This is a genomic window from Streptomyces naganishii JCM 4654 (genome assembly GCF_014650575.1).
GTDB classification, from domain to species: Bacteria; Actinomycetota; Actinomycetes; order Streptomycetales; family Streptomycetaceae; genus Streptomyces; species Streptomyces naganishii.
In genome coordinates this window covers 1-56,071 of record NZ_BMVF01000013.1, presented here as the reverse complement: position 1 = coordinate 56,071, position 56,071 = coordinate 1, and the positions used below count along the sequence as shown (strand labels likewise).

Genomic DNA, 56,071 nt, shown 5'->3' with positions numbered 1-56,071 from the left:
AGGGCATCCGGGCTCGGCGCGCCCGCAGCGGAGGTGTCCGCGCTGTCATTCCCGCTGCCGTTGTCCGTATCGGAAGAGCGACCACGCCCGACTTCCATGCGGATCATGTACCCGATACCTGGACAGTAACTACCTTGTGTCGAAGCAGGGCCTGTTGCCGAACGGCCGCCCCGCTCGGGGCGCACCGCACGGGCTGATGGCACTGTGCCACGCACCTTCGACGGCGCGGACAAGCGAGAGATCCTCGGTCTTGCCCTTCTGTCCTCGCAGACCGACCGCCGGTGCCGCTTTTCGACCCGCTGGGCGCAGGCGGGGGGACCGGGCGAACAGCCACTCTGGGGCCTGTCGGGACCGCTCGGCGGTCCGCTGGCGGAAGGAGTGGCCATGACCGAGCAGGCCCGCAGGGCCGTTGCCTCGTTCGCGACGTACCAGGAAGCCGAACGTGCCGTCGATCACCTCGCCGACCAGGGCTTTCCCGTGCAGAAGGTGGCGATCATCGGTCGGGACGTGCGCCCAGCAGCCCGAAGATCCAGCCGACGATTACGCCGGGCAGCGCTCCTGTGGCTGTCGAACAGGTGATCGGTCGAGTGGGGTACGGCGCGGCCGCCCTCCACGGGGCTACTGGCTGAATCCGGTTGTCTCCGGTCTGCTCCTCGCGCTGTACGGGCTGGTCTTCGGAAAGATCGAGCGCCACCCGCGGGTGCGCGTGCTGCTGCGCACCGAGATGACCGAGGCACTCGGCGACAAGGCGCTGGAGGCGGTCACCGTGGTCGACCACCGTACGGGCGAGCACCGCCACCTCGCGGTGCGGGCCCTTTTCGTCTTCACCGGCGCAGACCCGCACACCGACTGGCTGTCCGGCGCGCTCGCCCTCGACGCGCGCGGCTACGTGCTGACCGGCGCGGAGGCGCAGGCCTGCTCCGTTCCCGAACTGTGGCAGAGCCAGGGCCGCGACTGCCTGATGTTGGAGACCAGCATGCCTGGCGTCTTCGCCGCCGGCGACGTCCGCAGCGGCTCGGTCAAGCGCGTGGCCTCCGCGGTCGGCGAAGGCGCGATGAGCATCCACTTCGGGCACCGCTACCTGGGCCACACGGCCGCGCCCGGCGGCACCGACAGCTCCCCGCACACCCGTCCGAAGGAGTCCGCTTGGCTCGCATGACACCCAGCGGGCGACGAGACCACGAGAAGGAGCGAGAAGGAAAAGGAGGCGATGGAAATGACCACACCGGTCCGGCGTCACCGCGGTGGCGCAATGCAGGACAGGCCCCTTGGCTGGGCACGCAATCCGCTGACGGAGTTCGACCAACTGCTCAGCGAGATGAGCGGACTGATCGAATCCACGGTGGGAGGCGTGGCGCCCGCAGTCGCGTGGACACCCCTGGCGGATGTCACGGAGTCCGACGACGCCTTCCACGTCGAGATCGAACTCCCCGGCGTCAAGAGCAAGGACATCGACGTCGAAGCCAACGGCCAGGAGCTGGTGGTCACCGGAGAGATCAAGGAGAAGGAACGCAAAGGCGTCCTGCGCCGGAGCACCCGCCGCACCGGAGCCTTCGAGTACCGGCTGCGGCTGCCCGGAGAGGTCGACACCGAAAAGATCAATGCGCAGATGTCGGACGGGGTGCTCACCATCACCGTCCCCAAGGCCGAGGTCGCAAAGCCGCGGCACGTCGAGATCAGCGAGACGAGTGAAAGCATCGAGAGCAGCGGCTGAGACGCGAACGCCGCGGTTCCGGACACACGTCCGGCACCGCGGCCGGCCCGGCGACGCTCAACACCCAGGTGACTCATGGATGACGTCCCGCGTCACCACCCCTCGGCGGCGGAGACTCGACACACGGCTCCCCACCGGCTTCCTTTCGGCGCCGCAGACGCCAGGCGCGCAGCAGCCGAAGGGGAAGCAGACCCAGCGGTGCGCGCCGACCCATGCCCACTTGGTCCTAGCGGTCGATGCCCGTGGCGTAACGCTCGGCGTCCCGGGCCGACGGATATCGCTTGCTTCCCTCCGCTCCGCACCTACGCGCGCAGTGTCAGAGCATCGTGTCGCCCTCATGGAGAAAGCGGAAACGGTGTCCCAGAAGATGGCAACGCAGCACAGACGAGCCCATGGCCCTGAACAAGGAGGCGTGGCACGAACACCACTGACGAGTTCGGTGTCGTCACGACCACGGTCCCCGCCCGGCCGGTCGGCTGCGTAGTCCCGATTCCATTGGCGGATCGTCATTCGTTTGGGAGCCGTCTGGATTCTGGACGGGCTCACAGTGACGATCGTCGTGGCGGTTGCCGCCCGGCGCGACAGCGCACCGGGCGACCCTCATGACCAGCGGTGACCGGGGCAGAAGGAGGTCAGCGATGAAATACGACGGATTCCTCGCCCGTGTGCGCGAGCGAGGCGAATACAACGACCAGGACGAAGCCGCGGACGTCACCAACGCCGTGCTGGAAGTGCTGGCCCAACGGATCAGCCCGGGAGAGGTCAAGGACCTCGCATCACAACTGCCCGGCCCACTGGGACAAGTTCTGGATCATGCCGCGCCGCAGCAAGCGCAGAGCTTCGGGATCGAAGAGTTCTATCGCCGGGTCGCCGAGCGCACCCATGCCCGGCCGCGTACGGCGCAGTGGGACGCCAGCGCGGTCCTGACCACCGTTGCCGACGCTGTCACCGGCGGAGAGCTGAATCAGATCATCAGTCAACTCCCCTCCAGTTACGCGATCCTGTTCGGCAAGGCCGACCTCGCGGACTGAGCGGAGACACCCCGGCTGCCGGGCCGGCTCGCGGACTGGCTCGCCGCCAACGGCCGCTACGCGGCCGCGGTGCTCCGCAACTACGCCGCACCGACCCGGGAGCGTCACGCCGACGTGCGCCGGGCACTGCTGGAGAGCAGGGAGGCACGTGCCGCCTGGCAAGAGGCATACGACCGGGCACGACAGGAACCGGTCCGCCCCAGGGGTCTGACGTCGCGCGAGGCGCAGGAGGCGCAGGAGGCGCTCAAGGGGTTCGGCCGCGCGGCGATGCTCATGGAGAGCCACGTCCCGCCGGCCGACAGCCGTTTCGTCCCCCAGGCGGAGCGATTCGCCGAGGCCCTGGAGACGGACACCGCGCAGGCGGCAGCCGACGTGCGCGAGCACAGGAATCCGGACTGGGGGCGCGTGGAGGAGGCGCTCCAGGCGTGGGAGGACGTCTCCGGCAGCGGGAGCCCGGTCGTGCGGCGCGAGGCGGAACTGCAGAAGCAGCCTTGGAGGACCTCGCGACGGCCTGAGCCGCACGCCCCTGGAACGGGACGTCGGCTCCGCTCGCGAGGAACAGCGAGTGCGGGCGTCCGCGGCGGCGGAGGACGACGGATCAGGAGCCGCGCAAACCCGGAGTGGGTGACGAAGTCGGCGACGGGGAGCGCCCCGCCTCCTGGAGCGGGAAGTAGTCTCCCGGCCGCGTCGAGCGCCGCCACACGTACACCGCTGTCGCCATCACGAGGATCAGCCCCGCCAGGATGAGCAGTTCGATCCCCTCGACGTTCCACCGGAAGGACTTCTCCGCCTCGGCCGTCACGATGAGCACCCTGCGGATGCCGGCAATCAGGCCGACGACGAGGAACGGCTCCGCGTCGAGGGTCTGATTCCTGATGGTGAGGCGGACGGTGTGGAGCAGCTCGGCCACGATGAACAGCACCAGGCTGCTGTCCAGGGCGGAGAGAACGACCGTTTTCTCGCGGTACGGCCCCTGGACGATCGACCGGATGACGTCATGGACGACCCCGACGGTCAGGATCCCCGCGAGCAGTACGAGGAGCGCCGCGACGACGAGGTGGATGCCGTCCTCGATGAGCCGTAGGAGGCCCTGTAACCGGCCGCCCTCGAGCTTCGGGAGAATGGGTCGCACATTCAGCATGCTAGGGGTGCCCCCGCCCGCGGGCGCGGCGTGCTGCCGAACGGGTGGACGGGCGCAGCCCTCCCTGTGATGGCAACCTGGGGGAAGGGATGAGGCACGACGTCACCAGGCCTACCCGGTAGGACGAGGGTGCATGAGACAGCCCGACGCGGACACGACCGGCAGGAACCTGCGGCTCGTCTTGGTCGCCGACCCGGGCCTGCCCTCCGAAATCGCCCGAGACCTCGCCCCCCGTCTGCCGGAGCATCTGCGCCGCCGCATCGGCAGGGGCATCCGCTGGCAGGTGGACACTGTGACGGCGCCCCTGCTGGCAACTGAGCAGGTCGACGCGTCCGGCCTGGCCGAAATCGTCGGCACCCATGTGGAGGACGGCGACTGGGACATCGGCGTCTTGCTCACCGATCTGCCGCGCCGGGCGGAACGCAACCCGGTCAGCGCCGAAGTCGACCCGGAGCACAGGACCGCGCTGATCTCACTGCCCGCCCTCGGCTCCCGGCGTCTGCGACGCCGGGTGCGGCAGGCGGTGGTCGGCGCCGTCAGGCAACTGACCGCGCAGGACGAAAAACCGCTGGATTCCCCCGTCGGCCGTCCGGCACCCGCGCAGGAGTCCAACCGTGAACGCTACGTGGTGCCGGGGCTACGCGGCCACGCCCGTCTGCTCCTGGGCATGGTGCGCGCCAACCGTCCCTGGCGACTGTTCACGAGCCTCTCCCGCGCCATGGCCGGGGTCTTCGCCACCGCAGCCGTCGGCTTCATGAACGCCACGACCTGGCAGGTCGCCACCGCTCTGGGCATCCCGCAGCTGACGCTCACCGCCGTGCTGTCCACCCTCGCCCTCACCGCGTGGATCATCATCGACCACCGGCTGTGGGAACGCGCCGGGGACCTGCCGGGCGCCCATGCGCCGCTGTATAACCTGGTCACGCTCCTCACCATCGGGCTGGGGGTGTTCTTCCTCTACGCTGCGCTGTTCGTGACCCTCGTGGCGGTCTCGTTCCTGGTCGTGACCCCATCCGTCTTCGGCAGGATCGTGCACCACGCCGTCGGTGCCTCGGACTACCTCACGCTGAGCTGGTTCGTCACGTCCATCTCCATGATCGGCGGTGCTTTCGGGACAGGTCTCGAGAACGCCGAGGCGGTGCGCGACGCCGCGTACGGGCAACGCCACCGGAGACGTCAGCGGCAGCTGACCGAGGCCCGCGACCGGGCCAGGTGAGGACCCCTCGACCGCGCAGTGTCAGGTTGGTGGATCGTGCTGTTGCGACTGCCCTGCCTGGCCGTGTCGAGCGTGTTCGCCTTCATACGCCTGCTGCCGAGGAGCGCTGTGGACAACGCGCCGGTGCGCTAGTGCTCTGACCGGGAAGGTTCGCCGGGATCGTGGCTGGGGCGGTTGGATGGGCGGTCACGTCCGTTTCGATCGCTGGGGGTGCGAGTGGCCGAGCCTGTCCGAGTACGCCGACTGACCGACCAGGAAGGACAGAAGCTGCAGCAGATCGTGCGTCGGGGCAGTACCAGCTCGGTGCGCTACCGACGCGCGATGATACTGCTGGCCTCGGCCGGCGGGAACCGCGTCCCGGTGATCGCCCAGTTGGTCCAGGCCGACGAGGACACCGTGCGCGATGTGATCCACCGGTTCAACGAGATGGGTTTGGCCTGCCTGGACCCTCGGTGGGCGGGAGGCCGTCCCCGCCTGCTGAGCGATGACGACGAGGACTTCATCATCCAGACGGCCACCACCCGCCCCACCAAGCTCGGCCAGCCCTTCACCCGCTGGTCGATCCGCAAACTTGCCGCCTACCTGCGGAAAGTACACGGACGCGTGATCCGGATCGGCCGGGAAACGTTACGGTGCCTGCTAGGGCGCCGCGGGATCACCTTCCAGCGCACGAAGACCTGGAAAGAGTCGCCCGATCCCGAACGCGAGGCCAAGCTGGACCGCATCGAGCACGTGCTGGAGCACTTCCCGGACCGGGTCTTCGCCTTCGACGAGTTCGGCCCCCTGGGCATCCGGCCCACCTCCGGCTCCTGCTGGGCAAAGCAGGGTAGGCCCAATCGCTTACCGGCGACCTTCCGCCGCACCCACGGCGTGACCTACTTCCACGGCTGCTACTCCGTCGGTGACGACGGGCTGTGGGGCGTCAACCGCCGCCGCAAAGGCACCGCCAACACCCTGGCCGCGCTGAAGTCGATCCGCGCCGCCCGCCCAGACGGCGCCCCGATCTGCATCATCCTGGACAACCTCTCCGCCCACACAGGCGCGGACATTCGCCGCTGGGCGAAGAAGAACAAGGTCGAGTTGTGCTTCACCCCGACCTACGCCTCCTGGGCCAACCCGATCGAGGCCCACTTCGGCCCGCTGCGGCAGTTCACCCTGGCCAACTCCCACCACCGCAGCCACCCCGCGCAGACCCGGTCGTTGCATGCCTACCTCCGTTGGCGCAACAAGAACGCCCGCCACCCCGACGTACTCGCCGCCCAGCGCAAGGAACGCGCCCGCATCCGCAGCGAAAAGGGCATCCGCTGGGGCGGACGCCCCCTGGTAATCGCAGCTTGAGCAGCCTGCCCCGATGTTCTACGTGGTCACACACTCATGCCGTAGCCCAGTTCCTCAGCCCCGATGTGCCAGAACGAGTTCTCGTCGGCAACGGCCTCAGCGTCAAGCAACTCGAATCGCTTCAGCAACGCTTCAGTGAGCGCGTCGGCGGCCTGCTCGGCCAGGTCCACGGTCTCGTCTTCACTCAGACCGTCACCGGGCCCCTCGTATGCAGCAGCCTCAGCAGCGGCCTCCTCATAAGCGCGGTTGAAGGCAACAAACGCCTCAACGCTGGAGTTCACCAGTTGAGGAACACCGCCCTCCGGGAGACACCACAGCGAGTCGTCATCACGCCGTAGGACGAGCGCGCTCAGCCCTGGGTCGACCGCGACCAGGGCATACCTCGCGCCGTCGACCATGCGTTCCACAAAAGGGCAGTCCTGCCACACCCCGGGGTATGGGCAGCGAGCACATCCGGCCAAGAGCGAGGCGACTTCAGCGTCGTTCATGCCGGGACCATAGCCCGCCCCGCCGACGCTTCACCAAGCCGGTGGACCTATGCGGTCACAGCACTAGCGCATCGTCCGGGATACCGGCCAGCCTGGCGTACGGCTGCGGAGGTACACCGATCTGCGTCAGGTCCTCGACGTCGAGTCGTTGTCGGCCGGGCCAGTCGTAGCAGCACGACCGGTCATCATTCCAGAATGATCGCAGGGGCGTCACAGCGCTAATCCGCACGGGGCGGTGCCTCCGCTGGTACGGCGCACTCATCTAACCTCACTGTTTCGCTTGGGGTTGGTGGTTGCCGAGGCGAAAACGCGAAAGTGCCTTCCTGACCTGGGACGATGAACCTTGCTGAGGGGTTCTGTCGGTCCAGGCGGAGGGCACTTTCTACGTGCAGGGTATCGGGTTGCGTCCCAAGATCTATGTCAGTGCCGATGGTTCGGGGGTGGTCGGTCATGCCGGGACACGGTTGTTGGCGGATCTTGCCGATGCCACGGGGTTGACCGCCGTGTACTCCACCGCACTCAGGCCGTTGCGGCCACGCGGGACCGGACATGATCCAGGACGGATCACCACGGACCTGGCGGTGATGCTCGCCGACGGCGGCGAGGCGTTTGCGGACCTGGCCGTACTGCGGGACCAAGCCGAAGTGTTCGGCTCGGTTGCCTCGACACCGACGGCCTGGCGGCTGCTCGCCGACATCGACGAGCAGGCACTTGCTTTACTGCGTTCGGCCCGCGCTTCGGCTCGGGAGGTCGCTTGGCTGCAGGCCGCCGAGACCGGTGAGGGCATACCCGCTGCCCGGGCCGCTGGTCGTGTGCTGCCCGGCCTGGTCCTGGACCTCGACGCCACGCTGGTGGCCTGCCACTCGGAAAAGGAGGCGGTCGCGCCCACCTACAAGGGCGGTTTCGGGTTCCACCCGCTGGTGTGCTTCATGGCCAACACCGGCGAGGCGCTGTCCGGGCAGCTGCGGCCCGGGAACGCCGGCGCCAACACGGCCTCCGATCACATTGCGGTCCTCGACCAGGCACTCGCGCAGATCCCCGATGCCCACCGACACGGCACCGCTATCCTGGTCCGCACCGATAGCGCCGGATCCGCGAAAGTCTTCCTCGCTCACGTCCGTGACTTGCGCAAACGAGGAATCCGTACCTTCTTCTCGGTCGGATACGCCATCACCGAGCCGATCCGCCGCGCCATCCGGGCCATGCCCGACCGCCTGTGATATCCCGCCCTGGACCAGGACGGGACACTGCGTGATGGCGCCGAAGTCGCCGAGCTGACCGGCATGGTCGATCTGGGCGGCTACCCGGCCGGCACCCGCATCATCGTGCGCCGCGAGCGGCCACACCCAGGAGCACAGCTGTCGCTGTTCGACCTGGACGAGGGACTGCGCCACCAGGTCTTCCTCACCGACACCCCCTGTCCCGGTGGCGGTTCGGCCCAGTTCCTCGAGGTCCGCCACCGCGGGCATGCCACCGTCGAGGACAGCATCCGGTGCGGCAAGACCACCGGGTTCGGCCGTTTCCCCTCCCGCGACTTCGGTGTCAACGCCGTCTGGCTCGAACTCAGTCTCACCGCGATCGACCTGCTGGCCTGGACGTGCCTCCTGCTGCTGGACGGGGAGATGGCCACCGCCGAGCCGAAGAAGCTCCGCCACCGACTCCTGCACGTCGCCGCCCGCCTCACCCGCGGCGGCCGGCGACTACGCCTGCGGATATCGGCGACCTGGCCTTGGAAACACGAACTCGCCACGGCTTTCCACCGCCTCGCCGCACTGCCCCGTCCCGCCGACTGACCAGCAAACCCCAGACCGCCCACGACCCGAAAGACCTTGGAGAACCCGGCCCGAGCGTCGGGCCTTCGCCATACTCACCGGCCGACCAGCGACCGAAATCACCGGTCGATCGCCACCAGACCAGCTCAGCCACCCGAAGCGAAACAGCGAGGTTAAGTCCCTGACGGGCTTGGCGTGGTGGCTGTATTCCGCAGTGTGTGAGGTATGCGGATGGGGGGCGGCTGACCGATGTGGGACGGCGGCGCCGGGGGTCGGTACGAATGCAGGCGGCCACGTCATGTGTGAGCTGATCGCCGAGCGTGCATGGCTGACGGTGTTCCTGCTCACCGCCTACTCGCCCGACCTCGACACAATCGAAGCGGCATGGGCGCACGTCAAGCGCAGCATGTCCAACTCGTCGACGTCACCCTCGACCGGCTCGAGGCCCTCGTCCGCAACCGGCTCGAACGACTTCGGTACCTGGCCCGACACCCTCGACGGCCTCACAGCCGGCACGGGCCTGACCGCCGACACCCCAACTGCACCATGACGAGCCGAAGTCCGCATGAAGACATCACCGCCCGACCAACAGGAAGCTCAGCAGTTCCCACGCAATAGCCGTGGGCGCCAGCGGGCGGCAATATCCTGCTCAGTGACGTCGTCTTCATAGGCAGGAGAGACTAGCCGTCCGACTTCGAGGACCTTCACCAGCACAACTGACTTCACGTGAGCCGGATTGGTCCCGCGCTGCTTGACGTACCGGGCAACGACGCAATCAAAGAGCTCGCCGCGTGTGTGAACCTCGGCAGTACCCCGGAAGCGGTATCCCTTGCGGATCAACGGGTCGACGACATTGATTTCGACGGCAGGGTTGCGGGAGAGGTTGGCGACTGTCCCAGGTGAGTGCGTGTCCAAGAAGACCAAGTGGTCGTCGTCCCATACTTCCGTCGTCCCCTTGGGAGACAGATTCGGAGTCCCGTCAGGCCGTACAGTTGCGACAAATCCCAGCCCCTGGACCGCCACCATACGGCGCATATCCTCGTTCAGCATGACCGTCTCCTGTCTGCCGTGCGCTGGCCCTGTGCCACCCGGTGTGCGGCACTCGGTTGGCGAGGAGGTTGTGATCAGCCCATTGCCCGCCAGGCATACCTGGTGACAGGCGACAACACCTCGCTTTTGTCCATTGAGCGTCCGTGGGTTCATGCCGTCGCACCATACGATGCGACTGCCCTGTTCAATCGCCCGGACGGTGCATGTCAACGAGTCGTTGCGACGTACTGGTCCGACGACAACTCGAACACCCGTACTCGCCGACCGCAGGTGGGATTGACGGTCTCACGGACCAGATGCATCCCTAGTTTGGTCGTGATCCGTTCGGAGGCGTCGTTACCCACTTGAGTGATGCTGACGATCCGCTCCAGCCCTCGCTCCTCGAACCCGAACCGAACAGCGGCCGCGGCGGCCTCAGTGGCCAAGCCCTGCCCCCAGTGGGAACGTCCCAGCCGCCAGCCGACCTCAACCGCCGGCAGTACCTCCGGCAAGAATTCGGGCACCGAAAGGCCGGTGAACCCGGCCAGCTCACCAGTGGAACGGAGCTCCACGGCGAACAGGCCGAAGCCCTGTGACTCCCACTCGCTCTCCCATGTCTGGATCCCGCCGCGAGTCTGCTGTTCGTCACGGACGCTGCCGTCACGGATCCACCGCATGACCTCGGGGTCGGCATTGACGGCAGCCATGGGCGCAACGTCTTCCTCGCGCCAGCGACGCAGGACCAAACGGGGAGTCTCAAGCCTGACCGTCCAGTCATTTTGGATCGCGAATGGGCTCTCCGTCATCCTCACCAGCCACTTCCGGTACACGCGCCTAGACCGCTGTCGTCCTTGAAGACCTACCGGAGTCACGGTCGTTCGACGGGGCCGCTGGGGCGGTTTCCCTTCCTGTCACGAAGGGCTCGTCAGCGAGGTAGGGCGGGGCAGGTTCGTACTGGATGTACTGGCGCACGGCGCGAGCGTGGTCGCGGCCGTGGAGGCGGCCGACGAGCCACAGGGCCATGTCGATTCCAGCCGAGACGCCCTGACTGGTGACCAGGTTCCCGTCGACGACATAGCGGGCGTCGCGGACCACGCTGATGTCGCCCCGGGCCTGCAGAGTGTCCTCGAACAGGCGGTGGGTTGCGACCCTTCGGCCGCGGGCCGGTCCTGCCTCGTGCAGCAGCAGGGCCCCGGTGCACACGCTGGTGGTCCAGGTGACGTCGGCGGCGGTCTTGCGGATCCAGTCGATGAGCACGGGGTTGGATACTTCGCGGCGGGTCCCGTTGCCGCCCGGGGCCAGCAGCACGTCCAGCGGAGGGTGGTCGTCCAGGGTGTGGTCCGGCAGGACCTGCATGCCCTTGTTGCAGCGGACTGCGCCGGGGTGTTCGGCGATGAGCACCGCGGTGTCAGCGTGTTCGCGCAGCATCGAGGAGGCGGTGAACACCTCCCACGGCCCGGTGAAGTCCAACTCCTCCGCTCCGTCGAAGATCAAGATCCCGTAGGTGGTCATAGGCGCTCCTTGGTGGACCGGAATCGGTCGCGGTAGTCGGACGGTGCGACACTCAGATGCCGGTGAAAGGCGCGGCGCAACGTCTCCGCGGTGCCAAAGCCGTACCGGCGCGCGATGGTTTCGATGGAGTGGGCGCTCTCGGCGAGCGCCCGCTTGGCGGCCTCGATGCGTACGCCCTCGACATACGTCGCGGGCGGGATGCCGAGCTCGGCTGTGAACCTGCGCTGGAGATGGCGGGGACTCAGACCGGCGTGCAGGGCGAGATCGTTGATGCCGTGCCGGGCACCGGGATCGGAGTGGATCGCCGTGACCGCGGCGCGGATGGGGTCGCTGGCCGGCTGTGCGGACCACAGCGCCACGCTGAACTGCGACTGGCTGCCGGGGCGGCGCAGAAACATGACCATTTCCTGCGCGACGGCGTGGGCGACCTCCCGGCCCAAGTCGTCCTCCACCAAGGCGAGTGCGAGGTCCATCCCCGCCGTCACCCCGGCGGACGTCCACACCCGCCCATCCCTGAGGAAGATCGGATCGCAGTCGACGACCAGTTCGGGATGCTCTCGGACGAGCTGCTCCTCGCGCGCCCAGTGAGTGGTCACCCTGCGCCCGGCAAGCAGTCCGGCGGCGGCCAGGAGGAATACGCCGCTGCATACGGAGGTGACGCGGCGAGCGGTGGCCCCCGCGGTGGTGATCCAACGTGTCAGCGTCGGATCGTGCCGGGCTCGGTCGATTCCGCCGCCGCCGGCCACCACCAGCGTGTCGATCCCGGCAGGGTCCAGATCAGCCACACCGTAGGGAGCGTGTACCGGAACACCGCTGCCGGACGACACCGGGCCCGGCAGCGGCGCCGTGATCTGGCAGGAGTATCCGCCGGTGAGGTGGTGGGCGTGCTGGAAAACCTCGTACGGGCCGAAGAGGTCCAGCGGCTGGAAACCCTCGAAGACGACGAAGACGATGCGGCGCTGCTTCACCCCTCCACTCTGGGATCCGACACCGAAGGCGTCAACGACACGTACCCCACACTTCGCGCCATGCCGGCCAGTGCAACGAGCGGCAGCGAGGCCTCCATCGCCCCATGCAGCCCCATGCCCCACAGCGGGCAGCCCACCATCCGCATACCTCACACACCACGGGGTGGAAGTAACATCCCGACATCATCCGGGACTTCCAGAAAATGACCCTGGAGATGAGCCGAAGAGCTCAATTCGCCGACGCTGACGGACCATGCGTCGGCTCCGATTGCAGCAGCGGGACTCGCCTCGTGAGCGCGGCAGCCGGAAGCAGATTGTCCGGTTCGATGCCGGGGTCCGCCATGACAATGACGCCGGCTGCCTGAGCGTCGAAGCCGGTCGGCCAGATCGTAAGGTCGCTCGCCAGTGCGTCTTCCAGCCTCGCCTCTCGCAGGTCAGTGTCGGTGAGGTCGCAGCCCCGGAGGTCGGCCGACCGCAGGTCCGCGCCGGCGAACACGGCACCCTGGGCACGAGCCTTGCGAAGGTTCGCTTCCCGCAGGTCCGCACCGGAGAAGTCCGCCGACCTCAAGTCGGCTTTGACCAGGCGTGCACCGCGCAGATCGGCTTGCAGACAGCGGACCTGGTGGAGAATGGAGGTGCCGAGTTCGGCATGCCGCAGGTCAGCGTCAATGAGTGACGCCTTGCTCAGGTTGACCTGGTAGACGCTCGCCGCTTCCAGGCATGCGCCGTCGAAATTGACTCCGTGCAGCCACAATCCGTCACAGTCGGCTCGGCGCAGGTCGGTCAAACTGACGTTGAGCCACTCCGGACGGCGTTCCTGGTACAGGACGCCGAGGCACGTCAGTGCCGTCTGAGCGTCCGCGGCGCGGGTCTCCAACGGGGGTACCGAGTTGATGGACACGTCCGCCGCCGGAACTGCGGATTCCTGCGGCGGCCAGGGAACGTGTGTCCGCAGATACGCCGCCATGATGGAGACGACCGCTTCGCGGTCGCGGTCGGAGTGATCCGCAATCCGCCACAGTGCGTAGATGCCTCCGATCCGCACGTCCAGCTTGTCACTGCCGAGCTGATCCACGGCCCGGCTGAAGCGATCGGTGATGTTCACCTCTCGGGTTGCGTCCAGCCCGTCTTGGCTGACGCGCAGCTGCCGCCATGTGGCATAGGCGCCGAACAGGACGACCGCACCGCCGACCGTCTGCAGAAGCGTGGTGCGCACGTTGTTCACCGCGTTCAACCGGTCCGCCGCAGCGAGGTGGCCACCTGCGAGGTCGTGGTCGACTATCAGCCCCGGAAGAACCAGGAGCACGACGCCCAGTAACACGATCACGACCAGCGCGGCCAGTGCCACAGCAACGGCACGAGTCAGGCGCCACCGGTCACGAAAAGATCCCCCCATAGCCAGAGGATCCCAGAACAAGGCCGAACCCGGCGAACCTTCCCGGTCAGAGCACTAGCGGCCACCGCCGCCCTGTCCCATGGCGCCTGGCCACAGTCGAGTTCCCGCACGCCGAGAGACACAGTCGCTTCACGGACGCCGGCGGTACGAGCGACCGCTCTGATCCCGCCGTGGCCGAGCGATCGGGCACTCCGACGGCCGCGGCCCCGAGGCGACACCCCGAAGCGAGCCGCCGGGGCCCGGCAGCCCGCCCTGGCACGATGCTCGTTATGCAGCCGCTGCCCACACCCTGCCCCGCCGACCTGGTCCCCGACGCCACGGGCCAGGACGCCTTCAACACCGCGTACAGGGCAGCCATGCAGCAGCGTGCCGTATGTTGCCGTCGAGTGCCAGGCCCAACGCTGGACGGTCAAGGCCGACGCGCTTACGGCCTTCGAGCACGACATCGACGCCACGGTGTACGACGCCGTCCGGAACGCGGTCGTCCGCCTGATCCGCTCCCGCGAGATCCGTCCCGATTCGTCCGCCGGACCGGTCTACTTCGTCCTGTACGACCTGAAGAACGAGGACCGGGCACGCGAACTCGCCGCCGCACTGCACGCGGCGCTGTGTGGCGAGCTGAGCCCACTGGCCCAGGCCGTACCCGACACCCGAACCTGATCACGACATCGCCACTCACTGCCACGTGCCGGGTCCAACGTCGAAGGCTACTGGCGAGTTACTTGTCACCTGGTTCGCCGCTCGTTCCTCAAGTTGTCCAGATGCTCCGCGCCGCCGATGTGGACGATCAGCGGGTGGGAGGGCGGACGTCCCTTGAACTGGAAGATGCCCGGGACGGCGGCGGAGTCCTCGGCGTTGGCGCCCAGACCCTGGACGGTCTCGGTCGAGAAAGCCACCAGACCGCCAGCGCGCAGCATCTCGATGTCACTTTAGGAGCACGAACGACCGCGACGGCCAATCTCAGTGCCAACCAAAGCTCCGTTGATCCCGAAGCCGGAATCAGGGGCATACACGTGCGGGTGATGTGCCACCTGCGATACGTGCGGCGTTGAGACAGCGAGTTCTGCCTAACAACGGCGTCGAACACGCCGCCGTGCCAGCCGAACCTCTCGGGCAGCACGTGGCGGGCGACGGCGGCGAATCCCGGGCACACCTTGTACAGCTTCCGGCCGCCGCTGACGGTGTCGATCTCCGACAGGGTACGGGCCACTCCGTCGCCGTCGCGGAGGGCGGCGTACTGCACTGCCTTCCCCAGCCGGCACTCGTCAGGCGATGTATCCCCACTGTCCCAGCTGCGAGTCTGGGCCAACCTGCCCGCTGCTGAGGTACGCGCGCGACTGCGCGCTGCCGAACGCATGCTGGAGTGGCTGACGCGGCGACCCGGGCGACGGGTGGCAGGAGCGATGGGATTCCTGCGAAGCCAACCTGGGTCCGCTGAGCTGGGTCGCCGAGGCCGCGGCGACCGAAGGGCGCTCAGAGAAGAACTTCCGCAACGAGATCACCAGCGGCCTGGCCGCCCTGCTGCTGTGCCGCCTGGTGCTGCCCAGCTACGACTTCCTGGTCGGCTACGGCGCCGTCCGTCTGTTCACCGACGTGCGCACGGAACTGTCCGTCGAGACCTTCACCCGCGCAGAAGAAGCCGCCCACGCCCGGGGCAATGGCCGGACGCCAGGTCGCGGAAGTCCTCACCGCCCTGTCCAAGATCGTGCTCCACACGGGCAAGGAACTCCACCAGGTCACCACGGACGAGGTGATGGAATTCCGTGCCTGGAACATCAGCCGCTATCACCGGCACAAGAGCGGTCTGCACGGAGCCTGGGACCTGCTGTGCGACATCGGCGTTCTCGACACAGACAAGAGTCTGCGCGCCGCCATCCGGCTGGGCCAGCTCACGACCGAGGAACTGGTCGCCCAACACGGGATCGAGTCCGCGCCGGTCCGGGACATGCTGGTTCGTTACCTCAACGAGCGGCGCCCTGGCATGGACTTCAGCAGCTTCCGCCAGCTCACCAGCACCTTGGCCGGCGCGTTCTGGGTCGATATCGAACAGCACCACCCCGGCATTGACAGCCTCGACCTGCCGTCGGAAATCGCCGATGCCTGGAAGTCCAGGCTCGCCTTCACCTCAGGCAAACGAGGGCCGAGAAGGCCCCGCAAGGGACGCCTGGAGGTCCGTGGGCGGTCCGATGCCCGATCCGCCGCAGCGAACTCGAGGGCGTCTCCAAGCGCAACCGCGCGCGGACGGCGGAAGTGCATCAGCGCATCCGCGAGCGCCTGCCCCACCTGCCCGTTCTGGTCGACACGGCAGAAAAGCACCGCGACGAGCAGGCCGCCCTGCTGGCCGCCGCCCGCCAGACACCCATCGGCGAGACCTTCGACCACGCCGGGAGGACCTACCGCCGGACCCGATACCGGTGGGACAGCCGCAGCGAGTCCCAGCACGGTCCGGACGCAGTGCTCGCCACCGACGAAGAGTTCGGCGAACGCATCGAGTTGCTTCGCAAGGAAGAGGACGCGTTCTGGGCTTGGGTGATCATCGAAACCCTGAGGCATACCGGTGTCCGCGTCGAAAAACTGCTGGAGCTCACCCACCTGGCGTTGGTCTCCTACCGCCTTCCAGACAACGGCGAGGTCGTCCCCTTGCTGCAGATCGTGCCATCCAAGAGCAACGAGGAGCGGCTGCTCCTGGTCACCCCGGAACTGGCCAGCGTGCTGGCCACCGTGGTCTGCCGGATCAGAGGAGACGACGGCCGCGTCCCTCCGGCGGCCCGCTACGACCCGCACGAGCGCGTGACCGGTCCCATGCTGCCGCACCTATTCCAGCGCAAGATCGGTTGGCGTCGGGAGATCATCAGCACCCGAGTGGTCAACCGTCTCCTCAAGAAACCGTCTTTGAACCTTCCGCAAGACGTGTCGCCAGTGTCGGAGGACGCTGACACCGCTTGGAGGTGTGGTGGCTGAGCCGACGGGTGATGGCGATCCCTAAAGGCTCAGGCGGTGTCCTCGTCCGGCTTGTCGAGGAGGGCCAACTCCTCCTCGGCCAGGCGCAGGGCTCCTGCGGCGATGTTCTCTGCCAGGTGCGCCGGGTTCCTGGTGCCGGGAATGGCCAGCACATGCGGACCGCGGTGGAGAGTCCAGGCAAGCCGTATCTGGGCCGGCGTCGCATTGTGGGCGCGGGCGACGGAGTGGACGCGGGCGTTGTGCTCCTGGCCTGCGGCTGCCTCGCGCCGCAGGCCGGAGACCGCGAAGAAGGGGACGAAGGCGATGCCCTGTTTCCCGCACAGGTCCACCAGCCCGCTTTCGTCGGCGCGGCGCCAGTCCAGGCCGTAGGAGTTCTGCACGCAGACCACGGGCGCGATCTTCTGGGCCTCGGCCACGTGCTCATGCAGGACACCGGAGAGTCCGAGGTGCCGGACCAGGCCGGCTTCGCGTAGCTCGGCGAGGGCGCCGAAGTGCTCGGCGAGCGAGGCCGTGCGGGGGCCGCCGGCGCGCAGGTTCACCACGTCCAGGCAATCCCGGCCGAGCTGGCGCAGGTTCTCCTCGACCTGGCCACGCAACTGGTCGGGGCGGACCGTGTCGAGCCACTCTCCGGAGGGATCACGCCCCGGGCCGACCTTGGTCACCACGACCACATCGCCGGACCAGGACGAGAGGGCGCGGTTGATGAGCTCGTTCGCAGACCGCAGCGGCGAGAAGTAGAAGGCGGCCGTGTCGACGTGGTTGACCCCCTGCTCGAACGCGCTGTGCAGCAGGCCGACAGCGACATCACGGTCGATCGGCGCGCCGTCGGAGTTCCCCATCATGCCGTTGCCGGTCAGCCGCATCGCGCCGTAGCCGATGCGATTCACCTCCAGGTCCCCGAGCTTCCAGGTCCCTGCTGCCGCCGCTGCGCTCACCGTGCTCCTCCGCCCCTCGTTTCGTCAGGTCCTGGAGTATGGGGCCATGTCGGTGTGCTGCGACAGGTCATTGGCCTGGGCGAAACATCACGTTCCTATCCGGAACTAACCACCCTTGTCAGGCCGTTGGACTTGACGAGAGAGCGCGGAGCAGGACGAAGTTTCAGCCTTCTGCTGCCGTCCTGCCGAGGGGGTCACGCGACTCGAAGTGCGGCCTGTGGACGTGGTGCCGCGGCATTGGGGTGGATGGGTTGCCGGGTGAGCCGGCGGGTCATCAAGGTGATGGCCGCGAGGGTGAGCATCGCCTCGGAGTCGACGCGACACAGCCCGACCCAGCGGCGGCTGTTGTCTGCGTCGGCGACCTGGCCGACCGTAGAGTCGGCCGGACACCGGCCCTCCAGTTGCTCGATCCGCGCGGCCGCAAGCACCTGAGCCTGCTCGCCGATTCGCAGACAACTGGTCGGCTGCGGCGGCGTCGGCGTCAGCAGTCGCGTGTTGCCACATGCCTGAGCTGCCTTCCTCGGAGCAGGCAAAGAGCAGTCGAGGGTACGTAGACTCGGTAGCGGCCAGTCGTCTCGTAGCTTGGAGGAAACACTGATGAAGAAGGCCCCATTCGGCCCCCTTACTGCCGCGATCGCGGCGCTCGGGGTGGTGCTCGGTTTCTTCGCGCTCCAGCTTCGAGCGGACGGCTACGAGCAGTACGTCGGATCCGTGGCGAACGCCAGCGGGCTTATGTATTTCACGGCGGCCATGGTTGTGGTGACGTGGGTCCGTGACCGTCGGCCGCGCTCCGACTGAGTTCCTCGGCTAGAAGTGGCAGCGGGCGCCAGGTTGATACCTGGCGCCCGCTGCGTTTCAGGTCCGTGGTGGTCACCCAATGGCGTGCTCAGGAGGCGAGTGCCTGGCGCCAGCTCAGCGCCGCGCCGAGGTGCAGGATTGAGCGCTGGTATACGCGTGCGGTCAGCCACGCGGCCGCGCCCGTTGCCGCCGTCATCAGCGCCGCCGCCGCGGCATGTTGCCACGAGCCGACCTCGTGGACGGCGGCCAGCATCGGCATCAGCAGGCAGGAGAACGGGGGGATGTAGCGCAGTACGCCGACCCAGGTCACGGACAGGTCCTGGGCGGCTACGAAGGCTACTCCTGCGGGCAGCATGGTGATCAGCATGATGGGTGTCACCACTGACTGGAGTTCTTCTGGTCTGGATACCAGGGATCCCGCGGCCGCGTAGAGGAAGGCGAAGAAGAACCCGAGCAGGAACCAGCTCACCGCGGAGATCGTGGCCGCGATGCCGGGGAAGCCTACGCTGCTGGTGCCCTTCACCGCCGAGGCGTGCCTGATGAATTTTGCCGGCGATGTTGCAGCACAGGGGCGGGGGCGGTCCGACGGTTCGTCCTCGCCGGCTGCCGAGAGGGGGCACCGAACATCCACGACCCCTCACCCGTACCGATGAGCCAGTTACTATTTCAATCGTGACGAATAAGACGTCGCAGCGCGGACGGAGACCGGGAAAGCCGGACACGCGCCGGGTGATTCTGGCCGCTGCCCGCCGGCGGTTCCTGGAAGACGGCTATCACACGGTGACGATGCGCTCGATCGCCGACGAGGCCGAAGTCGACCTGGCCCTCCTCAGCTATTACTTCGGCTCCAAGAAGGGCCTGTTCGGTGCCGCCCTCGCCCTGTCCGCGAACCCCGCGGAGCTGGCGGCACAACTGCTGAGCGAGGGCGATCTCGACACGTTCCCCGAGCGCGCGCTCAGACGGCTGATCACGGCATGGGACGCACCCGAATCCGGCGATGCGCTCGCGGCCATGCTCAGGAACGCGGCCCAGGACGACTCCGTCGCCGCCTTGGTCAAAGAGGCTCTGGAAGGCGAGATCGTGAGCCGGCTCGCAGACGTCCTCGGCGGCCGTCACGCAAGCGAGCGCGCCGCGGCCTGCACGGCCGTGCTGGCAGGGCTGATCTTCACACGCTATCTTCTCGGGCTGGAGCCGATCAGCTCCATGGACCGGGAGGAACTGATCCGCCTGTTCAGCCCGCAGCTGCGCCTGGCCATGGGGATGCCGACGCGCAGATCGAGCCGTCACTCGTAGCGGTACTTCAGCGAATCCGCCTCCGCCTGCTCGACGTCGGCGACCGTCAGCTCCGGCATCCGCAGTTGGGCCAGCGTCACCTCCGCCGAGGTCGGCTGGGCGTCCGCCGGCAGCCACTGCTCCGGCTTCCAGGCCGCGCTGCGCAGGAGCGACTTGGGGCAGTGCGGATACACCTCCTCTATGCCCACGACCAGGGCACTGGCCGGCGGTTTGCCTACGGCGGTCAGCCGCGACAGCAACTCCGGGCGGGTGGAGACGCAGGCCCGGCCGTTCACCCTGAGCGTCGTCGTGCGCCCCGGGACGACGAACAGCAGGCCGGCCCGTCCGGTGGCGAGGACGTTCTGCAGGGTGTCCAGACGCTTGTTGCCGGTCGCGTCCGGTATGGCCACCGTCCGTGCGTCCAGGACGGCGACGAACCCGGCGGGACCGCCGCGCGGGGAAACATCGCATCTGCCCTCGGCGTCCACGCTGGCGACCAGGACCAGCGACGAGCAGGCGATCAACCGCTGCGTCTGCTCGGTGAGTTCGGTCATCTCCTTGCGCACCGCCGCCTCGCTGGGCAGCCCGTAGGCTCGGCGCAGGGCCTCCTGGTCGCGCACGGCGTCGATGCGCAGCGAGTCGAATGCGGTTTCGGCAAGGAGTGGTGTCATACCTCGGACCCTATGGCACCGTCCCCTGATTCAACGCCGGAGCCGTCGTCGGGCCACAGAAAATGATAGCCATGGACATACTAGCCATGTACTCTATCTGGCATGAGTATGGGTTCGCCGGGCCACACGCCCGGTTTCCTGGTATGGCGGCTCGCCAACAAGTGGCGCGTCGCGGTCGATCGCGCGGTGGCTCCGCTGGGCCTCACTCACGCCCAGTACTCGCTGCTCGCGTCGCTGTACGGCATGCAGCGCGCCGGCGAGCGGCCCAGTCAGCGCCGACTCGCCGACCACACCGGCCTGGAGGCGCTGTACGTCTCGAAGCTGGCTCGTGCCCTGGAGGCGGCCGGTCTGATCGAGCGCACCCGTGATCCCCGCGACCCGCGCGCCGTACAGCTCGCCCTCACCGAGCCGGGCCAGGCCGTCGTGCGGCAGGCCATCGCGGTGGTCCAGGAACTGCTTGAGCGGCTGCTGGAGCCGCTCGGCGGCCTCGACGCCCCGGGGACGCGCGCGTTCACCGACGAGCTGACGACCCTGCTCGACGTACCTCTCGCTCCATCCGTACCGAACGACCAGAGCACCCAGAGGACAACACCATGACCAGCATCGCCTCCACCACCGCACCCGCCGCCGAACCCGCCGCCAACGCCCGCGACCTCGCCCTGGCCCACTACGCCGCCCGCGGCGTCCTGGAGCACGTCCTGGCCCGGCACGGCATCACGTTCCAGCAGCAGGTCGCCCTGCGCAGCGCCCTCACCGCCGAGACCCCGCAGACGCCGGACGACCTCGTCGCCCGGGTCCGGGACTCCCTCAAGGCCGATCCGGCCGGCATCCGTGCCACTCTCGACGAGCTGCTCGCCAGGCAACTGCTCGATACGGACGGCCCGTACCTTCGTCCCACGGACGCGGGGCGCGAACTGATCGCCGCCGTCGGTGCGGAGACCGCCCCCGTCAGCGCACGCATCTGGGGCGGAATCCCCGCTGCGGACCTGACCGCCGCCGGTCGCGTACTCGCCCTGGTCACCGAGCGCGCCAACGCGGAACTCGCGGCGCTGACCGGCTGATCCGGCGACCAGCCGGCCATTGCCCGCCACAACGCGGACTCCGGCCGGAATCCGACCGGAGCCGCGGGCGAAATCCTGGCCCAAGCCGGGGGCAACACCCTGGCCGGAGCCGCGGCGAAACCCTGGCCGAAGCCGCGGGGCGACACTGGCCGACGACTTCCGCCGGCGCTTGGGCAGTGAGTGAGCCCGACCGCGGCGATCCGTGGCTCTGCCGCGCCTCGCCGGATCATCCTGGTGTCGCAATGACGGGGGGGCCACGTGGCCTCAGCGGTGGTGGGGGGCCGCCCGTCCACGCGAGAATCTGGGGTATTGGCGCGGATTCGGTTGTCCGCCCCTGGAAGAGTACGGCGAGCATCGGTGAAGAAAGAGCAGCGGACGCGCGATGTGCCCGATGCGCTCGGCGCAGCGGATACCGGAGGGCTGCCTTACGAGCAGTCCACCTTGGACGCCGCCCGTTCTCTGGCCCGGGTCGCGGCCCTGGTGGCCGCAGTGCTGGGCGCGGCGGGCCTGGCAGGCTGGATCTCCGGTATCGATGTCCTGAGGCGTGCGCCCGGGGGCGGCTCGACCATGGTCGCGAACACCGCCGGGGGCTTGCTGGCACTGGGCGTGTCCCTCTTTCTGTTGGCACGCGCCCGCATCACTCCGTGGGTGAACACCGCGGCTCGTGCGGCCGCGGCTCTGGCCGCCTTGATCGGCGGGCTCACCGTCGTGGAGTACACCACCGGGCTCGCCCTGGGTATCGACGAGCTGCTGTTCCGGGACGACACGGCACGAGTCCCGCTGGAGATGCCCGGGCGGATGGCGCCGAATACGGCTGCGGCCCTGTTGATCGGCGGCGTGGCGGCCCTGTGCGCGAGCGTCCCCAGGCTGCCCGCGTGGGGGAGTCAGATCCCGGGCCTCGCCGTTCTCGCCCTGGGGATGCTGCGGCTGTACGGGTTCGCGTACGCCGTTCCCGAACTGGAGCGGTTCGGGGCCTACAGGGGCATGGCCCTGTACACCGGGCTGGCTCTGGTGTTGCTGGGCATCGCCGCCTTCCTGGCCCGGCCGGACCGTGGTCCTGCCGGACTGCTGATGAACGCGGGTACCACGGGCGCGCTGGGGCGCCGGCTGTTCGGCACCGTCCTGGTGGTGCCGCCGCTGCTGGGCTGGCTCGTCCTGGCCGGCGACGACGCGGGACTCTTCGGACCGCGTCTGGGCACCGCGCTCCTGGTGTGCGGGCACGTGGTCGTGTTCACGATCATCATCTTCGCGACGTTGGGCGTCGGCCGCCGGATAGAGGTGGCGCATGCCCGTGCCGAGTGGCAGGTGCGGCAGAACGAACTGGTGCAGGCGTTCATGGACCACACGCCCGCGGTCGTGTTCATCAAGGACCTGGACGGCCGTTTCCTTGCCGTGAACACGACGTTTGAGAAGAGCCTGGGCCTGCCCCGTGAAGAGGTGCTCGGCCGCCGGGACCGCGACGTCATGCCGCCGGACCTCGCACGTCGCGCGCGGACGGCCGACGACGCGCTGCTGGCACAGGGGCAACCGGTGCAACGGGAGGAGCGCCTCCCCCTGCCGGGGGGGCCACGAGACGTCCTCACCAGTCTCTTCCCGCTCTTCACCGCTTCCGGCAGTCCCTACGCCATATGCGGCGTGGTCACCGACGTCACCGAACAGGTCGCGGCGCAGCGCGAGCTTCGCCGGGCCAATCAGCGCTTCCTCGCACTGCTGGAGTCCGCGCCCGACGCCATGCTGATCACGGACGGCAGCGGCACCGTCGTCATGGCCAACGCACAGGTGCGGCGGCTGTTCGGCCGGGCGCCGGAGAGCCTCGTCGGCACCCCGGTCATCGATCTGGTGCCCGAGCCGCGACGCCGACGCCACAGCGCGCTCCTTCGCGCCTATTTCCGGCAGACAGGGACGAAACCGGTCGTTCTGGACCAGGGGCTGTACGGGCTGCACGGCAACGGCGACGAGTTCCCCGCCGAGGTGAGCGTCAGCAGCCTCCAGACCGAGGAGGCGACTTTGGTGTTCCTGTCCGTTCGGGACATCACCGGGCGCAGGCAGGCCGAGGCCGAGCGCGCCGAGCGTTACGAGGTGCACCGCCGTATCGCCTACACCCTTCAGCACAGCCTCATGGGTGAGCCGCCCCGGCTGCCCGGCCTGCCCAGCGCTCACCGGTATCTGGCATCCATCCGGGACCCCGGAGTCGGCGGCGACTGGTTCGACATCATCCCTCTGGGCCGGAACCGTACCGGCCTCTTCATCGGCGATGTGATGGGCCGCGGGCTGGAGGCGGCTGCCGTCATGGGCCAGATGCGCGCCGCCTCCCACGCCCTGGCCCGGACGGACATACCGCCCGGCCGGCTCATGGCCGGACTGGACGCGTTCGTCGGCGACCTGGCGGACCAGCTCGTCACGTGCGCTTACGTGGTGGTGGACCAGGACAGCCACGAGGTCACCCTGTGTTCGGCGGGCCATCTGCCGGTCATCGCGCTGCCTCCGGACGGCCCCGCCCGCCGACTGCGGGCGCCGGTCGGTGTGCCGCTGGGCGTCAACGACTCGCGCTGGGACGCCGTGCCGTTCCGGCAGACGAGCCTGCCCCTGCCGCCGGGCAGCACGCTGGCCCTCTACACCGACGGTCTCGTCGAAAGACCTGGTTCCGACATCGAGGAGCAGATCGACACCCTCGCCCGCAGTCTCGAAGTCGCGCTGAGCGGACGTCCCACGGACCGGGAAAGCCTCGACCAAGCGGCGGAGTGGCTGGTCAAGACCCTCATCCCGGACACGGCCGCGCATGATGACGACGTCACACTGCTCCTGGTCGGACTGCCCGGTACGGATGGGGCTCATCCCCGCGCCTGAATCAGCCATGAATCAGCCTGGGCCACGGGGCCGTGACCGGCGATCACGCGCAGCGATCCACCCCGGCCGCGTACGGCGTGAGGCACGCCGCGTACGGCGTGAGGCACGCCGCGTACGGCGTGAGGCAGGCCGCGTACGGCGTGAGGCAGGCGGTCTCGTCAGATACGTGACGTGGCAGTAGCTTTGCGTAACGGTGCCGAGAATCAGGAGGTTGCGATGGAAGGCCCCTGCCCGTTAGTGATCGATCCCACCGGCCGTGACATCCAGGGCGAGGCGACCCGGATCCGTGAGCGGGGACCAGTGACCCTCGTCGAACTCCCGGACGGCGTCCAGGCGTGGGCCGTCAGTGCCCCCGAACTGCTCAAGCGCCTGCTCAGCGATCCCCGGGTCTCCAAGGACCCGCGCCGGCACTGGACGCGGTGGATCAACGGCGAGATATCCCCCCAGTGGCCTCTGTTCACCTGGGTCGCCGTGCGGAACATGTTCACCGCGTACGGCGGCGAGCACAGGCGGCTGCGTGGCCTGGTGGCCAAGGCGTTCACGGCTCGCCGCACCGCCATGCTCCGGCCCCGCGTCGAGGAGATCACCAAAGTCCTGCTGGACAGCGTCGAGGAGGCCGGGCGGCGTGGCCGAGCCGTCGACCTGCGGGAGCAGTTCTGCTACCCGTTGCCCATTCAGGTGATCAGCGAGCTGCTCGGGCTGCCCGAGGAACAGAGGGCGGAGTTGCGCGCGGTCGTGGACGGCACATTCCACACCTCCGCATCCCCGGAGCAGGTCACCGACATCTACGCCCGGTTCTACGCCGCACTCGGCGAACTCGTCACCCTCAAACGACGCTCACCCGGGGACGACCTGACATCGGCGCTGATCGCGGCGCGCGACGACGAGGACGGCACACGGCTGAGCGAGCAGGAGCTGCTGGACACCCTGATGCTGATCATCAGCGCGGGGCATGAGACCACCGTCAACCTCATCGACAACGCCATCCACCTCCTGCTCGCCCATCCCGCCCAACTCGCCCACGTCCGCGCGGGCCGCGCCTCCTGGGACGACGCGATCGAGGAGGCGCTGCGGGTGGAGGCGCCCGTGGCCAGTCTGCCGCTGCGGTATGCCGTGCAGGACGTGACGATGAGTGAACTCGGCGGCCCGGACGGCGTGGTGATCCGCAAGGGGGAGGCGATCCTGGCGGCTTACGCCGCCGTCGGCCGCCACCCGGACAAGTACGGTGAGAACGCCGCCGCCTTCGACGTCACCCGCGGCGACAAGGAGCATCTCGCCTTCGGCTACGGCGTGCACTTCTGCCTGGGCGCGCCGCTGGGGCGGCTGGAGGCCCGCATCGCGGTGCCCGCTCTCTTCGACCGCTTCCCGGGGCTCCGGCTCGCCGTCAAAAGCGGTGAACTGGAGCCGGTCGACTCCTTCATCTCCAACGGCCACCGCTCTCTGCCGGTCCACCTGTCCTGACCGGCCGCCGACGGCGACCCCACCGGTGGCGGTTGCAGGACCAGAACCTCCAGCCCTCCGATGCCCTCGCTCAGCAGGCACACGACACGGCCGTCTCCGCGGAACGCCGGGAGCAGCGTGTGGGCACGCCACAAGCTTGCCGACGACGAACGCCTACGCGGGGCGCGTAGACGGCGTGAACGTTGCCTGATGCGGCACTGGGTAGGCTGGAGCGCATGTCTGCGATCCGTCTCCTCGTGCTCGGCGCGGTGCGTCAGCACGGGCGGGCCCATGGGTACCAGGTGCGGAACGACCTGGAGTATTGGGGCGCGCACGAGTGGTCGAACGCCAAACCCGGCTCGATCTACCACGCGCTGAAGCAGATGGCGAAGCAGGGTTTGCTGCTCGCCCACGAGACCGCGCCGTCCACCGCCGGCGGGCCGCCGCGCACGGAGTATGAGATCACCGACAAGGGCACCGAGGAGTACCTCGGGCTGGTACGCGAGGCGTTGACCTCGTACGACCAGAAGCCGGACGTACTGGCCTCGGCGCTGGGCTTCATCGTCGACCTGGAGCGCGAGGAGGCTCTGAAGTTGCTGCGCGACCGGGTGCGCTCCATCCAGGAGTGGCGCAAGTCGGTCACCGAGTACTACACGCCCGAAGGTGGCCCCGACCGGCTGGGGCACATCGGCGAGATCATGAATCTGTGGGTCCACTCGGCCGACGCCGGAGAGGAATGGACCCGCGGGCTCATCGAGCGCATCGAGGGCGGTGCCTACACCTTCGCGGGGGAGGGCGAGCCTTTCCGCGGCGTGCTCGCGGAAGGGCAGGCCAACCCCTACGCGACGGGGACGCGGCATCCGGGGGACGACCGGTAACCCTCCCGTCCCGCTTTCCCTGCCCATCGGCCCGGAGTGGCCTTCCCCTCCTCAGCTAGTCAAGTTTGATTAATTTGCGAGCGGGTACTACTTTGTGCGGCGAGCAGTAGTCAAGCTTGACTACATGAGCCGGAGGAGACGCATGACCGACGCGATCGTCGTCGACGGCGTACGTAAGCGATACGGGGAGAAGGCCGCCCTGGACGATCTGCACCTGACGGTCGGACGCGGCACCGTCCATGGCCTGCTGGGGCCGAACGGTGCGGGCAAGACCACCACCGTGCGCGTGCTGACGACACTGCTGCGGCCGGACGCCGGACGCGCGACGGTGGCCGGGTACGACGTCGTCCGGCAGGCCGACCAGGTGCGCCGCTGTATCGGTCTGCTCGGCCAGCACGCCGCGCTGGACGAGGAGCTGGGCGGCCTGCAGAACCTGGAGATGTTCGGGCGCCTCTACCATCTGGGTGCCCGGCGTGCCCGGACCCGGGCGGAGGAACTGCTGGAGCGCTTCGGCCTCGCCGACACCGGCACCAAGGCGGTCAGGCATTACAGCGGTGGCATGCGGCGTCGGCTCGACCTCGCCGCCTCACTGATCACCGAGCCGCAGGTGTTGTTCCTCGACGAGCCGACCACCGGACTCGACCCGCGCGGCCGGGCCGAGGTGTGGGCCTCGGTGCGTTCCCTGGTGGGCGGTGGCACGACCGTGCTGCTCACTACTCAGTACCTGGAAGAGGCTGACCAGTTGGCCGACCGCATCTCGGTGGTGGACCAGGGCCGGGTCATCGCGGACGGCACCGCCGATGAGCTCAAGGCCCGCACCGGTGGTGACCGCATCGACGTCGTCCTGCACGACGCCGGGCAGTTGGGCGCGGCGGTGGCCCTGCTGCCGATCGATACCGGTGAGGTCTCGGTGGACGCCGACCGCGGTCTGTTCAGTGTCCCGGTCGCCGACCGGATGAGCGCGCTCACCCAGGTGGTACGAGTCTTGGAGGATGCGGGCATCGAGGCGGAGGACATCGCGCTGCGCAGGCCGACGCTCAACGAGGTGTTCCTGCATCTGACGGGGTGCTCCCAGGGCGCGGCGATCGATGGTGCGCGATCCAGGGAGGCCGTATGAGCGTGGTCGGTGCCGTGGAGACGGTGCGGGAGGAGCCCGGCGGCAAGGTCTCGCTTGCCCTGAGCGACTCCTGGACGATGACGCGCCGGGAGTTCGCCCACTGGGCGCGGCAGCCGGTGCAGGTGGCCGTCAGCCTGGTCTTCCCCGTGATGATCCTGCTGATGTTCGGATATCTGATCGGCGGTGGCCGGGAGGTCGAGGGCAAGTACATCGACTACCTCGTGCCCGGCACGCTCGCGCTCACCATGGCGTTCGGTCTGGAGAGCACGATGATCGCCGTCACCCGGGACCTCAACAAGGGTGTGATCGACCGGTTCCGTTCCATGCCGATGGCCAACGGTGCCGTCCTGGTCGGCCCTTCGGTCGCGGACACGCTGCAGTCGGCGGTCGGACTCGCCGTGATGATCGGCGTCGGGTACGCGATCGGGTGGCGGGCGCACGGCGCGGCGGGCGAGTGCCTGGCCGCCGTGGGGCTGCTGCTTCTGTTCCGGTTCGCGATGCTGTGGATCGGCATCCAGCTCGCGCTGGTCGCGGGTAGGCCCGAGGCGGTGCAGGCCGTGCAGATCCTGGTCTGGCCGGTCGGCTTCCTCTCCAACGCCATCGCGACCCCCGAGTCCATGCCGGACTGGCTGGGCACGGTCGTCGAGTGGAACCCCATGTCCCAGACCGCGGCGGCGGTGCGTGAGCTGTTCAGCGGCCACGGCGCCGAAGCGGGCCATGTCTGGGCCGCCGTGATCTGGCCGCTCGCTCTGCTCGCGGTGTTCTTCCCGCTGGCACTGCGGCGGTTCGGGGCGCTGAGCAAGTAGTGGCGCACTCCCTGTTGCGCCCGGTTGCGCTCGGCTCGGTGGTGGAAGCGGGTGGCTGCACTCCCTGTCCCCATCAGAGGTGCGGCCACGTGACGGCCCCGACGCCGAACGGCTGTTGAGGCGGTACGCGGCGGCCGTGACGGAGCGTGTCCGCATCCCACCGCACATCACCAACGTCGCCGGACCCTTCTCCCGTCTCTCCCGTCCTTCGGCTGCCGGATCAACTCGCTGCTGCCTGCCTTCGGTCACCGCCCACCGCACCGCCAGGCGATCACCGACGGCATCCGCATGACCATTTGGCAGGACCAGCGGCCGACGCCGAGAACATCGACCGGCTGCGCCCTCTCCACCGTGACGTGTTCGCCGGCACTGGCGTGCCAACCCAAGAGGAAGCGGGAACAGTGGTGCGGGATCGCGCGTGAGGACGCCCAACTCCTGGCACGCTGTGCGGTCGCCTTCGAACCGGGCGATCCGCCTCGTACCGGACGGCTGGCCTTCTGGGACCCCGACGGTGCCGGTCCACCGGACGTCCCCTGCGGCGTGACGCACGACGCCCGCCTTGCCACCGCCGACGGCTTACGCACCTTCACGGTGTGCCGGCTGCCGGTCGCCGACGCGCTGCCGGTCCTGACCCTTGCCCGGCGAACGCACGGCAGCCAGGCCGACGGCGTCGTTCACCCGTCGGCCGCGTTCTGGGGCGCCGCCACCGCCCTCGCCCTGCATCTGGTCGCCCGCGAAAGATTGTTGCCCGGCGTCTCGGCCGGCGGGTACGACGCCTGGCGGGCCGGCCCACTCGACCCCGAGGACGTGCTGCGGCTGCGGGAACTGGCCGCCGCCGCACCACCCGAGGCGTTGGCCGTACCCGTGTCCGGCCACACCCTGCTGCCCGAGCCGGTCCGCGCGGTGCGCGCCTTCCTCGACGCCGTCGCCGACACCCTGCCCCGCACCGCCGCCGCCGAGGCGGCCACCGGACGCGCCGCGTTCGCCGCCGTACAACCCCAGCACGTACCGCAGTTGCGGGCATGGGCCGAGGAGATCGCCGTCGGTACCGACGCGGGCGTGCGGGTCTGCCTGGCCTTGCGGCTCGTCCACGGGGAGGACGGCGAGCCGGGCGGGCAGATCGTGCCGCTCGTCCGCGACCTCGCCGACCCGACCGTGGCGCTGACCGCCGCGGAACTCTTCGACGGCGCATCGCACGCGCTGGGCCCGCGCGCCCAGGCCGAGACGGTGCGCGCTGTCCGCGGCGCCGCCGATGTGTGGGACCCGCTGTCACGCCTGTTGCCGGTGCCGCGCGCACTCGACCTCGACGACGAGGAATTCGGCGACCTGCTCGGCGGCGCCGCGTCCCGGCTGCGGGCGCACGGCATCGACGTGCAGTGGCCGCGAGAGACGGAGGACCTGCTGACCGCGCGGGCGGTGGTGGGCGCCGACCGCACCCCGCCCACCGACCTGCGCTCCGCGAGCCCCGCGACGGCCGCCGCCGCACCGGCGACCGCGTCGCCGACGCGGGCGTGGACAACGCCCGGCGGCCCCCGGAGGCCACCGCACCGGCCTGGGCGCACGGTCGGTCACGGCGCGTTGTCAGAGTGAGGTCATAGAGAGGCCGGGCGCCCCCTTCCCGCCCCAGGAGGTACACGACGCCCTGACGCTGCCCAAGTACGTTCAGGTGCTGCTGTGACGCCCGGGAGCGCGAGTCGTACTGCCCCCCATCGCCGTCACGGACCAGTTGATCGCCTCGGTGGTGTTGGACGGAGCCGGTCGGCCGGTCCGCGGCACGCGGCGTTCACCTCGTCGCGACACCCGGCAGGCTCGTTGGCGGGCAAGAACCGTCTGTTGGCCCTGGTCAGTGCACCGCATCGGACAGACGTACGAAGGTGTGGCCTCTCGCCAGCAACTTCGGTACGGCGGCGGCGATGCCCTGGGCGGTGCCGCCCTCGGGATGGTTCATGTGGCAGATGACGATGGAGCCGCCGGGCGCGGACGCCACGGTGGTGCGGACCTGCTCGGGGGTGAAGGTGGCGCCGCCGTCGCCGTTGACCGAGAAGCTCGCGAAGCGTTCTCCCAGATCAGTGACGATCCGTGCCGCGACGTCGTCGCAGTACGCCGTGCCGGACCGGAAGAAGCGCGGCGGGGTGCCCAACAGCCGGGTGAGCTCGGCGCGGTTGCCGGCGATCTCGTCGTACACCTCCCCGGCGTCACGGGTGCCGGGGATGCCGTAGGCGGAGCGCCCGGTGACCGACAGCGGACGGTGCCGGGTGCCGTGGTTGGCGATCTCGAACAGCGGCTCGGCGGCCAGTCGGCGGAAGAGGGACGGGTTGGCCTCGATCCAGCGGGAGTTGATGAAGAGGGTCGCCGGTACCTCGCGCTTGCGCAGGAAGTCGATCAGGGCCTGGTCGTAACCGCTGCCGCCCCGGCCGCCGCAGGCGTCGAAGGTCAGGGCGATCTCACGCTTCCCCCTCGGCAGCGCGTGCACCACGCCCGGGCCATCGAAGCCCCAGGAGTGCGGCACGGCATGCCGGTAACGGGCCACGATCTCGGCACGGGAGATCGCCGGCGCCGTCGCCGAGGGGACGGATGCCGGAGCGTCCGCGGTGGCGTTCGGCGTGGGCGTTGTATCCGGTGCGGGCACCGTGGGCGGCCCGGACGTGGCGCCGTTCGTCGCGCTCCTCGGGCCCGCGCATCCGGCGAGCACGCCACCGGCCAGGGTTGCCAGTACGGCCCGGCGACCTGTCGTCATCCACACTCCCACTTGGTCAAGAAGGTCTGGGCGGACGGCCGCCGCACCACCGTAACGGTACGGGCCGAAGATTCACGACCGGGAAGGCACCGGTAAGGGTTCCCCAACAATCCGGTCATGCCATCCGCAGGCAGGAGGGCGGCGAATGTGGCCCGGACTGCTATCTCTCTCGTCTCCTCCCGGCGCCGGCCCCGGCGCCGGAGAGCTGGGAGCTCCGGCCGTGTGTTGCCGTGGACGCACCAGCGGAAAGGCTGTCGCCGTGGGCCGCCCGGTGCCCCGCCCGGCGGGGCGAGGGCGGTGTTCCCCGTGGCTGCCCGCACTCTGCTCCTCTCCACCACGGCGCAGAAGGTGCCTGGCCAGACGGTGGAAGATCCACTGCATCGCACGGTGAGCAGCGTCCGCAACGACAAGAACCGGTTTGAAGCGGTCAAGCAATGCAAGCGCTACTGGGGGCAGAACCACGCCAGCGGAGGCAAGGAGTGCGACGAGTACCCCTTTGCCAGCACTTACGAAGGAGCCGCCGAGCATGGAAGGCGCCTTCATCGCGTCGCGCAGCGCGTTCGCGCGATACGCCTCCTCCAGCATGGCGTCGACAACCGGCTGGTCCAGCCAGCGGTAGTAGGGCTGTCCGGCGAGCTTCAGCACCCGGCACGTCACCGTGACGGGCACCCCGTCCACGGCCAGCTCCTTTATGAGCGGGTAGATCCTCTTCCCGGCAGATGCGCCCTGCGACAGATAGGCCGCAGCCCGCCGCAGGCCCTCGTTCTCCTGCTCCAGCAGCTTGATCCGCCGACCCGCTTCCCGCAGTTTTGCGCTCTCCTGGCTGGTTGTTCCGGGCTCGGTCCCATCATCGATGTCCGCCCGGCACATCCACTTCCACAACGTCATCGAATGGACTTTGGGGCCTTGACCCTTGATCTTGGACACACGAGACACCGGATCTTGAGGATCTGAGAACGGACATCTCGTGGTCATGAAGAACTCCGGCCTCGGGGACGCCGGGCGGAGGCGCCCGCCGAGCCGCCCACGCCGTTGGAGGCGGAGAACGCCGCTCTGCGCAAGAAGGTCCGTGAGCTGGAGGAAGAGCGCGAGATCCGGCGCAAGGCGGCCAAGTATTTCGCCGGGGAGACGCGCTGGTGAACCGCTTCCAGTTCGTCGCCGACCATCAGCGCCGTCACGGCGTGAAGCGGCTGTGCACCATCCTGGGCATCGCCCGCTCCAGAGTTCGATCCCGGTGTCATCGCCCAAACGGTCGACTTCTTGGAATCACTGGCCGACGGCGGCCGCGCCCTTGAGCTGGGCATCGGGACAGGGCGCATCGCTTTGCCCTTGGCGCAGCGGGGAGTCCCGGTCCACGGCATCGACCTGTCCCAAGCGATGGTCGACCAGTTGCGTGCGAAGCCGGGCACCGAGGCGATCGGCGTCACGGTTGGCGACTTCGCGACGACGAAGGTGGGCGGAACGTTCTCCGTCGCCTATCTGGTCTACAACACGATCATGAATCTGACCACGCAGGCGGAGCAGGTGGCCTGCTTCCGTAACGCGGCGGAGCATCTGGAACCGGAAGGCTGCTTCGTCATCGAGGTACTGATCCCTGAACTGCGAAGGCTTCCAGCCGGGCAGAAGGTGGTGCCCTACCGCGTCAGCTCGACCGGATGGGCCTTCGACGTCTACGACGTTGCCACCCAGGCGCCGACGTCGAACTACATCAGCGTCGTCGATGGCCATGGCGAGTACAGATCGATTCCCTTCCGATATGTATGGCCGTCGGAACTCGATCTGATGGCCCAGATCGCCGGCCTGCGGTTGCGGGAGCGGTGGGACGGGTGGACCCGGGAGCCCTTCACCAGTGAGAGCCGTCAGCACGTCTCGGTATGGGAGAAACCTGCCGACTGGTCTCCGGAATGAGGCCAGTCCTTCAGTCTTCCGCCATGTGTGGCCGCCTGGTGAGCCTGCGTGTGTGGGGGGTGGCATGAAGGACTTGTCCGGCGGGTTACTGGCGGAGCCAGAGCCGGATTGCCGCGGCCGTGACGGTCCCGTGAAAGACGTAGGCCCGCTTGTCGTAACGGGTTGCGACCGCCCGGGAGTTCTTGAGCCGGTTAATGGTCCGCTCGACCTCGTTGCGACGCCGGTAGCGGTCCCGGTCGAAGCCGGCGGGTCTGCCACCGACGTTGCTGCTGGCGCCGCCATTGGCCTGAGCAGCGCCTGGCTCACCCGCCGGGCTCCGCGCCTGATCCTGCGCCACTGGCCCTGGCTGGCAGGTTCGGGGTGGGCCGGGGACACGCGAAAACAGGCAGACATGCCGGCCGTACGCCCGCCCTGAACTCGCCTACTCGGGGTACTCGCGCCCTCATCGTTGCGGTCGGACGCATGACGCAGTCCGGCCCGTAGGAACTTAAGAGGGACGGGAGGTGACCGTCATGTCGAGCACGCAGCCGCACCGTGCCGGGTCCGGCCAGAACACGGACCGCTTGGGTCAGGAGCCGGTGGGGGAGCTGGTGCAGCGGGCCTCGCAGCAGCTGACTGAGCTGGTGCGGGGCGAAATGCGCCTGGCGCAGGCGGAGATGCGGGAGAAGGGCAAGCGCTACAGCAAGGGCGGCGGCCTGTTCGGCGGCGCCGGCGTGGTCGGCTTCCTGATGGCGCAGGCGCTGGTGGCCACCGCGATCGCCGCACTGGCGGTGCCGTTGCCGGTGTGGGCGGCGGCACTGATCGTGACCGCGGTGCTGGGTGTGATCGCCGCGGTGATGGCCATGAGTGGAAAGAAGCAGGTCGACCAAGCCGGGTCGCCCACTCCCGAGCAGACGGTCGAGAACGTGAAGGCCGACGTGGCCGAGATCAAGGAGAGCGCACACCGATGACCCAGCCGCCTCACGACAAACCCACCGCCTCCAGCCCCGAGGAACTGCGCGAGCAGGTCGAGCAGACCCGGACCGCGCTTGGAGGGACGGTTCAGGCGCTCGCAGCGAAGACCGATGTCAAGGCGCGCGCCCAGGAGAAGGCCGCCGAGGTCAAGGAGCAGGCTGCCGCGAAGGCCGGGGAGCTGAAGGAGCAAGCCACGGTCAAGGCCGTGGAACTGAAGGCGAAGGCTGCCGGTTTGGCTCACCAGGCACAGGACCGGCTGCCCGATCCGGTCAAGGACAAGGCCGCCCAGGCCGCCGAACAGGCCCGGGCCAAGGCCGCCCAGGTCGGCCAGCTCTGGCAGGAGAAGGCGCCGGGGCCGGTGCGGGAGAAGACCGCTCAGGGGGCGCAGCTGGCGCGGGACAACCGCAACTTGCTCCTGGCGGCGGGTGTGGCCGTCGTGGTGTGGTTGGCCTGCCGCAGCCGGAAGGGCTGATCCGGATGAAGGCATCGAAGATCGCTTACAAGCCGGTCGGTCTCGCGCTCGGCGCCGTCAGCGGCATGGCCGCGGGAGCGTTGTTCAAGCAGACGTGGAAGATGCTCGGCCACGAAGAGGACGCCCCGGACGCCACCGACGAAGAACGCTCCTGGCGCGAGGTCCTGCTCGCCGCCACGCTCCAGGGCGCGCTCTTCGCCGGAGTCAAAGCAGCCGTCGACCGCGCCGGCGCCACCGCCGTCCGCCGCCTGACCGGAACTTGGCCCGGCTGACACGCACGAGGAGGTGGGGGGGCTGGTACGACACGAATACCGGCCCTCCCACTGGCATGACCGGTCACCGGCGCGGACACATGGCCGCTACCGGTCGGGGAACGGGAGTGATGGTGCCGCGCGGGCGTAAGAGGCGGCACGTGAGCCGCCCTGAGGAGGCCGGGTGTTCGAAGAGTTCGAGACCGCGCAGATCGATGTCGGTGAGGCTTCCGTTTTCGTCCGCTTCGGTGGGGACGGTCCGCCGGTGGTGCTGCTACACGGGCATCCCCGCACATCGGCGACCTGGCACCGGGTCGCTCCGCTGCTCATACGAGCTGGTCACACGGTGGTGTGTCCGGACCTGAGGGGATACGGGCGCTCCAGGGGGCCACGCTTCACGGCGAATCACGCCGGCTATTCCAAGCGTGCGGTCGCCGGGGACGTCGTGGCCGTGATGCGCAGCCTCGGACATCACCGATTCTCACTCGTCGGACATGACCGCGGAGGCGCCGTGGCTCTGCGCCTCGCGCTCGACCACCCCGAAATCGTCTCCCGTGTGGTGTTCGCGGACTGCCTGCCGCTGACGGAACATCTGTCGAGGATCACCGTCGAGTTCGCCACTCAGTGGTGGCACTGGTTCTTCTTCGCGCAACCGGGCATCCCCGAGCGCGTCATCACCGCCGATCCTGACAACTGGTACCGCGGCGACCCCGAGACCATGGGAGAAGAGAACTACCAGGAATGGCGACAGGCCACACGCAACCCCAACGTGGTACGAGCGATGCTCGAGGACTATCGCGCTGGCCTCACCATCGACCGGCAACACGAAGAAGCCGATCGCGGCACCGGTGCGCGCATCGCCTGCCCGACACTGATCCTCTGGTCCCTGCAAGACGACATGGAGGATCTGTACGGAGATCCCCGTGCAATCTGGAGCCGGTGGGCCGACGACGTTCGCGGACACGGCATCGACGCCGGGCATCACGTCGCTGAACAGGCGCCCCAGGCATTGGCCTCCGCGCTTACCGACTTCCTTCGACCAGCCCCAGACCTCGAGTAACTACCGCTTAGTACTGCAGCCGTAGATCGTGATACGACGCGCCTGGTTCCCCTGATCTGCCCAAGCTGAGCCTGATGTAGTGGCCCACAAGCAGGAGTTGCGCGGGATCGCGGTCAGCGTTGCTGGGCCAGGAATGCCTGGAACGCCTCCACCGCCGGTCCGGTCAGCGGAGCGCCGTGGCCGAAGCCGACTGCGGTGACGTTAGTGGGAATTCGAGCGGCGCCGGAAGCGCGGGCGGCGGGCTCGGCGGCGAAGGTGGCCGGCCCGTAGCCAAGGCGGCGGGCGTGGAACACTGCGTCGCCGACCAGCACCGTGCGGGTGGGTTCGTGCAGCAGCGCAATGTGGCCGGGGGAATGGCCCGGCGTGTGAATTACGCGCAACCCGCCGGAAGCAGCGATGAGTTCGCCGTCTTCAACCGTCGCATCAGGTTTGAACGGCGTCCAATGCGCGGCCGGAAGCTGGTCGAATCGCCGGGCTGCCGGGCTGGACCGGCCATCCGCCGGCACCCGCCCGTCGGCCAGCCAAGCGGCGTCGGCGGCATGGATCAGGACGCGGGCACCGGTGTGCTCGCGCAGTGCGGGCGCGCCCTGCACGTGGTCGGGGTGCGCATGGGTGAGCACGATCCGGTTCAGGTCGGCAGGGTCTCGACCCAACTCGGTCATCGTATGCAGCAGCAGATCGACGGCTTTGCCGCTGCCGACATCGACGAGGGTCAAGCCGTCATCACCGTCGATCAGGTAGGCGTTGTTGGTCTTGGATGTGGCGATGTGGATCACGCCAGGAGCAAGGAGTGGCACGGGTTCTCCTCGGTGCGGAGCGGGGTGAGTTACCAGCGCAGTGCGGTGAAGTCGATGGGTCGGGGTGAGAGGTCTGCGGTGCGGGTGGCCAGGCCGTGCATCCGGCGGGCGAACTCGTCGGCAGGCAGCTGCTTGCGGTCGCCGTGGCCGGGCAGCAGCCATTCGAAGCGCACCCGCGGTGTTGTACGGGCCAGCGATGCGGCCAGTTCGGTGATGGAGTACCAGGTGACCGACTCGGCGACGGCGATGTCGCCGTCAGTCCGGGACCAGTAGAGACTGTCACCGCTGAAGCAGTAGGTGGCGTCGGCGAGGTATAGCACGCTGCCCTCAGTGTGCCCGGGCAGCGGGTGCGCGGTCACGCCGTCGGCGATCTCGATCGGCTCGGTGCCCCGGAGAATGCCGCCGGCGCCTGGCGCGGCGGCCAGGTCTCCTTCGTGGATCCACAGGCGGGCGCCGAACCGGTCGGCGTATTTGCGGCCGTGCGCGGCGTGGTCGCGATGGGTGAGCAGCACGTCGGTGATCGGTCCGAGGGTCGCGTATTTCGTGGCCAGGGCAGGACTCCAGCGCGGCGTGTCGATCATCATCAGGTTTCCAGCAGGCCGGCGCAGCAGGTAGGAGTTAGCGCCGGCGGTGTGCGGCGAGTTGTGCCCGCACAGGTACACGTGCTCGGCAAGGCGTAGGGGAAAGGGATCAAGTGCCGGGTGCGGTCCGCGCGTGCCGTGCCGGATCGATCGGGTGTGGCACGCGAATGCCGCGGCGTACAACGTCTTTTCCTCCGCGTCCGTGCGCGGCTGGCGGACGATCGAGGAGCGGCCGGCGACCTCGGCGACCAGTTCCGGCGCGAGTTGCCGGGCGACGTCGCAGTTGGTGCAGCGACGATCGACGCGCCAAGCGGCGTCGACCGGCTCGTTCATGGCGTGATGCCTCCGCGCAGGGTGGTGAAGATTGGCGCCCAATTGAATATCACGTACCAGGCGAGATAACCAATCGCGGACTGTTATTGACTTTGCCGGAAATTGCTGTTCTCGGGCGCCTTCTTTCATATGCGGTTGACGATTTTGGAAATAGTGCTCTGTCCAGGTGGCATACTCGGCTGCTGTCTGCAAGTAAAGGTCATTGCGCGCGCCCACGTGCGTTGATCCGCCGCAACCGGAGAAGCGGCGAACTCGCCTTCTACCGCTGCTTCTCACCGCGTCCGGTGCCGCTGTGCGACCTGGTCCGCGTGGCCGGGCGGCGCTGGACGGTGGAGGAGACGTTCCAGGCCGCAAAGGGCCTGGTTGGACTGGATGAGCATCAAGTCCGTCGCTGGGCGTCATGGCACCGCTGGGCCACCCTCGCGATGCTCGCCCACGCCTTCCTGGCCGTCACCGCAGCCGTTGAACGCCGTAACCATCCCACGCCTGACGCTCTGATCCCGTTGACCAGCAACGAGGTCCAGCACCTGTTCAGCGCGCTCGTCAGCCCCGTCCACGACCTCGCGTACCGACTCCTCTGGTCACACTGGCGGCGGCAACACCAGGCGCGCGCCCGTGACTCTCACTATCGGCGGCAAGCGGCCGCCCAACCATGAACATCACGATCTACGGCTGGAGTATTAGAGGCCGTTTTCGCCCGATGTTTTATCCCAGAGTCGTCTGTTTGGTCTGTGGTGTCGGGTCGCGCCAGGAGATGGTGTTCTCGTCGGTGGGGCGGCGGGCCATGAGGTCGGTCATGGCAATGTGGATCACGACTTCGGAGCGAGTGGGCAGGGTTTCGTAGTCACGGGCCAGGCGGCGGTGCAGCATGAGCCAGCCCGGGCTCGGTGGTGGCGCCGAAGAGGCGTTGGCAGGCGGTGGCGTAGCGCGGCGGGCTCTATACGAGCATCATCTCGACACCGGAGCAAACCCCCGGATCGGGTCGAACCCATACCACTTCTTTGGACGTAACCCCTTGGGCGCCCGGTACGCGACCACATGTGAAAGTAGACGATCCCGGTCCAGGGGTGATCTTGTGAAGGTGCACCGCTACCTGTGACGCGCAGGACTTGGAACGCGCTGAACTGAGTGACCCCGGGCGGATCACGCCGCTTGCAGTCCAAGGGAGTTACGCGGGTAGCGCCAAGACAGCGGCGGGCCCGTTTGCGCCCCCGTGGCGGCCCCGCCCCCCCTGTTCCCCTGCAGCGTTTCGAGCGGAGTTCACATGCACCCTTATCCCGCGCCCATGGTTTGGCTGACGGTGACGTTCTCGGAGTGAGAAGCGGCCAACGCCCCAGCTGTCCGTCCGTGCCCGCCCAGTGAAAGCCCCCCACGTCGTGACCGTCTCCTTGCACGAGGCCCAGCCGGCCGGCCGGCACGCTGCCATCCCACCAGGCAGCCTGTTCCGGCAGATCTACGCACCACGGGTCTGCGATGCCCTCGCCTACTCCATGTCGACCTATGCCATGCCGCTCGTCGTGCTGGCCACCACCGGCTCCGCGTCGCTGACGGGCCTGGCCTTCGCACTGGAGTGGATACCCCGGGTGGCCGCGTTCGGCTTCGCGGGCGCCCTGGTGGACCGCAGCGGCGCGGCGATCGTGTCCTTCCTCGCCTCGCTCGCCCGTGCCTTGTTGGTGGCGGGCGCTGCTGCCGCGCTGATCGCACTGCCGCCGGGGACGGTCGAGACCGTCACCGTCATGGCGCTGGCCGCCGTGACCGGGGCGCTGACGCAGCTCAGCTTCATCGCCAACGAGACGGTCGGCGCCATCGTCAGCCGCCGCACCGACAGGCAGGCCCACAAGGTGCAGTCGGTGCTGATCGGCGTCGACCAGACGGCCACCGTCATCGGCCCGGCTCTGGGCGGCGTTCTGCTGCTCACCGGCCCGACCCTCATGCTGGCGTGCCTGAGCGTGCTGTCCTTCCTGTCCGCCGCACTCGCGCTGCAGACACCGCCCACCCCACTGCGTGCCGCACGACACGGCGGGCCGGCGCCGGGCGGCGGCCTGCGGGAAGGATGGCAGACCTTGCGCTTGCTGCCGTCCCTGCGACGGCTGGTGGCCGGACTTGCCTGCTCCAACCTCATGCTCGGACTGCTGCAATCGGCCAGCCCCATCCTCGTGGAGGACCGCTTCGGCCGCTCCCCGGCCGCCGCCGGCGTGCTCTGGTCCATCGCCGCTGTCCCTACCTTGGCCGCAGTCGCCTGCTTTCGGGCCAGTCTTGACCGGCTCGGCCTGTGGGGGGTCGGCGTCATCAGCGCCACCGTCGCGGCCGCCGCCTGCCTCGCCGTGCCCCAAGCCCCCTCCTACATCGGCTACGTGACCCTCGTGGCCCTCTTCATGGCCGCCGACGGAGGACTTACCGTCGTCCTGCGCACCCTCCGCTCACAGGTCATCCCGCCCGCGGCCTTCGGCACGACCCTCTCCCTGACCATCCTGCTCCTACTGCTGCCCTTTCCCGTCGCGGGCGTGCTGCTCGCCCTCACCCCGCCGCCGTATTTGGACGGCCTCATCGGGGCGTGCGCCGTGATGCAGGCGCTCGCTCTGCTCGTCACCTTCCTACGCCTACGCAACGACCCGATCCTCCGGGCCAGGACATCACCAGCCCGCCACCAGGCCTGACCTGGCCTCGTTGCGGCACGAGGAGTGCGGGGCGGTGTAGGCGGTGATCTCTTCTCGGTAGTTGCTGAGCGTGGCGAGGACCGCTGCTGTGGACAGGTCGGGGACGGCGAAGGCCGAGGCCTTGACGCAGCAGACGCCCGGGCCTGTGCCCCGGGTCTTGGCATCCTGGAGTGTGGCATTGGCGGCCGCCCTCGCCGCGGTGCGGGCGTAGGGGCGTCGATGCCGGAGGCCGAGGCAGTGCCGGCCAGATCGGTTCGACTTTGCAGTCGCGTGCTTACGGTCAGTAATGGTCGCGAGGTGGCGGGTGCTCGGACACGCCCCCGGCGCCCAACCCCCGGGAGGAGTGAGCACATCCCCCGGTAACGGACGCCTCGGCATCGGCGGCTTCGGCGGCCTGGGCGTCTGCGTGGCCAGAAACCTCTACCGGGAGTGCGGTGGGATGCGGTTCGCCGGATTCGTGAGCCGCGGATCAGCGCCGTGACCGGTCCATGCGCTGCCAGCAGGCGACCACGGTGGTCCCTACAGGTGGTCACGGGCCCAGCTGGTGAGCCATCGGTGAGGAGAGTGCCGAAGGCGGTGGCGGCGCCGCGGACGAGGCCCGTGAGGGCGGCACGCGTCATGTTGCGGCGCAGACGGCGTTGTCGTTGGGCGGAAGGCGGGTGGACACGGTGCGGGGCGCCTTGCCGGTCCGCAGCGGCTTCGCGAGCGCGAGGGAAAGCAGTAGCTGGGGTACCCACGCTCGATGACAAGTGCGGACTGCGTTCCACCTGCTCGACCTGGTGCTGTCCGAGGAACTCGCTGTCCGCGACGACCGCCGCTTCCGTAACGGCCTGCGGCTGTCCAAGCTGCCGCACCACAAGACGCTGGAGGATTACGACTTCTCCTTCCAGCCCGACCTCGACCCGCGCAAGGTCAAAGACCTGGCCACTCCCTCCTTCGTCGAGGACAAGGCCAACGTCGCTCTGCTCGGGCCGCCCGGGGTCGGCAAGACGCACATCGCCGCCGCCCTGGCCGTCGCGGCCTGCCGGGCCGGCTACTCGATCTACTTCACCAGCCTCGACGACATGGTCCGCCACCTCAAAGCCGCCGAGGACCAGGGCCGGCTGATCAGCAAGCTCACCAGCTACCTGCGGCCCAGCGTCCTCGTGGTCGACGAGGTGGGCTGTCAGCCGTTGGAGCGGGCCGAGGCGAACCTCGTCTTCCAGGTCATCTCCAAGCGTTACGAGAAGGGCTCGATCATCTTGACCTCGAACAAGACCTTCAGCGAATGGGGCCAGGTCTTCGGCGACGAGGTCCTGGCCACCGCGATCCTCGACCGCCTCCTGCACCACTGCGAAGTCGTCTCGATCAACGGCGACGGCTACCGGCTCAAGAACCGCCTACAAGCGATCGAACGGGACACCGATGTCGCCTGACCAGTGGTGCACATAACCTCGTACTCGGTGCTGCACTCAGAGGCGTACCTGGACACTGACCACTCAACAACCAAGATCAGCCGTTGAATTGACACACCTCCCCAGACCACTCGAGGAGCGCCGGGTTTCCATCCGGCGCCCCTTTTTGGCTCCTGGTGGTTAGCGGGGGAGGGCGTGGCCCAGTTGGTGGACAGTGGTGATGGTGTTGGTGTCGGTGCGGTTTCCGTTGCTGTCGATGCCGAAGTGGCCGGTTGCGCCTGCTATGGCGCCGTTGCGGAGTGCAAAGAGTTCGTTTCTGACGGCGTAGCGGTTGGGCAGGCTGGTCGGGCTGTCGCTGTTTGCGGCGGCGTTGTGCAGGGCGGTTGCTGCGGTGAGCACGGCGTCGTGGGCGACGAGGGACCAGTAGCTGCTGGTGAGGTGGTCTGCGGCGAATAGCTGTCCGTGGTGGGGTGTGGCGAAGTCTTTCGCGAAGGCCTCGTAGAGATCGTGGTCGGGGTTGTCGGGGCTGCGGAACTGGGCTGCGCTGGGAAAGTTCGCGTACAGCAGGCTGATCGGGGCGTCGTGTTTGTGGAGCGCCGGCGTAGTGGGGTCGAGGGATGTCGCGTCGGATCCAGTGATCACGGTGATGGGCTGGGCGTGGCAGCTCCTGCTGGCCAGCGCGTTGAGGAAGTCGAGGATGTACTTGACGCGGGCGGCGTAGTAGACGGTGTCGACCGTCTTGCCGGTGTTGCAGAGGTTCTGGCTGATCGTGGGAAGGATGGCTCCGGGCCCACCGCGGGGGTCGAAGGTGAAGTCGGCGGTGTTGTCGAGGTACTTCTTGAGGCCTTCGACGGTGTGGAAGCCGTGGTTGAGGGACTCGGTGTACAGGTCCTTGGTCCCGTTGGGTGTCACCGTTGTGCTGACCAGGGCCGCGGTGCGATGGGCGGAGCCGAGGTCCTTGCTGACGGCGGTGAGCTGGTCGCTGTTGGTCAGCGCGACGCGGGCCAGGCCGTTGATCGCCCCTTTGCCGTCGACGGCTCCGGTGGCGTCGAAGCCGTCGGCGGTGATCAAGTCGCCCACCATGGGCAGGTCGGCCTTGCTCAGAGCTCGAGCGGCTTCGACGGACTCCTGCTGGCTGAGTCCCATGCCGGTGACCGCCACCAGGCGGCTGTCCTTCTTCAGGGCGGTGAGCTGGCCGACGGCTTGTGCCCATTGCGCCTCCGCACTGCCCATGTTGGCCACGAGCAGCCGGATCTTGGGTCGGCTGTTCTTGCGGTTCTCCTCCTCGATGGCGGTGTAAGCGCCCTCGAGTTCGGCGACGTACTGGCCGACGGTGAGATTGTTCGCGCTCTTCGACGTCAGCGCGGTCAGGAACGCCACCGTCACGTAGTCGTCGCCCTTGATGACGTTGCGGTTTTCCGCGGCGATGGCCGTCATGACGGGCTTGAGGTCGTTGCCGAAGACGGCTGGGCCGTCGCTGCCGTCGGTCAGGCCGGTGCACTCGCCGCCGGCCTGGGTGACCAAATCCGGGTTGAAGGTCCCGCAGTGGTCCTTCTTGAACCGTTCCCGTTTGTGCACCTGCTGGTCGTGTATCCGTTGATCGTGCGCTTCCTGCTGTTGATGCTGCCATGCCCCGACCCCGGCAATGAGCGCGGCAGCCACGGTGCAAGCGATCACACCGACGCGAAGGCGTGAGCGTCCGGTTGGAAGCCGCCACCTGCCACGCTTGACGGGCGGCAGAGCCGGGTCGCCGCCGGATGACGCCGCTTCTTCTGGCGTCGTCTCTGCTGGTCCGGCTTGCTCTGGCCCACCCGGTGCACCAGCCGCTGCCGGCTCAAGGGGAACTGCGTCGTCCGGCGGCAGGTCCGCTGCGGGTGCCGCCTGGTCCAGCAGCCTTTCCCAGCACCTCAACCACCGCTGCCGTTCCACCTCGCTCACACCACAACCCAGCAGATACTTGATCGCGAAGCTCCTGCTGGGTAACGCGTCCCTTCTCAGGGTCGCGTTGATCGTGGTGGTGGTCAGCTTTCCGGAGCCGTCGTCACTGGCCTCTGCCACTGCCTTCTGCGTCTTGCCCTGGCGCTTCAGCAGCTTCCCCAGCGCATCGCGGAATTGCTGTTGCGAGCGGATCTCCTCGAAGATCGGCCACTCGTCAGGGCCGTCCTGCCGATTCTCTCCCTGCGTCATCAGACGACGCCTCCGGGCGCGTCGACGGCCGGACACCGCCCGCTCAGCCACAGGCCAATCTGCGCGGCCGCAACTCCAGCGGCCGTGATCAGCCCGAGCGCGTCGCTGACGGAGCGCCCGCTGATGACCAGCACGACCAGCACCACAAAGATCACCCACAGGATGGTGATGCGGTGACGGATGCTGAGATCCACCCCGCACACGTGCTCCGGTGACGGCGCCGGCCGACGCCGCGATCGCGTAATGGACACGATTGCTCCCCTCCCTGGACGCGGCGATGGTCGCCGCAGCGATGACGGCCACATCCGGTTACCGGCCGTGATGCGGTCGTCGCTGAATGAATCTCACCGTGGCCGTCCAGGCAGGGGCAAGCCTCTGAGCGGAATCCGATGCAACGGAAACATTCACCGTCATTCAAGGGCCTGCGATTTTCGCTTTCCGTCTGATTCGCAGCCCTTCCCCGGCGCCCGACGGGGTACCAACCAGCCCAGAAGACCTCCGCGCTGTCACCGGAAACCGGCCGAACGAGGGCTGTCTCGGCGGATCCTCCATGCCTGCCTGGCCCCCTGACACACCGTGACCTGCGTCTTCACCGTTCGGAACGATTCCGAAGCCAGAAGATCTTGCAGCGCAGCGGCGACGATGGTGAGCTGGACAAGCGGAACGCCCGCACCCGAAAAACCGCTGTGCTCCCCTTCCTGGGCGCGGTAGTCCATCGTGCGGGCGGAAGAGGGGACTCCTGTTACCGGCTGGAGTCCCCTCGCCGCACTACCCCCGCAGGACGAGAACAGCTATTCCGAACTCCGCAACGAGCCGTCCCACACCGAAGAAAGACATTCGGAACCGAGTAGCCGAATATTCGGCACCGCACTGTCGGAGGAACCGGACAGCACGGCATCGCATCCCTCATGGCCCTTCAGGTCGCCCTGCCCACTCCAAACCGACCACCGCGGCTACTCCCTGATGACTTTGCCAAGATCATCGACGCTGTCCCGACTGCCCGGCATTCACCAGCACGGGCGTGAGCGAGCTTCATCGGAGTGATCACCGCAGGCCGCCGTAACGCCACCGGGCATCTGCGGATGAGCGGGCATGCGACAGCTGACCGCGGTCACCCCGCGTCGTGCGTGGCGTGCCGTTTGCGTTGTTCGTAGGCTGGTGGTGCTCGGGGCTACTGCGGGAGGTCTGTCATGCCCCGTGGCATCTGGAGTGGTGCGATCAGCTTCGGGCTCGTGACCGTGCCGATTCAGGTTCAGTCGGCTACTGAGGACCACAGTGTGCGGTTCCGCCAGTATCACCTGCCTGATCAGGGCCGGATCCGCTACCGGAAGGTCTGTGAGCTGGAGGGCCGCGAGGTCGGCGAGCCGGAGATCGGCAAGGGCTACGAGGTGGCGAAGGACCTGGTCATTCCGATCACGGATGAGGAACTGCGTCAGTTGCCGCTGCCGACGGCGAAGGCGATCGAGATCGAGGCCTTCGTGCCGGTGGAGTCCATCGACCCGATCCGCATCGGCGAGGGCTACTGCCTGGCCCCGAGCGAGCGGGTGGCCGCCAAGCCGTACAAGCTTCTGGTCAAGGCCCTGAGCCGGTCCTCGCGGGTGGCGGTGGCCAAGTGGGCGTGGCACGGCCGTGAGCGGCTGGGACTGCTGCGCGTGCGGGACGACGTGCTCGTCATGCACGTGATGCGCTGGCCGGACGAAATCCGTGACCCTGCCCAGCTGCTGCCGCCGCCGGTGAAGGTGAGCGAGGGCGAGATCAAGGGTGCCCTGGCGCTCATGGACACGATGACCGTCGACGCGCTCGAGGGCCCCGACTTCGTCGATCACTACACCGAGGCGCTGGAGCAGGTGATCGAGGCCAAGCGCGAGCACCGCGAGCCGCCGGCCGCGCCCGAGCCGGAAACCGAACCCGGGCGGGTTCTGGACCTGATGGCCGCGCTGAACGCCTCGGTGCAGCAGGCCAGACAAGCACGCGGCGAGGGCCAGGAGGCCGACGTCCACGCGATGCCCGCACCGAAGAAGAAGACGGCGAAGAAGCAGCCCGCCAAGAAGACGGCCGCGAAGAAGACCACGGGGAAGAAGGCGGCCGACCGCCGGCCGCGCAGCGCGTGAGGTGCAGCAGGCGCCCCTACCGCCCACGGCTCCCCAGGAATATTTTGTCACGCGCTCTCCGTGGTCGGGCTCAGCCGTCCAGGTAGCCGAGCGCGGCATCGGGCCGGCAGTGCCCGGAGGTGCGCCGAGTCCCGCCGCGGTTGATGCCCTGGAAGAACGACTCGGCGAGGGCGTCGTCGTAGCTTGATGCCCATGCTGCGGCGGATGCCGTGCCGGCGGCAGACGTCGGCGAAGGCGGCCGCGCTGTATTGGGCGCCCCTGTCCGTGTGGAAAACGACGCCGCGAACCCGGCCGCCGCGGTCGGCCACAGCCATTTCGATCGCGTCGGTGACCAGCGAGGTGCGCATGTGGTCGGCGATCGAGCAGCCCACCACTTTTCTCGAGCAGATGTCGATCACCGTGGCGAGATGGAGCCACGTCGAGCCGACGGCTATATACGTGATGTCGCCGCACCTGCTGTTCAGCGTGTCCGCGGTGAAGTCGGGCATCACCAGGTCCGGCACGGGCGGCGCGGTCCTGTCCGCGATCGTCGTCCGCTTCTTCTTGCGGAGGTGCCGGCCGACTATGTGGTTGATCCGCATCAGTCGGGTGACGCGCTTGCGGTTGATCCTGTGTCCTCTCGCACGCAGCTCGGCATGGACGCGCGGGGAAGAGGTGAAGGACGCCGCCGGCCAGGCCGCTCGCGTCACCCAGAACGAGGCACGCGCTCAGGTCAGCACCGTCACCGACCAGGCTCGCGACTCCGCCCAGCACATCACCGACTCGAGCTGGCAGCAGTAGGCCCTGATCAGGGTCCCCGAAGACGAAGCAGGGGAGCGGGCTGGCCTCAAGCGGCCTCGCGCCACACTCTTGCTAGCAATCCCACCCGGGGCGAAAGTATTAATGGGGGGCGAACCATCGACAATGGAGGACGACGTGATCGCTCTCGGCGTGATCCTTCTCATCGTCGGATTCCTGCTGAAGATTTCCATCCTGTGGACCATTGGAATCATCCTGCTGGTCATCGGGGCGATCCTGTGGATCCTGGGCTCCGTCGGACACGCTGTCGGAGGCCGACGACACTACTGGTAGATCGCCTCCGACACTGCCCACGCCGACCCCCCTCGGGGGGCAGACTCAGGTCTGACAGCTAATTGGCCCAAGCCAGAAAAGCTCAAGGCTGCGGGGCAACTGCGCCGAAGCCCGATGAAGCACGACCCCCAACCCCTCGGGGAGACGCTGGACGGTGACCGCCACGTCCGTCTCACCGGGCCCTGGTCGGGCCGGGGCGTGTGGTGCTGCTGGTCGGCGGGCACGGCCGCGTCCGGGGCCGAGGTGCGCGGGGCGATGGCCGGGGTGAGTCAGGAGCGGACGCCCGTCTCCCCACGGGCTGACTCGGCACGGCTCGGTGCGACTCAGTGCCGGGCTGGACCATCGTGTCGTCGCAGCCCGGTATCTGGGAGGACACAGTGGGCGAGCAGCCCGTACCTGGACGTGGCGAAAGGGCCTGGCGCGCTGGCTCACCCGGATCGACGCCGTTCTCCTTCGCGGGCCTGGCAGAGCGGATGGTGGCGCGCCGGCTTCCTGAGCTGGCGCCCAGCAAGCGGGGGTAGGCGCTGGCCCGTTATCCCCGAGTTCACAAGGGGGAGGTCAGGTTGCGTAGTTGGTCTACCAGGGTGGGGTGGGGGAGAGGGATGGTGCCGATTTCGGAGTGGTGCTCGCGGCTGATGTGCGGGTGGATCTGTTCGATGCATGGCGGGGAGAGCAAGGGGGCGGTGGAGCGGTCGCCGCACAGGAAGGTGGGTTCGAAGTGCTGGCGCAGGAGCTGGGTGCGCCAGTAGTCGGCGTCGTGGTACTCGCCGCTGTGGGGGTGCTCGAGGAAGAGGCAGTACTCGGCGACCTGGTGGCCTGCGCCTGCGGCGAAGCGCCACCAGAAGCGTGCGCCGCTGCTGTCGTCGGCGAGGTGGAGCAGGCAGGTGAAGACGAGTGCTCCGGCTTTGTCGGCGTACTGGCTGGTGATGAAGTCGGCGAGGTGGGCGTCGGCGTCAGGCCCGAGGACCAGCAGGCAGAGGGCGTTGAGGTCCCACCAGGCGCGGTCGGCGTCCGGGGTGCTGTTCGCGGGCGGGGTCCACTCGGTGTGCACGAGGGCGGTCTCGGTGGGGCGCTGCCGCGGCGGCCGGTGGCGAGCCGCCTGCCGGGCGCGCAGCCGGCCCTCGGCTGCGGCCATGTTGTAGGTCGCGTAGCGGTTGTGCGTGCGGGCCTTGGCGAGCAGGTCGTCGATGGTGCGGGGATCAGACGGCAGCGGGGTCATGAGCGGTTCTTCCCGTCGGAGTTCTCCGGGCAGCGGAGTTTGAGCGTGTAGGCGAGGCGTTCGCGGCCGGTGCGGAGCTGCGAGCGGACGGTGGCTTGCTCGTTGCCCATCACTTCGGCGGCCTCGGCGGCGGTGAAGCCCATGCCGTAGTGGAGCAGGATCGCATCACGCTGCCGCTCGCTGAGCGAGGCGACAGCGCCGTACAGGGCGATGGCGTCGGTCAGTGCGTCGTAGTCGACGTGATTGGCGACGGCGGCTTCGAAGGCGGCGGTCTCCATCAGCTCCGGGCGGCGCCGGCGCTTGCGGTGCATGTCGATGATGCGGCGCTTGAGGATCGTCCAGGCGTAGCCCTCCAGGTTTTCCATCTCGAGCATGCGCGGCCAGCAGTCCATGACCGCGTCGAAGGTCAGGTCGACGGCTTCCTCCGCGTCGGCGTCCGAGCCGAGCTGGAGGTAGGCGTAGCGCATGTAGTCGGTGCGGCGACGCTGGTGAAAGCCCCAGTACGCCATCTGCGCGGTCATGTCCCACTGGTCGATGGGGACCGCGCGCGGCACCTCCACGGCGCCGCCCGTCTCCTCCGGGCCCATGTCGCTGCTCACGAGGCCTCCCGCTGGGGCTCGGGAGTGCGAGCCGGGGTGCGGCCGCTGGTGAGCTGCGTGATACCGATGCGGACCCCGGCTGTGAGAAGCCGGCGGCACCCTCGGATCACGTCCGGGCCGAACACCCTGAGGGCAAGCGTGATGTCGATCAACCACGCTGCAGCATCGTGCTGCACGGGTCCTCCCCAGTAATTGAGCGTTCCGGGTGCAGCCCCCTAGGCACCAGAGGCGACAGCCGCCTCCACCCATGAAGCGCTCCTGACGACCGAAACGTGCAGCCGACCAGCAAAAAATATGACGTTCAGTAACGATACGATTGCATATAGTTCAGTCATTGACCATGGCGGCCGGTGGATCTCGCTTCCGGTATCCCACTCCCATCCGGCGCCTGGCACCGCTACCGTGGGGCCATGGCCAGGGAAATCCGCATCGAGATCGATGACGAGCAGTACGCGCAGCTGGAGCGCGAGGCGCACGAGCGGCACGAGGACCCAACGGTGTACGCCGGACGCGTCCTGGCCCAGGAGCTCAACAGGGCGCGTTTCCTCGAGGGCAGCGCCCTCTTCCTCGCCACGCCCGGTGTGCGTGAGGAGTTCGCCAGCCGATTCGGCCCGCAACCCGGTACCGCCGCATCCGCGGCGTAGGGCGGGCAGCGACACAGTGGACCTCACGGTAGATCTTCCATGGCTCATGGAGATCGCCCGCACGCAGCTGGGCGACCCGGACGTCACGGACTGGGGAGCGCTGGAGGCCGCCCGCGCACGGCACGCCTTCCGCGTCCTGGACGAACCCGTATACCCGCGGCCGCATCACCGGGCCGCCGCTCTCTTCCACTCACTGGCCCGGGCCCCGGCCCTGGAGCACAGCAACGAACTCTTCGGCGCGACGGTCGCGGCCGGCTACCTGCACGCCAGCGGCCTGCCCGTACGGTTCACCGCCAAGGAGGCCGCCGACCTCGCCGACCAGGTGTCGGCCGGGCACCTGGACGTGCGCGCCCTGGCCGCGGCCCTCAAGGAGTGGACCGAGCGCAGCTGAGCATAGACATCCAGGAATCCTTGCTGATCATCACCGCTGCCGTTCTGTGGGGCTGCGGCACGGGCGTGCTCATATCCCGTCCCGCGTACCGGCTCTCCGTGCCGCCCGCGGAACCGTGGAGGTCGGCGTGCCCAGCCGGCCATCCCCTCACCGGTACCGGCGGCGACTGGCTCGGGCGTGCTCGCTGTGCCGCCGGGGACACCTACGGGCCGAGCACACTCTCCGTCGCCTCCGCCACGGCCGTGGTCTGCGCACTGCTGGCGGCCGCCGCCGGGGCCCGCCCCGACCTGGTGGTCTGGCTGCTGCTCGCCCCGGCCGCCGTGCTGCTCGCCACCGTCGACTTCGCAGCGCACCGGCTGCCGGACGTGCTCACCCTGCCGCTCGCCGCAGCCGTGCTCACCCTGCTGGGCATCGCCGCGGTGCTGCCCGATGCCGGCGGCAGCTGGACGTCCGCGCTGCTCGGCTCCCTCATCCTGGGCGCCTGCTACTTCGCGCTCTTCCTCGTCAGCAAGGGCTTCGGGTTCGGCGACGTGAAACTCGCCCTCGTCCTCGGGGCCGTTCTGGGCTGGTACGGCTGGGCGATCGTCCTGGCCGGGACCTTCGCTGGGTACCTCTTCGGCGCGCTGTATGGGATCGGCCTGATGCTCGCCGGCCGGGCCGACCGTACGAGCAGGATCCCGTTCGGCCCGTTCCTGCTCGCCGGGACGCTGGCCGGCGTGCTCCTCGGCTCCCACGCCTCCTGAACCCCGGGCTCCTGGAGCCAAGGGGCCGCTATCGGCCAGCGGCTGCCCTCCGGCTCCGCCAGGAGCGCGAGCTGGAGGGACTCCTGGCCTAGGCAGTGTCTTCAAATGATCTTGAGTGGTGGATCATGGACGGGTGATACGTCGCCATGAACTGTCCGATGCCGAGTGGGAGTTCGTCAGGCCGCTGCTGCCCGTGTCATCGCGTGGGCGCAAGCGGCTGGATGACCGCAGGGTCCTCAACGGGATCGTGTGGAAGTTCCGTACCGGGACGGCCTGGCGGGATGTGCCTGAGCGGTACGGGCCGTGGGCCACGCTGCACACCCGTTTCCGCCGGCGGGTGGCGGACGGCACGCTCGAACGGATGCTCCGCGCCGCCCAGTCCCGGGCCGACGCCGTCGGTGACACCGACTGGCTGGTGTCGGTCGACTCCACCATCGTCCGTGCCCACCAGCATGCCGCCGGTGCTCGAAAAGGGGGCTCCGCGGTCCAGCTCTCGGACGTTCCCGAGGCGGCCTGACCAGCAAGATTCACCTGGCCTGCGACGGTGCCGGCCGCCCGCTCGCCTTCATCGTCACGGGCGGCAACACCAACGACTGCACCCAGTTCACCGCCGTGATGGAAGCGATCCGGGCGCCCCGCCCAGGCCCGGGACGCCCCAGGGTGCGGCCCTCGCACGTCCTGGGCGACAAGGGCTACAGCTCCGGGGCGATACGCACCTGGCTGCGTCGGCGCGGTATCAGCCACACCATTCCCGAGCGAGCCGATCAGGTCCGCAACCGGCTGAACCGCGGCAGCCGTGGCGGACGGCCCCCGGCCTTCGACCGCGACACCTACAAGCGGCGCAACGTGGTGGAACGCTGCTTCAACAAGTTGAAGCAGTGGCGCGGCATCGCCACCCGGTACGACAAGACCACCGAGTCCTACCAAGCAGCCGTCAACCCTCGCAGCCCTGCTGATGTGGACGTGACGTTTGACGACAGAACCTAGGGGCCCTGCTTGCCCCAGTACCCGGTCCAGTCGCCGCCGGCCGCGCCGAAGCCGTCGAGGCTGAGAAGACGTCGAACGTGTAGGCGGCGGTCATGACGCTCTCCTCAGATGCGGGCGTTCGGGGATCGCTGGTGGTCGCGTCTCCGTTACAGACCGGCCCGTGGGGCGAACCTCGTCGAGCGGGCGGCCCTGGTGTCCGGGAACGCGGTGGTTGGCTGGTACAACGGTGTTTGTACGCGCACGCTGCAGGTCAGCGGGCTGAAAGGTGGCACACAGGTGAGCACACGACGCGGTACGGCCCTGGTGACGGGCGCATCCTCCGGCATCGGCGCGGCCTACGCGGAGCGCCTCGCCGCCCAGGGATGGGACACGGTCCTCGTGGCCCGCAGGGCCCAGCGGCTGGACGACCTCGCCCGGCGGTTGCGCGAGAAGACGGGCACCACGGCGGAGACCCTGGTGGCCGACCTGTCGGTGCCCGACGACCTGGCCCGGGTGGTGAGCCGGGCGGCGGGCGACGACATCGGGTTCCTCCTCAACAATGCCGGTATCAACGGGTACGGCCCGTTCGCCGAGCTCGAACCGGACTTGCTGGCGAAGGTCCTGCACATCAACGTCCTGGCCGTCACCGCTCTCACCCGCGCCGCGGTCCCGGGCATGCTGGCGCGCGGTGACGGCACCGTGGTCAACGTCGCCTCGCAGCTGGCCTTCGCGGGCTCGCTGCCGCCGCACCCGCTGCCTGAGCGCGCGGTGTACGGCGGAACCAAGGGCTACGTCGTCACCTTCACCCGCACCCTCGCGGCCGAGCTGGCTGCCACACCGCTGAGGATCCAGGTGCTGTGCCCGGGGCTGACCGCCACCGAGTTCCATCGTTCCCGCGGGCGGGAGCCGGTGCCGGGAGGTGACCAGGCCGTGCACGTCGAAGGCGGCATGCCGGTGGGCCAAGTCGTGGACGCCTCACTCACGGCGCTGGACGGCGACCGGGTGGTGTGCGTACCGGGACTCGACGAACCAGCCCTGATCGACGGTCTGGCAGAGGCCGAGGTGGCGATCCGCGCGGCGGCCCGACGCGGCGCGAGCTGACCGGGACACCATCCGGAGGGCCCTAGCTAGACGGGGTCAGATCGACGGTGGTGCGCAGGCAGAGCCGGACACCAAGGCCGGTCTTGAAGGTCGGCACCAGGGTCGATACCGAGTTGATCAACGAGCGTCGCGCGTCGCGGCGCAGGACGGCCAGCGCGTCGGCCTGGCGACCTGCGCGGTGGAGTGCGGGGGAAAGGAGCGCCCGAGCCGGCTCGCGCCAGGGCAGTACGGTGACGTGGACACCCGGGAGCCACTGGGTGGATCAAACAGCCCCTTCAGAAGCTCAACAAAGCCCGTTACCAACCCACGCGTCACCGCCCTCAGGCTGCGTCCCCACGCCCCTCCCCCGTCGGCACGGGGATATAGCCGACGGGGGAGGACCGGTGAAAGCTGCCCCTCTGAACAGTGACCCCGAACTGCGGGGTACGCGCGGCTGCCACTACACCGCTCGGGGCAGTGTGGCTTGCGGCCATTGCCGCTGTGCGCGGGCTAGCCCACTGATACCGACCGGTTTCCCAGCGGCCAGGTCACGGAAGCCGGGGCAGCGTTGTGGGAGCGGTGCACGTGCCGAGCGGCAGCCCTGCAATGCAACCGACCTCAACCACCGTTCTTACCGCAGTCAGCGCGCTGATGCGGACCGTGCCGGGCCCCTCCGCCGTCAGTTCGGCGTCGACTACGTTGTTCAGGCCTGCCACCAGCCGCCAGCCACTGGGGTCGGCCTGTTCCGTGCTCACATTGACCGTCAGGACGTAGACCTGCCCGTTGCACACCACCGACAGGTACCTGTTGGTCCCAACAACGACCGAGTCGAGGTCGTGACAACCCCTCGGCGTCTCCGGCGGCATCGTGGGCCTGGGGTCCGGCGGCTTCGGTCCCGTTCGTACGTGCTGGGGCGACTCGTTTCCGACCAGCGGCAAGGCCTGAGCGACTGCTCCGCTGGCCCCGATGGCCGTTACGGTGGCTGCGGCGGCCATTGCTGCGGCGAGCCTACGGCTCCGTTTCATTCCGTGGGATCCTCTCTGTTCGGTGGCCGGGACTCTGATCGCCCGGGCTGCAGACATTTACCCGGTCATGACTATGGGTTATGTGCAGAAGAAACCCTGTCACCCCGTTAGCGGATGCAAATCGTCATACCGGCAGGCTCAGGGAGGGAGTCCGATGCATACGGCGGCAACTGACGGTGACGGGCAGGCGTCGCCCCTTCAGTAGAGACTTTTACTACTCCTGACGGGGGGGAAGCGACAATCGGCCTTGCAGCGCGACCGCCAGTCCTTCCCTAGAAGCGGCCGAAGACCGCGATCGTCGGTTCACCGTGCTCGAACGGTTCTAGGCCAAAGTGTGTAGAGCGCCTGATCGCATCATTCGGGCAGGTGTGCTCGCATTCCGCACACGCAGCTCCCGCCGGATTGCCCTGCCACGATGCCAAGTGTGCAACTGCTGACGACGGATGGCGTCGCACAAGGCGAGGGAGTGTAAATCTAACGGCGGATCCGATGATCATGGGAGAGGCGTCAAGTGACTGACATCGCCGTGGGGTTGAGGACTGTGGAGCCGGTAGAGAGTGCCCAGCCTGGGCAGCCTGCGCCCGTGTCCGACGAGCAGCTGGTCGCGATGCTGGTGGAACGGGCCCGGTCGGAGGGGGCTGCAGCTGACCGGACAGGATGGGCTGCTGCAGCAGCTGACGAAGCGGGTCTTGGAATCTGCCCTGGAAGGTGAGATCACCGATCATCTCGGCTACGAGAAGCACGATGCCGGCGGCCGGGGCGGCGGCAACTCCCGCAACGGAGCCAGGCCAAGACCGTGCTGACCGACGTCGGGCCGGTCGAGGTCGAGGTCCCGCGTGACACCTCGGGCACGTTCGAGCCGCAGATCGTCGGGAAGCGGCAGCGGAGGCTGACCGGCGTCGACGAGAGGGTGCTGTCGCTCTCGGCGAAGGGCCTCACTCATGGGGAGATCGCGGCTCACCTGGCCGAGGTCTACGGGGCGGAGGTGTCCAAGCAGACCATCTGCCCCCGTTTTGTTCGTCGATGCCATCAACGTCGAGATCAGGGACGGGCAAGTCGCGAACCGTCCCGTCTCCGTGGTGATGGCGGTGACCGTGGAGGACACCCGCGACATCCTGGGCATCTGGGCCGGCGACGGCGGCGAGGGCGCCAAGTACTGGCTGCACGTGTTCACCGAGCTGAAGAACCGCGGCCTGGGCGACGTGCTCATGCCGGTCTGCGACGGGCTCAAGGGCCCGCCCGAGGCCGTGGAGGCCGTCTGGCCTCGCGCGATCGTCCAGACATGTGTGGTTCACCTGCTGCGGAACTCGTTCCGATACGCCGCCCGCCAGGACTGGGACAAGGTCGCAGGAGCATTCAAGCCCGTCTACACCGCACCCAACGAGGACGCCGCGACGGAGCGATTCCTGGAATTCCAGGAGGTGTGAGGGAAGAAGTATCCGGCGATCGGGAAGCTGTGGTCGGACGCCTGGGCCGAGTTCGTGCCCTTCCTCTCCTTCGACGTCGAGATCCGCAAGGTCATCTTCAGCACGAACGCGATCGAGAGCGTCAACGCCCGCATCCGCAGGGCCGTCCGCGCCCGCGGACACTTTGCCAACGAGGCCGCCGCCCTCAAGTGGATCTACACGGCACTGATGAGCCTGGACCCGACGGGGAAGGGCCGCAAGAGGTGGACCATGCGCCGGAAGGCACCACTCAACGCGTTCCAGATCGCCTTCGAGGGCCGCCCGACCCCGAGCAATGAGCCTTTTCAGCGTTGCCTCTCCAGGGTGAGGACCGCGGCGGCGATGTCCGTCATGCGGTTCGGGCCGCAGCGGCTCCGGCGGAAGATCCGCCAGGACTTCAGGCGGGCGACGCCTCGTTCGAGGGGAGCGATGGGCCTGGGCGCGTGCCCGGTTCAGCGTCCGTTCGGTGGGTGACAGTTCGCCGTTGGGCGGGCGGCGGATGGCGGTGGTGGCCCAGGAGCGCCGATGTAGGCGCGGTCGGCGACGACCGGGACGCCCTGGCGTTCGCAGATTCCGATGATGTGGTGGGTGCGTGCGGCGGTCAGATCGTGAGCACGGCCCGGCAAGGCCGGCGAGATCCACAGAAGCCGGCCGTCGGGATCGGTGACGACCCGCACGGTCACGCCGTGGCGCCGGTGCTTGTGGGTGTAATCGGCGCGTGCGTCGCCCATGCGGTCGCACTCGCTGAGGGTGCCGTCCAGGAGCACGCAGTCCGGGTCGTGCTCGCGCAGGGTCCTGAGCAGGCCCGGCGCCCGGTCGGCGAGGAGCCGCAGACGGCGGTGGTGTAGGCGTGGGCGGTGCCGACGGATATGCCGGACCCGGCGGCGATCTGCGCGAGAGTGTCGTGCTTGCGCAGGCAGGCGAGAGCGACGAGGGCGCGCTGGTGCGGCGGGAGCTTGCAACGGCGGTCACCCTCACGGGTGACGATAAGCATCGTGACCCCTTAAGAATGGTGGCGGTCCGGGAGGACTGGGTGTAGCTGATGGTGACCTGCC

General features: G+C 68.5%; 50 protein-coding genes and 16 pseudogenes (1 of these 66 cut by a window edge). 39 read left to right on the top strand and 27 right to left on the bottom strand.

Going from position 1 to position 56,071, the window contains the following annotated elements; genetic code table 11:
* A protein-coding gene (locus tag IE217_RS23090; RefSeq protein WP_190179958.1) for an APC family permease crosses the window boundary here: on the bottom strand, window positions 1-98 show its start. 2,176 nt of this gene lie to the left of the window's left edge; only the first 98 of its 2,274 coding nucleotides appear in the window; its start codon is at window positions 96-98; its stop codon lies beyond the left edge, outside the window.
* 286 nt (window positions 99-384) lie between these two features.
* Between IE217_RS23090 and IE217_RS34875 the strand changes: the two genes are divergently transcribed.
* The 5 genes and pseudogenes from IE217_RS34875 to IE217_RS34870 form a co-directional block, all read left to right on the top strand.
* Window positions 385-579, top strand: coding sequence for a general stress protein (locus IE217_RS34875; protein ID WP_229865548.1), 195 nt, complete (start codon window positions 385-387; stop codon window positions 577-579).
* Window positions 580-679: 100 nt separating this feature from the next.
* A pseudogene (locus IE217_RS23080) lies at window positions 680-1,159 on the top strand (NAD(P)/FAD-dependent oxidoreductase); the annotation flags it as partial.
* A 57-nt stretch (window positions 1,160-1,216) separates the two neighbouring features.
* Window positions 1,217-1,714 carry an Hsp20/alpha crystallin family protein gene (locus IE217_RS23075; protein WP_190179824.1) on the top strand — a complete coding sequence of 166 codons (498 nt, stop codon included), beginning with the start codon at window positions 1,217-1,219 and terminating at the stop codon, window positions 1,712-1,714.
* 638 nt (window positions 1,715-2,352) lie between these two features.
* Window positions 2,353-2,745, top strand: a complete 393-nt coding sequence (locus tag IE217_RS23070; RefSeq protein WP_190179823.1) for a DUF2267 domain-containing protein — start codon at window positions 2,353-2,355, stop codon at window positions 2,743-2,745.
* Window positions 2,746-2,748: 3 nt separating this feature from the next.
* Window positions 2,749-3,373: pseudogene (locus IE217_RS34870) on the top strand (FUSC family protein); the annotation flags it as partial.
* Here IE217_RS34870 and IE217_RS23065 read toward each other — a convergent pair.
* Window positions 3,344-3,886, bottom strand: a complete 543-nt coding sequence (locus IE217_RS23065) for a phosphate-starvation-inducible PsiE family protein (RefSeq protein WP_190179822.1) — start codon at window positions 3,884-3,886, stop codon at window positions 3,344-3,346. The pseudogene IE217_RS34870 and the gene IE217_RS23065 overlap by 30 nt on opposite strands.
* A gap of 133 nt (window positions 3,887-4,019) precedes the next feature.
* Between IE217_RS23065 and IE217_RS23060 the strand changes: the two genes are divergently transcribed.
* Window positions 4,020-5,102, top strand: coding sequence for a hypothetical protein (locus IE217_RS23060; RefSeq protein WP_190179821.1), 1,083 nt, complete (start codon window positions 4,020-4,022; stop codon window positions 5,100-5,102).
* 216 nt (window positions 5,103-5,318) lie between these two features.
* Window positions 5,319-6,440: an IS630 family transposase gene (locus IE217_RS23055; protein ID WP_190179820.1), complete on the top strand. Its 1,122-nt coding sequence runs from the start codon at window positions 5,319-5,321 to the stop codon at window positions 6,438-6,440.
* Between the two features lie 26 nt (window positions 6,441-6,466).
* Here the strand turns inward: IE217_RS23055 and IE217_RS23050 are convergent, their stop codons facing one another.
* The gene (locus tag IE217_RS23050) at window positions 6,467-6,928 is read right to left on the bottom strand and encodes an SUKH-4 family immunity protein (RefSeq protein ID WP_190179819.1); all 462 of its coding nucleotides are present in this window, start codon (window positions 6,926-6,928) and stop codon (window positions 6,467-6,469) included.
* A 70-nt stretch (window positions 6,929-6,998) separates the two neighbouring features.
* On the opposite strand from IE217_RS23050, the gene IE217_RS35450 reads away from it, so the two are divergent.
* From IE217_RS35450 to IE217_RS23040, 3 genes and pseudogenes are all read left to right on the top strand, one after another.
* On the top strand, window positions 6,999-7,127 hold the full coding sequence (locus IE217_RS35450; RefSeq protein WP_373298120.1) for a DUF6207 family protein: 129 nt from the start codon (window positions 6,999-7,001) through the stop codon (window positions 7,125-7,127).
* A 157-nt stretch (window positions 7,128-7,284) separates the two neighbouring features.
* Window positions 7,285-8,721 (top strand): annotated as a pseudogene (locus IE217_RS23045) (IS1380 family transposase).
* Window positions 8,722-8,998: 277 nt separating this feature from the next.
* Window positions 8,999-9,250: pseudogene (locus tag IE217_RS23040) on the top strand (IS630 family transposase); the annotation flags it as partial.
* Window positions 9,251-9,297: 47 nt separating this feature from the next.
* Here the strand turns inward: IE217_RS23040 and IE217_RS23035 are convergent.
* The 5 genes from IE217_RS23035 to IE217_RS23015 form a co-directional block, all read right to left on the bottom strand.
* The gene (locus tag IE217_RS23035; protein WP_190179818.1) at window positions 9,298-9,750 is read right to left on the bottom strand and encodes a pyridoxamine 5'-phosphate oxidase family protein; all 453 of its coding nucleotides are present in this window, start codon (window positions 9,748-9,750) and stop codon (window positions 9,298-9,300) included.
* Window positions 9,751-9,956: 206 nt separating this feature from the next.
* Window positions 9,957-10,535 (bottom strand): GNAT family N-acetyltransferase, encoded by a 579-nt coding sequence (locus IE217_RS23030; RefSeq protein WP_190179817.1) that lies wholly within the window; start codon window positions 10,533-10,535, stop codon window positions 9,957-9,959.
* Window positions 10,536-10,563: 28 nt separating this feature from the next.
* The gene (locus tag IE217_RS23025; RefSeq protein WP_190179816.1) at window positions 10,564-11,241 is read right to left on the bottom strand and encodes a DJ-1/PfpI family protein; all 678 of its coding nucleotides are present in this window, start codon (window positions 11,239-11,241) and stop codon (window positions 10,564-10,566) included.
* A complete protein-coding gene (locus IE217_RS23020; protein ID WP_190179815.1) occupies window positions 11,238-12,209 on the bottom strand; it encodes a GlxA family transcriptional regulator in 972 nt (323 codons plus the stop codon). Before IE217_RS23020 ends, IE217_RS23025 begins: the two co-directional genes overlap by 4 nt.
* A gap of 229 nt (window positions 12,210-12,438) precedes the next feature.
* Window positions 12,439-13,557, bottom strand: a complete 1,119-nt coding sequence (locus IE217_RS23015; RefSeq protein ID WP_229865522.1) for a pentapeptide repeat-containing protein — start codon at window positions 13,555-13,557, stop codon at window positions 12,439-12,441.
* 414 nt (window positions 13,558-13,971) lie between these two features.
* On the opposite strand from IE217_RS23015, the gene IE217_RS23010 reads away from it, so the two are divergent.
* A complete protein-coding gene (locus tag IE217_RS23010; protein WP_229865521.1) occupies window positions 13,972-14,265 on the top strand; it encodes a hypothetical protein in 294 nt (97 codons plus the stop codon).
* A 95-nt stretch (window positions 14,266-14,360) separates the two neighbouring features.
* Here the strand turns inward: IE217_RS23010 and IE217_RS23005 are convergent.
* A pseudogene (locus IE217_RS23005) lies at window positions 14,361-14,522 on the bottom strand (L-threonylcarbamoyladenylate synthase); the annotation flags it as partial.
* Between the two features lie 704 nt (window positions 14,523-15,226).
* Window positions 15,227-15,661: a hypothetical protein gene (locus IE217_RS23000; protein ID WP_190179813.1), complete on the bottom strand. Its 435-nt coding sequence runs from the start codon at window positions 15,659-15,661 to the stop codon at window positions 15,227-15,229.
* 194 nt (window positions 15,662-15,855) lie between these two features.
* Between IE217_RS23000 and IE217_RS22995 the strand changes: the two genes are divergently transcribed.
* Window positions 15,856-16,566: a hypothetical protein gene (locus IE217_RS22995; RefSeq protein ID WP_190179812.1), complete on the top strand. Its 711-nt coding sequence runs from the start codon at window positions 15,856-15,858 to the stop codon at window positions 16,564-16,566.
* Between the two features lie 29 nt (window positions 16,567-16,595).
* Here IE217_RS22995 and IE217_RS22990 read toward each other — a convergent pair whose 3' ends face one another.
* On the bottom strand, window positions 16,596-17,501 hold the full coding sequence (locus tag IE217_RS22990; protein ID WP_190179811.1) for an oxidoreductase: 906 nt from the start codon (window positions 17,499-17,501) through the stop codon (window positions 16,596-16,598).
* 597 nt (window positions 17,502-18,098) lie between these two features.
* Here IE217_RS22990 and IE217_RS22985 point away from each other — a divergent pair.
* Window positions 18,099-18,299, top strand: a complete 201-nt coding sequence (locus IE217_RS22985; protein ID WP_190179810.1) for an SCO3870 family protein — start codon at window positions 18,099-18,101, stop codon at window positions 18,297-18,299.
* 88 nt (window positions 18,300-18,387) lie between these two features.
* On the opposite strand, the gene IE217_RS22980 is transcribed toward IE217_RS22985, so the two are convergent.
* Entirely contained in the window at window positions 18,388-18,822 is a 435-nt protein-coding gene (locus IE217_RS22980; RefSeq protein ID WP_190179809.1) for an ABC transporter permease, read from the bottom strand.
* A 149-nt stretch (window positions 18,823-18,971) separates the two neighbouring features.
* Here IE217_RS22980 and IE217_RS22975 point away from each other — a divergent pair, with 149 nt between their 5' ends.
* Entirely contained in the window at window positions 18,972-19,592 is a 621-nt protein-coding gene (locus IE217_RS22975) for a TetR/AcrR family transcriptional regulator (RefSeq protein ID WP_229865520.1), read from the top strand.
* Here the strand turns inward: IE217_RS22975 and IE217_RS22970 are convergent.
* Window positions 19,583-20,242, bottom strand: coding sequence for an MSMEG_1061 family FMN-dependent PPOX-type flavoprotein (locus IE217_RS22970; RefSeq protein ID WP_190179807.1), 660 nt, complete (start codon window positions 20,240-20,242; stop codon window positions 19,583-19,585). The two genes, IE217_RS22975 and IE217_RS22970, sit on opposite strands and share 10 nt — an antisense overlap.
* A gap of 102 nt (window positions 20,243-20,344) precedes the next feature.
* Here IE217_RS22970 and IE217_RS22965 point away from each other — a divergent pair, with 102 nt between their 5' ends.
* The 8 genes from IE217_RS22965 to IE217_RS22930 all read left to right on the top strand — a co-directional run bounded on the left by IE217_RS22965 (window position 20,345) and on the right by IE217_RS22930 (window position 29,981).
* The gene (locus IE217_RS22965; RefSeq protein WP_190179806.1) at window positions 20,345-20,839 is read left to right on the top strand and encodes a MarR family winged helix-turn-helix transcriptional regulator; all 495 of its coding nucleotides are present in this window, start codon (window positions 20,345-20,347) and stop codon (window positions 20,837-20,839) included.
* Window positions 20,836-21,303 carry a winged helix DNA-binding protein gene (locus tag IE217_RS22960; protein ID WP_190179805.1) on the top strand — a complete coding sequence of 156 codons (468 nt, stop codon included), beginning with the start codon at window positions 20,836-20,838 and terminating at the stop codon, window positions 21,301-21,303. The genes IE217_RS22965 and IE217_RS22960 overlap by 4 nt, the downstream gene beginning before the upstream one ends.
* A gap of 258 nt (window positions 21,304-21,561) precedes the next feature.
* Window positions 21,562-24,150, top strand: a complete 2,589-nt coding sequence (locus IE217_RS22955) for a SpoIIE family protein phosphatase (RefSeq protein ID WP_190179804.1) — start codon at window positions 21,562-21,564, stop codon at window positions 24,148-24,150.
* Window positions 24,151-24,366: 216 nt separating this feature from the next.
* On the top strand, window positions 24,367-25,611 hold the full coding sequence (locus IE217_RS22950) for a cytochrome P450 family protein (RefSeq protein ID WP_190179957.1): 1,245 nt from the start codon (window positions 24,367-24,369) through the stop codon (window positions 25,609-25,611).
* 215 nt (window positions 25,612-25,826) lie between these two features.
* Window positions 25,827-26,468: a PadR family transcriptional regulator gene (locus IE217_RS22945; RefSeq protein ID WP_190179803.1), complete on the top strand. Its 642-nt coding sequence runs from the start codon at window positions 25,827-25,829 to the stop codon at window positions 26,466-26,468.
* Window positions 26,469-26,610: 142 nt separating this feature from the next.
* Window positions 26,611-27,585 (top strand): ATP-binding cassette domain-containing protein, encoded by a 975-nt coding sequence (locus tag IE217_RS22940; RefSeq protein WP_190179802.1) that lies wholly within the window; start codon window positions 26,611-26,613, stop codon window positions 27,583-27,585.
* Window positions 27,582-28,391: an ABC transporter permease gene (locus tag IE217_RS22935; protein ID WP_190179801.1), complete on the top strand. Its 810-nt coding sequence runs from the start codon at window positions 27,582-27,584 to the stop codon at window positions 28,389-28,391. Before IE217_RS22940 ends, IE217_RS22935 begins: the two co-directional genes overlap by 4 nt.
* Window positions 28,392-28,679: 288 nt before the next feature.
* Window positions 28,680-29,981 (top strand): SNF2 helicase-associated domain-containing protein, encoded by a 1,302-nt coding sequence (locus tag IE217_RS22930; protein ID WP_190179800.1) that lies wholly within the window; start codon window positions 28,680-28,682, stop codon window positions 29,979-29,981.
* Window positions 29,982-30,234: 253 nt separating this feature from the next.
* Here the strand turns inward: IE217_RS22930 and IE217_RS22925 are convergent, their stop codons facing one another.
* Entirely contained in the window at window positions 30,235-31,128 is an 894-nt protein-coding gene (locus IE217_RS22925) for a polysaccharide deacetylase family protein (RefSeq protein ID WP_190179799.1), read from the bottom strand.
* A 117-nt stretch (window positions 31,129-31,245) separates the two neighbouring features.
* Between IE217_RS22925 and IE217_RS35550 the strand changes: the two genes are divergently transcribed.
* Window positions 31,246-32,082 carry a NucA/NucB deoxyribonuclease domain-containing protein gene (locus IE217_RS35550; RefSeq protein WP_444545571.1) on the top strand — a complete coding sequence of 279 codons (837 nt, stop codon included), beginning with the start codon at window positions 31,246-31,248 and terminating at the stop codon, window positions 32,080-32,082.
* A 255-nt stretch (window positions 32,083-32,337) separates the two neighbouring features.
* Window positions 32,338-33,036, top strand: a pseudogene (locus IE217_RS22915) (class I SAM-dependent DNA methyltransferase); the annotation flags it as partial.
* A gap of 85 nt (window positions 33,037-33,121) precedes the next feature.
* Here IE217_RS22915 and IE217_RS22910 read toward each other — a convergent pair.
* Window positions 33,122-33,262, bottom strand: a pseudogene (locus tag IE217_RS22910) (IS5/IS1182 family transposase); the annotation flags it as partial.
* Between the two features lie 286 nt (window positions 33,263-33,548).
* On the opposite strand from IE217_RS22910, the gene IE217_RS22905 reads away from it, so the two are divergent.
* The 4 genes from IE217_RS22905 (at window position 33,549) to IE217_RS22890 (ending at window position 35,773) form a co-directional block, all read left to right on the top strand.
* On the top strand, window positions 33,549-33,986 hold the full coding sequence (locus IE217_RS22905) for a phage holin family protein (RefSeq protein WP_190179797.1): 438 nt from the start codon (window positions 33,549-33,551) through the stop codon (window positions 33,984-33,986).
* Entirely contained in the window at window positions 33,983-34,462 is a 480-nt protein-coding gene (locus IE217_RS22900) for a DUF3618 domain-containing protein (protein WP_190179796.1), read from the top strand. Before IE217_RS22905 ends, IE217_RS22900 begins: the two co-directional genes overlap by 4 nt.
* A 5-nt stretch (window positions 34,463-34,467) precedes the next feature.
* Window positions 34,468-34,734 (top strand): DUF4235 domain-containing protein, encoded by a 267-nt coding sequence (locus IE217_RS22895; protein WP_190179795.1) that lies wholly within the window; start codon window positions 34,468-34,470, stop codon window positions 34,732-34,734.
* 163 nt (window positions 34,735-34,897) lie between these two features.
* Window positions 34,898-35,773: an alpha/beta fold hydrolase gene (locus IE217_RS22890; protein ID WP_190179794.1), complete on the top strand. Its 876-nt coding sequence runs from the start codon at window positions 34,898-34,900 to the stop codon at window positions 35,771-35,773.
* 113 nt (window positions 35,774-35,886) lie between these two features.
* On the opposite strand, the gene IE217_RS22885 is transcribed toward IE217_RS22890, so the two are convergent.
* On the bottom strand, window positions 35,887-36,549 hold the full coding sequence (locus IE217_RS22885) for an MBL fold metallo-hydrolase (RefSeq protein ID WP_190179793.1): 663 nt from the start codon (window positions 36,547-36,549) through the stop codon (window positions 35,887-35,889).
* Between the two features lie 50 nt (window positions 36,550-36,599).
* Entirely contained in the window at window positions 36,600-37,484 is an 885-nt protein-coding gene (locus IE217_RS22880; RefSeq protein WP_190179792.1) for an MBL fold metallo-hydrolase, read from the bottom strand.
* Window positions 37,485-37,705: 221 nt separating this feature from the next.
* Between IE217_RS22880 and IE217_RS22875 the strand changes: the two are divergent.
* A pseudogene (locus tag IE217_RS22875) lies at window positions 37,706-38,140 on the top strand (IS701 family transposase); the annotation flags it as partial.
* Window positions 38,141-38,189: 49 nt separating this feature from the next.
* Here the strand turns inward: IE217_RS22875 and IE217_RS22870 are convergent.
* Window positions 38,190-38,369, bottom strand: a pseudogene (locus IE217_RS22870) (transposase family protein); the annotation flags it as partial.
* Window positions 38,370-38,860: 491 nt separating this feature from the next.
* Here IE217_RS22870 and IE217_RS22865 point away from each other — a divergent pair.
* Window positions 38,861-40,141, top strand: coding sequence for an MFS transporter (locus IE217_RS22865; RefSeq protein ID WP_190179790.1), 1,281 nt, complete (start codon window positions 38,861-38,863; stop codon window positions 40,139-40,141).
* 770 nt (window positions 40,142-40,911) lie between these two features.
* A pseudogene (gene istB / locus IE217_RS22860) lies at window positions 40,912-41,556 on the top strand (IS21-like element helper ATPase IstB); the annotation flags it as partial.
* A 159-nt stretch (window positions 41,557-41,715) separates the two neighbouring features.
* Here istB and IE217_RS22855 read toward each other — a convergent pair.
* Both IE217_RS22855 and IE217_RS22850 read right to left on the bottom strand, forming a co-directional pair.
* Window positions 41,716-43,722 (bottom strand): hypothetical protein, encoded by a 2,007-nt coding sequence (locus tag IE217_RS22855; RefSeq protein WP_229865517.1) that lies wholly within the window; start codon window positions 43,720-43,722, stop codon window positions 41,716-41,718.
* Entirely contained in the window at window positions 43,722-43,916 is a 195-nt protein-coding gene (locus IE217_RS22850) for a hypothetical protein (RefSeq protein ID WP_190179788.1), read from the bottom strand. The genes IE217_RS22855 and IE217_RS22850 overlap by 1 nt, the downstream gene beginning before the upstream one ends.
* Window positions 43,917-44,912: 996 nt before the next feature.
* Here IE217_RS22850 and ku point away from each other — a divergent pair.
* Window positions 44,913-45,833, top strand: a complete 921-nt coding sequence (gene ku / locus IE217_RS22845) for a non-homologous end joining protein Ku (protein WP_190179787.1) — start codon at window positions 44,913-44,915, stop codon at window positions 45,831-45,833.
* A gap of 136 nt (window positions 45,834-45,969) precedes the next feature.
* On the opposite strand, the pseudogene IE217_RS22840 reads toward ku, so the two are convergent.
* Window positions 45,970-46,483 (bottom strand): annotated as a pseudogene (locus tag IE217_RS22840) (IS3 family transposase); the annotation flags it as partial.
* 265 nt (window positions 46,484-46,748) lie between these two features.
* Here IE217_RS22840 and IE217_RS22835 point away from each other — a divergent pair.
* Window positions 46,749-46,904, top strand: coding sequence for a DUF6131 family protein (locus IE217_RS22835; RefSeq protein ID WP_229865542.1), 156 nt, complete (start codon window positions 46,749-46,751; stop codon window positions 46,902-46,904).
* A gap of 544 nt (window positions 46,905-47,448) precedes the next feature.
* Here the strand turns inward: IE217_RS22835 and IE217_RS22830 are convergent.
* The gene (locus IE217_RS22830; RefSeq protein ID WP_190179786.1) at window positions 47,449-48,123 is read right to left on the bottom strand and encodes a hypothetical protein; all 675 of its coding nucleotides are present in this window, start codon (window positions 48,121-48,123) and stop codon (window positions 47,449-47,451) included.
* A complete protein-coding gene (locus IE217_RS22825) occupies window positions 48,120-48,722 on the bottom strand; it encodes an RNA polymerase sigma factor (protein ID WP_190179785.1) in 603 nt (200 codons plus the stop codon). Before IE217_RS22825 ends, IE217_RS22830 begins: the two co-directional genes overlap by 4 nt.
* Window positions 48,723-49,132: 410 nt before the next feature.
* Here IE217_RS22825 and IE217_RS22820 point away from each other — a divergent pair, with 410 nt between their 5' ends.
* The 4 genes and pseudogenes from IE217_RS22820 (at window position 49,133) to IE217_RS22805 (ending at window position 51,467) form a co-directional block, all read left to right on the top strand.
* The gene (locus tag IE217_RS22820; protein WP_190179784.1) at window positions 49,133-49,366 is read left to right on the top strand and encodes a hypothetical protein; all 234 of its coding nucleotides are present in this window, start codon (window positions 49,133-49,135) and stop codon (window positions 49,364-49,366) included.
* 46 nt (window positions 49,367-49,412) lie between these two features.
* Window positions 49,413-49,757 (top strand): fic family toxin-antitoxin system, toxin component, encoded by a 345-nt coding sequence (locus tag IE217_RS22815; protein WP_373298105.1) that lies wholly within the window; start codon window positions 49,413-49,415, stop codon window positions 49,755-49,757.
* Window positions 49,758-49,780: 23 nt separating this feature from the next.
* A complete protein-coding gene (locus IE217_RS22810; protein WP_373298118.1) occupies window positions 49,781-50,500 on the top strand; it encodes a prepilin peptidase in 720 nt (239 codons plus the stop codon).
* Window positions 50,501-50,636: 136 nt separating this feature from the next.
* Window positions 50,637-51,467, top strand: a pseudogene (locus IE217_RS22805) (IS5 family transposase).
* Window positions 51,468-51,486: 19 nt separating this feature from the next.
* Here IE217_RS22805 and IE217_RS34855 read toward each other — a convergent pair.
* Window positions 51,487-51,581: pseudogene (locus IE217_RS34855) on the bottom strand (dihydrofolate reductase family protein); the annotation flags it as partial.
* Window positions 51,582-51,763: 182 nt separating this feature from the next.
* Between IE217_RS34855 and IE217_RS22800 the strand changes: the two are divergent.
* Window positions 51,764-52,567, top strand: a complete 804-nt coding sequence (locus tag IE217_RS22800) for an SDR family NAD(P)-dependent oxidoreductase (protein ID WP_229865514.1) — start codon at window positions 51,764-51,766, stop codon at window positions 52,565-52,567.
* Between the two features lie 83 nt (window positions 52,568-52,650).
* On the opposite strand, the pseudogene IE217_RS22795 reads toward IE217_RS22800, so the two are convergent.
* Both IE217_RS22795 and IE217_RS34850 read right to left on the bottom strand, forming a co-directional pair.
* Window positions 52,651-52,811 (bottom strand): annotated as a pseudogene (locus IE217_RS22795) (BTAD domain-containing putative transcriptional regulator); the annotation flags it as partial.
* A gap of 283 nt (window positions 52,812-53,094) precedes the next feature.
* Complete coding sequence (locus tag IE217_RS34850; protein WP_229865513.1) at window positions 53,095-53,541, bottom strand: hypothetical protein; 447 nt, start codon at window positions 53,539-53,541, stop codon at window positions 53,095-53,097.
* 637 nt (window positions 53,542-54,178) lie between these two features.
* Between IE217_RS34850 and IE217_RS22785 the strand changes: the two are divergent.
* Window positions 54,179-55,298 (top strand): annotated as a pseudogene (locus IE217_RS22785) (IS256 family transposase); the annotation flags it as partial.
* 23 nt (window positions 55,299-55,321) lie between these two features.
* Here the strand turns inward: IE217_RS22785 and IE217_RS22780 are convergent.
* Window positions 55,322-56,010, bottom strand: a pseudogene (locus tag IE217_RS22780) (transposase).
* Window positions 56,011-56,071 lie beyond the last annotated feature (61 nt).

Bases quoted from the DNA above. Each gene is read 5' to 3' on its own strand.
- IE217_RS22970 (WP_190179807.1), bottom strand. From the start codon at position 20,242: ATGACACCACTCCTTGCCGAAACCGCATTCGACTCGCTGCGCATCGAC.
- IE217_RS23070 (WP_190179823.1), top strand. From the start codon at position 2,353: ATGAAATACGACGGATTCCTCGCCCGTGTGCGCGAGCGAGGCGAATAC.
- IE217_RS22830 (WP_190179786.1), bottom strand. From the start codon at position 48,123: ATGACCCCGCTGCCGTCTGATCCCCGCACCATCGACGACCTGCTCGCC.
- IE217_RS34875 (WP_229865548.1), top strand. From the start codon at position 385: ATGACCGAGCAGGCCCGCAGGGCCGTTGCCTCGTTCGCGACGTACCAG.
- IE217_RS22895 (WP_190179795.1), top strand. From the start codon at position 34,468: ATGAAGGCATCGAAGATCGCTTACAAGCCGGTCGGTCTCGCGCTCGGC.
- IE217_RS22935 (WP_190179801.1), top strand. From the start codon at position 27,582: ATGAGCGTGGTCGGTGCCGTGGAGACGGTGCGGGAGGAGCCCGGCGGC.
- IE217_RS22905 (WP_190179797.1), top strand. From the start codon at position 33,549: ATGTCGAGCACGCAGCCGCACCGTGCCGGGTCCGGCCAGAACACGGAC.
- IE217_RS22925 (WP_190179799.1), bottom strand. From the start codon at position 31,128: ATGACGACAGGTCGCCGGGCCGTACTGGCAACCCTGGCCGGTGGCGTG.
- IE217_RS23065 (WP_190179822.1), bottom strand. From the start codon at position 3,886: ATGCTGAATGTGCGACCCATTCTCCCGAAGCTCGAGGGCGGCCGGTTA.
- IE217_RS22965 (WP_190179806.1), top strand. From the start codon at position 20,345: ATGAGTATGGGTTCGCCGGGCCACACGCCCGGTTTCCTGGTATGGCGG.
- IE217_RS22930 (WP_190179800.1), top strand. From the start codon at position 28,680: ATGACCATTTGGCAGGACCAGCGGCCGACGCCGAGAACATCGACCGGC.
- ku (WP_190179787.1), top strand. From the start codon at position 44,913: ATGCCCCGTGGCATCTGGAGTGGTGCGATCAGCTTCGGGCTCGTGACC.
- IE217_RS35550 (WP_444545571.1), top strand. From the start codon at position 31,246: ATGCCATCCGCAGGCAGGAGGGCGGCGAATGTGGCCCGGACTGCTATC.
- IE217_RS23035 (WP_190179818.1), bottom strand. From the start codon at position 9,750: ATGCTGAACGAGGATATGCGCCGTATGGTGGCGGTCCAGGGGCTGGGA.
- IE217_RS34850 (WP_229865513.1), bottom strand. From the start codon at position 53,541: ATGGCCGCCGCAGCCACCGTAACGGCCATCGGGGCCAGCGGAGCAGTC.
- IE217_RS23060 (WP_190179821.1), top strand. From the start codon at position 4,020: ATGAGACAGCCCGACGCGGACACGACCGGCAGGAACCTGCGGCTCGTC.
- IE217_RS22880 (WP_190179792.1), bottom strand. From the start codon at position 37,484: ATGAACGAGCCGGTCGACGCCGCTTGGCGCGTCGATCGTCGCTGCACC.
- IE217_RS22945 (WP_190179803.1), top strand. From the start codon at position 25,827: ATGTCTGCGATCCGTCTCCTCGTGCTCGGCGCGGTGCGTCAGCACGGG.
- IE217_RS22940 (WP_190179802.1), top strand. From the start codon at position 26,611: ATGACCGACGCGATCGTCGTCGACGGCGTACGTAAGCGATACGGGGAG.
- IE217_RS22820 (WP_190179784.1), top strand. From the start codon at position 49,133: ATGGCCAGGGAAATCCGCATCGAGATCGATGACGAGCAGTACGCGCAG.
- IE217_RS22855 (WP_229865517.1), bottom strand. From the start codon at position 43,722: ATGACGCAGGGAGAGAATCGGCAGGACGGCCCTGACGAGTGGCCGATC.
- IE217_RS23050 (WP_190179819.1), bottom strand. From the start codon at position 6,928: ATGAACGACGCTGAAGTCGCCTCGCTCTTGGCCGGATGTGCTCGCTGC.
- IE217_RS22815 (WP_373298105.1), top strand. From the start codon at position 49,413: ATGGAGATCGCCCGCACGCAGCTGGGCGACCCGGACGTCACGGACTGG.
- IE217_RS22900 (WP_190179796.1), top strand. From the start codon at position 33,983: ATGACCCAGCCGCCTCACGACAAACCCACCGCCTCCAGCCCCGAGGAA.
- IE217_RS23025 (WP_190179816.1), bottom strand. From the start codon at position 11,241: ATGACCACCTACGGGATCTTGATCTTCGACGGAGCGGAGGAGTTGGAC.
- IE217_RS22950 (WP_190179957.1), top strand. From the start codon at position 24,367: ATGGAAGGCCCCTGCCCGTTAGTGATCGATCCCACCGGCCGTGACATC.
- IE217_RS22960 (WP_190179805.1), top strand. From the start codon at position 20,836: ATGACCAGCATCGCCTCCACCACCGCACCCGCCGCCGAACCCGCCGCC.
- IE217_RS22985 (WP_190179810.1), top strand. From the start codon at position 18,099: ATGAAGAAGGCCCCATTCGGCCCCCTTACTGCCGCGATCGCGGCGCTC.
- IE217_RS23030 (WP_190179817.1), bottom strand. From the start codon at position 10,535: ATGACGGAGAGCCCATTCGCGATCCAAAATGACTGGACGGTCAGGCTT.
- IE217_RS23075 (WP_190179824.1), top strand. From the start codon at position 1,217: ATGACCACACCGGTCCGGCGTCACCGCGGTGGCGCAATGCAGGACAGG.